We start from the raw sequence: 56,314 nt of genomic DNA, 5'->3' as shown, positions 1-56,314 counted from the left end.
GCGGCCTGCTCGGCGATCTCGGGCGAGCGGATCGAGCCGTGCCACACGAACGGCGGCACGCCGTCCAGCGGCCGCGGGGTCGCGGTGAAGCCCTGCAGCGGGGTGCGGAACTGCCCGCTCCAGTCGACGACGTCCTCGGTCCACAGCCGACGCAGCAGCGCGTAGTTCTCGATCGCGAGCGGGATGCCGTTGCGGATGTCCTGGCCGAACCACGGGTAGACCGGCCCGGTGTTGCCGCGGCCCATCATCAGGTCCATGCGGCCGCCGGAGAGCACCTGGAGCATCGCGTACTCCTCGGCCAGGCGCACCGGGTCGTTGGTGGTGATCAGGGTGGTGGCCGTGGACAGGGTGATGTTCTCGGTCACGCCCGCCAGGTAGCCGAGCATCGTGGTGGGGCTCGAGGCGACGAACGGCGGGTTGTGGTGCTCGCCGGTGGCGAAGACGTCCAGCCCCGCCGCGTCGGCGTGCCGGGCGATCGTCAGCATCGACCGCACCCGATCGGTGTCGTCCGGGGTGTGGCCGGTCGTGGGGTCCGTCGTCACGTCGGAGACGGAGAAGATGCCGAACTGCACGGTGCACTCCTGTCGATCATCTGCATGCGTTTGCATGCACCCGCCCCAACCGGGCGACCCGGTCGATTGTTCCCGACCCCGACGGCGCTCGCGGGACCGAGGTCGTGACGTCACCCACATCGTCGCACCGGACAAGGCTGTCAACTTGCGAGCAGGGCCGCTGGTCGCCACATTGGAGTCCGTCGCCGGGCCCGCACCCCAGGGAACCGGTACGCTTCACCGGACCTTCACGCCCGGGCGGAACAACCGCCGTCGACGGCGCGTTGGATCCCACGGCCCCCTGTACCCCGACCTGTGGAGGACGACATGCCCGACCGCTCCCTCCGTGGCATGAGCATCGGCAGCAAGAGCATGGAGTCCGACGAGGGCGTGGACTTCGCCCCGCGATTCCAGGCGCACTACGACTGCCCCAACGGCCACACGATCATCCTGCCGTTCTCCACCGACGCCGAGGTCCCCCCGATCTGGGAGTGCCAGTGCGGCGGCGAGGCGCTGCTGCGCGACGCCGAGCGTCCCGACGCCAAGCCGAGCAAGCCGCAGCGCACCCACTGGGACATGCTGCTCGAGCGCCGCACCGTCTCCGAGCTGGAGGAGCTCCTGGACGAGCGCCTCGAGCTGCTGCGCGCCGGCAAGTTGCGCCGCTCCGCCTGAGTCGCACTGCTCGCCCGCCCGACGGGCACCCCCGGCACGTGCTGCTGCGGGTGGGAAAAATGCGGTTCTCCCCCGGGGAGAACCGCATTTTTCATGCCCACAACGCTCGGGGGCGGGGCCGACGGCGGCCAGCGCTGCGAGGATCAGCCGCGGTCGGCGCGCCGCAGCAACCCGCGCAGCTGCTCGCCGCGGTGGCGCAGCCCCCAGCGGGTCACCTTCGTCAGCGCCTCGACCACGATCGCGCGCGACATCTTCGACTCGCCGGCCGTGCGTTCGACGAACGTGATCGGCACCTCGGCCACCGATCCCCCGCCGCGCAGCACCCGCCAGGTCATGTCCACCTGGAAGCAGTAGCCGTGCGACTCCACCGCCGCCAGGTCCAGCGCCCGCAGCGTGTCCGCCCGGAAGGCGCGGTAGCCGCCCGTGGCGTCGCGCACCGCGATGCCCAGCATGATCCGCACGTACGTGTTGCCCCCGCGCGAGAGCAGCTCACGGTGCCACGGCCAGTTCACCACCCGCCCGCCGGGCACCCAGCGCGAGCCGATCACCAGCGACGGGGCGTCCGCGGCGGCGGCGCGCTCCAGCAGCCGCTCGAGCTCCTCGGGCCGGTGCGAGCCGTCGGCGTCCATCTCGCACAGCACGTCGTAGCCGCGCTCGAGCCCCCAGCCGAACCCGGCCACGTAGGCGGCGCCGAGCCCGCCCTTGCCGGACCGGTGCAGCACGTGCAGGCGCTCGTCGTGGGCGGCGGCCCGCTCGGCCCACCGCCCGGTGCCGTCCGGCGATCCGTCGTCGACCACCAGCACGTCCGCGTCCGGCACGGCGGAGCGCAGCCGCTCCACCGTCACCGGCAACGACTCGCGCTCGTCGTAGGTGGGAATGATGACCAGGGTGCTCACGAAGCTCCTCCCGCACGGCGGCGGCTGATGATCGGGGACAGGGCGCCCGCCGCGACCAGCAGCACCGCGGCCGCCTCGACGACGGCACCCGGCCACTCGCCGGCGCGGACCGCCGGCGTCAGGGTGGTGCGCAGCGGCAGCTCCGCGACGATCTGGTCGGCGGTGAACAACCCGGTGCGCGCCACCAGCGTGCCGTCCGGCGCCACGACGCCCGAGACCCCCACCGTGGAGATCTGCACCGCCGCGCGTCCGGTGATCATCGCCTGCATGCGGGTCATCGCCAGCTGCTGCGTCGACTCGGCCGTGTACCCGAACGAGGCGTTGTTCGTCGGCACCACCAGCACCTGCGCACCGCGCAGCACCGCGTCGCGCACGATCTCGTCGTAGGCGACCTCGAAGCAGATCGCCGTCGCCAGGCGTGCCGTCGACCCGTCGGCGCGCGGCAGGTCGATCACCGCCGGCTGGGTACCGGGCAGCATGTCGTTGGTGACCCGGTCGACCTGGTCGGAGAAGATCCGCACGAAGCCGCGCAGCGGGATGTACTCCCCGAACGGCGCCGGGTGCTGCTTGGCGTAGCGGTCGACCACCCCGACCCCCGGCTGCCACAGCAGCGAGACGTTGTAGCGGCCCCCCGTGGCGGGGAACTCCTGGGCACCCACCAGGATCGGGGCGCCCGCCCGCGTCGCCGCGGCGTCGATCGCCCCGGCGACCTCGGTGACCTCCTGCGGGTCCAGGTCCGAGCCGTTCTCCGGCCAGAGCACCACGTCCAGGTCGTCGTCGCGGTCGGCCAGCACGTCGGTGCCGTCCAGGTGGTTGTTCAGCACCTCGGCACGGTTGGCGAACGAGCCCAGCCCCGGCTCGGCGACGTTGCCCTGCACCGCCCCGGCCCGCAGCACCGGCCCGTCACCCTCGTGCGTCGCCGTGCCGGCGTCCACCACCACGGTGTCCAGGTCGACCGTCGCCACCTGCGGCAGCGGGTCCGGCCCGGCCGGCAGCGGCAGCGCCGCCGGCGCCACGACCAGCACCGCGCCACCGACCACCGCGGCCCCCGCGCCCAGCAGCGCCGGACGCACCGGTCGCGCGGCCCGGGCCGCGCGCACCGCCGCGACCAGCCGACCCGCCGCCACCGCGCCGAGCACCCCGACCAGCGCCACCAGCAGCGACACCGCGACCGTGCCGCCCAGCCAGGCCGCCCGCCCCGTGGGGGCGTCCACCATCGTCCACGCCAGCCGGCCCCACGGGAACCCGCCGAAGGGCACCTGGGAACGGGCCTGCTCGACGGCCACGAACAGCACGGCGAACGCCGCGGCGTTCGCCAGGGTGCGGCCCACCGCCGGCCCCGGCCGGGCGCCCGGTCCGGGCAGGGCCAGGACCGGCAGGCGTCGCGCGACGGTCCACGCCGCGCCGAGCAGCGCCCAGAACACCGCCTGCAGCGTCGCCAGCGCCACCCACGGCACCGTGTCCGTGGCGAAGTTCGCCCACCAGATGTGCGGCAGCCAGAACGACCAGCCCGCCACCAGCCCCACCAGCGCGTTCCAGCCGGCCGCCCGCCGACCCGTACGCCGCCAGGCCGCGAACAGCAGCCCCACCGCCACGAACGCCGCCGGCCAGAAGGCCACGTCCGGGAACGACGCCCACAGGCTCACCCCCGCCGCCACGCCCAGCAGCAGCGTCACCGGCCGGGACGTCGTCCACGACGACGGTGCGGCCGGGGCGCTCGCGGGCGTCGGGGCCACGGCGGGATCGGTCACGGTGCTCATCCGCTCAGCCGTCGAGCACGTCGTGCAGCACGACGCCGTCACGGACCGTGCGCAGGCACTCGGGGTCGGGGACGTCGTCGGACAGGTCCGGCAGGAGCGGCTGGCCGGCGCGCGCCTCGGGGTTCCACTGCGACAGCCGGCCCGGGGCGGACTGCACGGCCAGGGACTCGGCGCGCCAGACGGCCAGGTGGGCGGGAGCACCGACGCGCAGCTCGCCGGCACCGGTGTGGTCCAGGCCCGCCAGCCGCCAGCCGCCGCGCGAGTGGGCGCGGAAGGCCGACCGGGCGCTGACGCGCTGGGACGGGTCGGCGTGGCCGATCGCCGCCCGCACCGCCTGCCACGGCGCCAGCGGGGTGACGGGGCTGTCCGAGCCGAACGCGATCGGCACGCCCGCCCCGGCCAGGTCGGCGAACGGCGACAGGTTCGCCGCCCGGGGACCGCCCAGGCGGCTGGTGTACATCCCGTCCGGGCCGCCCCACGTGGAGTCGTAGGCCGGCTGGATCGACAGCGCCACCCCGTACAGCAGCAACGAGGCCAGCGCCGCGGCGTCGACGAACAGGGCGTGCTCGATGCGGTGGTGGCCGCCGCGCAGGGTGCCGGCGTCGGCCCGCTGCACGGCGATCTCCAGCCCCTCGACGAGCTCGTCCATCGCCCGGTCGCCCACCACGTGCAGGCCGCCCTGGACCCCGGCGGCCGAGCAGGCCAGCAGGTGGGTGGCGATCTGCTCCGCCGACAGGTACAGCCGGCCGGTGCGCTCGCGGGCGTCGGGCTCCAGGTCGCTGTACGGCGCGGTCAGCGCGGCGGTGCGCGAGCCCAGGGTGCCGTCGACGGTCAGGTCCCCGGCGATACCCGTCAGGAACGGCAGCTCGGCCAGCAGTGCGGAAGCGTCGTCGGCGCCGGTGCACAGCTCGGCCCGGTAGGCGGTCACGTGCGGCAGCCGGGACTCCGGGTCCGCGGCCAGCCCCGTCAGCATCTGCAGGCCGGCGCGGGTGTCCACGTGCGGGGTGCTCATCTCGTGCACGGCCACGATGCCGCGCGCGGCGGCCGAGCTCAGCGCCTGCCGGTACAGCGTCTCGCGGCGTGCCGCGTCCAGGTCGTGCACGACCGCGCGGGCGCGGGCGTAGTCCGCCCCGGTGACCAACCCGCTGCCGTCCCAGGAGGGCGTGCGGTCCAGGCCGGTGCGGGCGGCGAAGGAGGACGAGGCCAGCGCGGTGTGGCCGTCGACCCGCACGGCCAGCGTGGGGCGCCCCCCGGTGGCGGCGTCCAGCTCGCCCAGGTACGGGGCGCGGCGTTCGGGCCAGGCGCCCTCGTCCCAGCCGAAGGCGAGCAGGACCTGCTCGCCGCTGGGGTCGGCGGCCTCCAGGTCGCGTGCGGCGGCGGCCAGGCGGTCCAGCGCGGCGGCGAGGGTTCCGGCGCCCGCCGGGGACAGGTCGGTGCCCTCGGCGGTCAGCGCCGTCTCCAGGGTGTGCACGTGGGCGTCGACGAATCCGGGCGTGACCAGGGCTCCGTCGAGGTCGACGACCTCGTCGGCACGCGCGGCCAGGCCGGCGGCCGTGTCCTCGGCGCCGAGCCAGGCCACCACGCCGTCGTCGACGAGCAGGGCCTCGGCGAAGGGGTCCGCGGCGGAGTGGACGACACCGTTGCGGTACAGGGTGGAGGTCACGGCCGAAAGCCTAGGGCACGTGCGGCCCCGGCCGGGGTCGCGCCCGGCCCGCTCACACCGTGGAGTGCGCCACCACACCCCGCAGCACGGCGTCCTGGGCGCTGCGGGCACGCCCGCGCAGCGGCGGCTGCGCGGCCGCCGCGAGCTGGTCGAGCACGTCGATGACCTGCTTGCACCAGCGCACGAAATCACCCGCCGCGATGTCGGTGCCGCGCAGCACCGTGTCCAGGCTCGCGCCCGAGGCCCACTGGTGCACCGGGGCGGCCAGCGCGGTGTCCAGCGTGCCGGTGACGTCGAGCCGGTGCGCGGCCTCCAGGTCGCGCACCCGCGCCCACACGTCGAAGGTCGCGTCCACGGCGTCGGCCAGGCGGCGTCCCGGTACGCCCGCCAGCGTGGTCTCGGGCTCCTCGCGCCGGCCGGAGTACACCACCACCGACACCGCGGCGGCGAGCTCGGCGGGCCGCAGCTCGTCCCACACGCCCTGGCGCAGGCACTCGGCCATGAGCAGGTCGTCCTCGGCGTACAGCCTGCCCAGCCGGCGCCCGGACTCGGTCACGCGCAGCCCGTCGTGGTCGCGCTGCAGGTAGTCGAGCTCGGTCAGCACCTCGCAGATGCGGTCGAAGGTCCGCGCGATCGAGCCGGTGCGTCCCTCGATGCGCCGCACCAGCGCGTCCTGCTCGCGGGAGAGCTTCTCGGCCCGCTGGGCCCAGCGCGCGTGGTCCTCGCGCTCGGGGCACGAGTGGCACGGGTGGGCGCGCAGGTCGGCGCGCAGCCGCTGCAGCTCGCGGTCGGAGGCGACGTCGCCGCGGTCGCCGCGCGCGGCGCGCCCCGGGTCGTCCGCCCCGGGTGCCGACCGCTCCCCCAGCGCGTTGCGCAGGCTGGAGGCCAGGTCGCGGCGGTCGGCGGGGCGGCGGGAGTTGAAGCCCTTCGGGATGCGCACCCGCGTCACGGTGCGCACCCCGTCGGGGGTGTCGGCCACGGTGAGCTTCTTGACCTGCTTCTCCTGGGTCAGCACCGTGGGGCGCGGCCCGTCGAACCCGCCCTCGTCGGCGCCGGGGTCGAGCACGACGACGAAGCCGCGCCGCCGTCCGGACGGCACCTCGGCCACGTCCCCGCGGCGCAGCCGCGTCAGGGAGTCGATGGCGTCGGCGCGCCGGGCACCCTTGGCCACCTTGGACAGCTCCTTCTCGCGGGTGGTGATGGCGCGCCGGACCGCGAGGTAGCCCTCGAAGTCGCCGCGCTCGCAGCGGGCGGCGCCGCGGTAGCCCTGCAGCGCCTCGGCGTGGGCCTGGGCCTGCTTGGCCAGGTCGACCACGCCGCGGTCGGCCTGGAACTGGGCGAAGCTGGTCTCCAGCACCTCGCGGGCGCGTTCGGCGCCGACCTGCCCGACGAGGTTGACGGCCATGTTGTAGGTCGGGCGGAAGCTGGAGCGCAGCGGGTACAGCCGGCGCGAGGCGAGCCCGGCCAGCGCCACGGGGTCCAGGCCGACGTGGTCGACGACCACGGCGTGCCCCTCGACGTCGATGCCGCGGCGGCCCGCGCGCCCGGTCAGCTGGGTGTACTCCCCCGGCGTGATCGGCTGGTGGGCGGTGCCGTCGAACTTGACGAGCTTCTCCAGCACGACCGAGCGGGCGGGCATGTTGATGCCCAGCGCGAGCGTCTCGGTGGCGAACACGACCTTGACCAGACCGCGGGCGAACAGCTCCTCGACGGTCTCCTTGAACACGGGCAGCAGCCCGGCGTGGTGGGCGGCGACGCCGCGCGCCAGCGCGTGTTGCCACTGCCAGAAGCCGAGCACCTCGAGGTCCTCGGGCGGCACCGTCACGGTGCGCTCCTCGACGACCCGGCGGATCTCCGCCTCCTCCTCGGCGTTGGTCAGGCGCAGCCCGGCGCGCAGGCACTGCTCGACGGCGCCCTCGCAGCCGGCGCGGGAGAAGATGAAGTAGATGGCGGGCAGCAGCGCGTCGTCGTCGAGCGCCTCGACGACGCCGTAGCGGCGCGGCACGCGGCGCTGCGGCACGGCCCCCTGGCCGCCGCCGCGCCCGCCGCGGCCCCGGTAGCCGCGGTCGCCCCGACCGCGGCGGCGGGCGCCGGGTGCGGCCCCGGCCCGGCCGTGGGTGCGGAACAGCCGCGCCAGGTCGGGGTCGATCGGCGGGTTGGTGCCCGGGTCGGTGGGGTCGACGTGCCCGGCGTACAGGTCGAACAGGCGCGGGCGTCCGCGCGGCTCCTCGGGCGAGGTGATGACGTGCTGCCACAGCGGCACCGGGCGGTGCTCGCTGACCACGACGGCGGTGTCGCCGCGCACGGTGGCCAGCCAGTCGCCGAACTCCTCGGCGTTGGACACGGTCGCCGACAGCGACACGAGCTGGACGTGGTCGGGCAGGTGGATGATGACCTCCTCCCAGACCGGGCCGCGGAACCGGTCGGCGAGGTAGTGCACCTCGTCCATGACGACGTAGGCCAGGCCCTCCAGGGTGGTCGAGCCGGCGTAGAGCATGTTGCGCAGCACCTCGGTGGTCATCACGACCACGGGGGCGTCGCCGTTGATGGAGGTGTCACCGGTCAGCAGCCCGACGGCGTCGACGCCGTGCCGCTCGACGAGGTCGTGGTACTTCTGGTTGCTCAGCGCCTTGATGGGCGTGGTGTAGAAGGTCTTGCCGCCGCGGGCCAGGGCCAGGTGCACGGCGAACTCGCCGACGACGGTCTTGCCGGCGCCGGTGGGGGCGGCCACGAGCACGCCGCGGCCGCGCTCGAGGGCCGCGCAGGCGTCGGCCTGGAAGTCGTCGAGCTCGAAGTCGATCAGGTCGCGGAACCGGCCGAGCTCTCCGGCGTCCGCCTGGGCGCGGGCCGTGCGGGCCCGGGCGGCGGCGTAGCGTTCGGCGGGGCTGGGTGCTGCCGTCATGGCGTCAGCCTACGGCTCAGGCGGAGGTCAGCACGTGCAGCGCCCCGGCGACGGCGCGGGCGGTCAGGGGCAGCGCCGCCAGCGCCTCGCCGTCCCCGTGCGCCACGGGTGGGCCGGCGCTCGCGGGCGTGCCGGGCGCGGGCCGGATCGTCACGGCCCGGGCGCGCAGCAGGTGCACGTCGCGGCGCCGGGTGTGGGCGCCGGCGTACATGGCGGGGAAGATGCTCGCCGCCGCCGTACGCGAGGTCACGCTGGCGACGAGCACGTCCAGCAGCCCGTCGTCGACCAGCGCGTGCGGGGCGACCCGGATGCCGCCGCCGATGCGGGCGATGTTGGCCGCGGTGACCATGGCGGCCCGGCCCTGCCAGGTCGCGCTCGCGTCGTCGTGGACCGTCAGGCCCGGCAGACCGCCGTCGTCGACGAGGCCGGTGAGCTCCAGCGCGTAGTCCCAGGCGCGGAACCGGGCGATCTCGGCCAGCGCCGCGACGGTGTACCGGGCGGCACCGCGCGGGCGGCGCATCCCCAGCGCGCGGGCGCTGACGGCGGCGTCCAGCCCGGCCGAGACCGCGCCGGCGACCCAGCGTGGCGGGTCGTGCGGGCCGGTGACCTCGATGGCGTCCACCGTGCGGGCGGTGCCGTCGTGCAGGGCCCGCACGACCCGGTCGACGGCCTCCAGCGGGTCGTCGGGCAGGCCGAGCACGGCGGCGAAGTCGTTGCCGGTGCCGACGGGCACCACGCCCAGCGGTGTGCCCGTGCCGGCGGTGGCGCCGGCGCCGAGGTGCACCATGCCGTCGCCGCCGACGACGACCAGCGCCTCCAGGTCGTGACGGGCGGCCAGCCGCGCGGCGGTGGCGGCGCCGTCGGTGCCGGACAGGTCGGTGACACGGTGCCCGGCGCGGCGCAGGCGGTCGTGCAGCACGGTCGCCACGACGCGTCCCCGGCCCGCCCCCGCGGTGGGGTTGACCGCCACGCCCACGTGCCGGGCGGCGGGTCCCGGGGCCGGCGTCACTCGACGGGGGCGACGCGCCGGCGGTCGACCCGCCGGTCGTGCACGAAGCAGATGCCGGTGGCCACGAAGTACAGCGCGGCGATCGGCACCGCGATGCCGAACATGCTCAGCACGTCCATCGTCGGGGTCACGATCGCGGCGAACAGGAAGGAGATGAGGATCGCCCAGCGCCACCCGGCCAGCCAGGTGCGCGCCCGCACGGTGCCCATGAGGTTGAGCACCACCATGAACACCGGCACCAGGAACGCGATGCCGCAGGCCAGGATCAGGCGCATCACGAAGCTCAGGTACAGCTGGGCGCCGATGAGGTTCGAGCCGCCCTCGGGCACGAAGTCGTTGAGGACCTCGACCACGAACGGCAGCACGTACCAGGCCAGCAGCGACCCCGCCAGGAACATCGGCACCGCCGCGGCCAGGAACCCGAACACGTAGCGGCGCTCGGTGCGGGTCAGGCCGGGGGTCACGAACGCGAACACCTGGTACAGCCACCACGGGCTGGACACGATCACCGCGAGGAACAGCGAGACCTTGACCCGCATGTCGATCGCGGTGGCCACGCCGTCGAAGTTCAGCCCGATCAGCGCGCCGCGCCGGTCGGCGGCCTGCTGCAGCGGCTGCATCAGCGCGTCCAGCAGCGGGTCGTACAGGACCCAGCCGACCACCGCGCCGAGCAGCAGGCCGACGGCGATGCGCACGATGCGTCGCCGCGCCTCGACCAGGTGCTCGCGCAGCGGCATGCGCCCCTCGGGATCCCGGGGGGTGCGGACCATCAGCCGGCTCTCAGGACTGGTGCGGGTCGGTGCGACCCGGGACCTGCGCCGAGTCGTCCGACGACGCGCGCGGTGGTGTCGGCGACGACCCCTCCTGCGACGAGGCCGCGGTCGGCGTGCTGCCGTCCTGCGAGCTCGCGGCGTGGGTGCCCGACCCCTCGGGCCGCGACGTCGTGGTGTCGTCGTCGTCCTCGCCCAGGTCCTTGATCTCCTTCTTGAAGATCTTCAGCGACGAGCCGACGCTGCGCGCCACGTCCGGCAGACGCTTGGCACCGAACAGCAGCACGACCAGCAGGATCAGCGTGATGATCACTGCCGGGTTGCGGAAGATACCCACGGACTTCAACTCCCAGGACGATCGGACGTGCCGCGACCGGCACGCACTGCCAGTGTAGGCCGAGCGGTGTGTGGGACGGAACACATCCCGCCGCCGCGGTGCTCAGCCCCGGCGCTGCGCCTGCCGGCGCTCGAGCCAGGTGCTCCGCGACCAGGTGCGCCACACCTCGGCCTGCGCCCGCCGGCGCTGACCGCGACGCTCCCAGCGCGCCCGGCGCAGCGCGTCCCGGCGCGCTTGCAGCACCGCGGGGTCGTCGTGCCACGTCGCCGTCACCCGCGGCGGGTCCGCCTGCGCCGCGGCGGCGGCCTGCCCGACACGCTCGGCCGCCTCGCCCGCGACACGTCCCGCCCGCCCGGCACCGCGCACCAGCGCGATGACGCTGCGCACCACGCGCCAGGCCAGCCACGCCAGGAACAGCACGGCGGCCACCGCCAGCGACGTCCAGATCCAACCCCACACGGCGTCCACCCTAGTCCCGCCCGTAGCCGGCCAGCGCCGCGCGCGCCGCCGCGGCCACCTCCGCGGCCACCTGCGGCGGGTCCACCGCCAGCACGTCCACCGCGTGCGTCAGCAGCAGCCGGCGCAGCCACGCCGGGTTCGTCACCCGCAGCCGCACCTCGAACGACCCGTCGGGCAGGTCCGTGACCTCCTCGACCGGCACCTCCTCGGCCACCCAGCGTGCCGCCGACGCCCACCGCACCCGCACCTCGTCCACGGGGCCCGCGGCGTCGGCGACCACCTGGGCGGCCACGTCCACCTCCGCGTCGACGGGCACCGCCGAGACCGGCACGTCGGTCGGCTCGGCCGACAGCACCCGGTCCACCCGGAAGGTGCGCCGTCCGCCCGCACGGTGGCACCAGCCCACCAGGTACGTCGCCTCCGACTGCGTCAGCAGCCGCCACGGGTCCACCTCGCGCTCGCTGGTCACGTCCGCGGCGTCCACGTACCGCAGCCGGACGCGCCGGCCCGTCGCCAGTGCCCGCGACAGCACCTCCAGGGTCGCGACGTCCTCCGGACCGCCCAGCCGCACGTCCACGGCGCTCGCGGCCTCCCCGGTGGCGGCGGTGAGCTTGTCCAGCGCGGCGGCGACGACGGCGGCGCGCCCCGGGTCGGCCTGCACCGCCGGGGTGGTGCTCATGGCGCGCAGCGCGGCCACGAGGGCGACGGCCTCGCGGGTGCCCAGCCGCAGCGGGCGCGTCAGGCCGCGGGACTGGGTCAGGCTGACCAGGCCCTCCTCGAGGGAGAAGGCGTCGAAGTCGATCAGGTCGTCGGGCATGTAGCCGGGGGTGCCGGAGACCCACAGGGCGTCGATGTCCTCGCGCAGCCGGGCGGGGGTCACGCCGAACCGATGGGCGAGCTCCTCGACGTCGACGGGTCCGGCGCCGTCGAGGTAGGCGACGATGCCGAGCAGGCGGACCAGGCGGTCGTCGGCGCGTTCAGCCACGGCGGGCCTCCTCGTCGGGGTCGGCGGCAGCTGCGGCACCGTCGGTGTCGGCGGCTAGGGCGGCCGCCGCGCGCAGCCGGCGCAGGACCTCGGCACGCAGCGCGGCGGGTTCGAGCACGACGACGGCGGCGCCGTAGCCGGCGACCTCGTCGGCGAACGCGGTCAGACTGCCGTAGGGCACGGTGACCAGGTCGCGGCCCGGGGGCGGTGCCGGGACCCCGGAGGTGCTGTCCCCGCCAGGGGTGGCCAGCGCCCGGGCGCGCAGCGCGGTGGCCCGTTCGGGCACGACGGCGAGGCGGGCGGTGCTGTCGTGGCGCACGCGGGCGCCCAGGGCGGCGTCGACGTCGACGCGGTCGGGCAGCTCGTAGGTGTGCGGCGTCGCGCCCAGGCGGACGCGGCCCTCGATGCGCGAGAGGCGGAAGACGCGTTCGGCCTCGCGGTCGCGGTCGTGGCCGACCACGTACCAGCCGCCGCCGCGCGCGGCGATGCGCCACGGCTCCACGTGCCGGGTGCGCACCTCGCCGGTCGAGGCCGCCCGGTAGCGGAACGTGACCACCCGGCGCTCGGAGATCGCCTCCAGCAGCGGGCCGTAGGCGTCGCCCGCGGCCCGCACCCGCGGGGTCAGCCCGGCGACCGCGTCGCCGACGGCGTCCCCGGCCCCGGCGGCCGCGAGCTTGGTCATGGCCCGGGACATGTCGGTGCGCAGCGTCTTGTCCGACCACAGCTGGGCCGCCAGGGCGACCGCCCCGAGCTCGGCGGGGGTGAGGTCGACCGTGCCCAGGGCGTAGGCCTCGTTGTCGATGCGGTAGCCGACCTCGTCGCTGTGCCCGGTGCCCTCGACGGTGACGATCGGCACGCCCAGCGCGCGCAACGTGTCCTTGTCGCGCTCGAACATCCGCTCGAACGCCTCGGTCGAGGACGCGCCGTCGTAGCCGTGCACGCCGGCGCGGATCTGCTGCTTGGTCATCGCCGCCGAGGTGTTCACCAGCGCGATGACGAGGTTCAGCAGCCGCTCGTCCGGACGTGTCGGCGTTCCGCCCGCCGCGTTCTCACCAGCCATCGGCCACCACGCTATCCCCCGGTACGCTCGGGCGGGTGACGACAGGGCCGACGCAGCACCGAACCGCCGCCGACCACGTGACCTGGCGCACCGGCGCCGTGACCGCCACCGGCCGGTCGTGGCGCGGCGCCACCGAGCTGCGGGTGCGGCTGGACACCCCGCTGCCCGCCGCGCCGGACGGGACGGCCCCGCCGGCCGAGGTGCGGGCGCTGGCCTACACCGCGCTGGTCGGGACCCCCGCCGTCGGCGACCGCGTCGCGCTGAACGTCTCCGCCCTCGCCCGCGGCCTGGGCACCGGCGGCTACGCCCTGGTGGTCGCCCCCGCGGATCCGACGGCGCTGCCGCCCGACCCCGCCCGCGGCCCCGGCCACCTGGTCAAGGCCCGCTACACCCCGCTGCAGGCCCTCGTCCTCGGCGTCGACGAGCAGGAGTCGCCCCACCACGACGCGCTGCGCGAGGCCGACGACCTGCACGGCATGCCCGTCGTCGTCGCCGACCTGCACTCGGCCCTGCCCGCGATCGTCGCCGGTGCCCGGTACGCCGCCGCGCAGGCCGGCCGGCCCGCCCCCCGCGTCGCCTACGTCATGACCGACGGCGGCGCCCTGCCGGCCGCGTTCTCCCGCGCCGTGGCCGCGCTGCGCGACGCCGACTGGCTCACCGCCACCATCACCGTCGGGCAGGCGTTCGGCGGCGACCACGAGGCCGTCACGGTGCACACCGGGCTGCTCGCCGCCCGCCACGTCGTCGACGCCGACCTCGCCGTCGTCGCCCAGGGACCCGGCAACCTCGGCACCGGCACCCGTTGGGGGTTCTCCGGCGTCGCCGCCGGCGACGCCGTCAACGCCGCCGCCACGCTCGGCGGACGCCCCGTCGCCTCCCTGCGCGTCTCCGGCGCCGACCCGCGCGACCGGCACCTGGGCGTGTCCCACCACTCCTTGACCGCCTACGGACGCGTCGCCCTCGCCCCCGCCGACGTCGTCGTGCCCCACCCCGACGACGCCCTGCAGGACAGACCCGCCTGGGGCGCCGACCTCACCCGCCGCGTCCACGACCAGGCCGCCGGACTCGCCGACCGGCACCGCCTCGTCGCCGCCCCCGTCGGCACCGACCTGCTCGAGACCCTCGAGCACACCCCCGCGCGCCTGTCCACCATGGGCCGCGGGCTGCACGACGACCCCGCCGCCTTCGTCGCCGTCGCCGCCGCCGGCCGGCACGCCCAGCAAACCGCATGACCCGCCGCTCCCCCGGCACCCGGCCCCTGCTGCTGACGGCGCTCGCCGCCGCGACGCTGCTCGGAGCCGCCGCGGCCACCCCCTGGCACCTCGAGATGCCCGCCTTCGTCGCCGGCTTCGGCGACATGGACCTGCCCGAGCGCCCCACCCCCAGCATCAGCGCCAGCCCCGCCGCCGACGACCCCCTGCCCGAGGACCCCGGCGACTCGGTGCTCACCGTCCTGCTCCTGCTCGGCGCCGCCGTCGTCGTGCTCCTGCTCGCCCTGGTCGCCCGGCGCGTGCTGACCCTGCTGCGCGACACCCCGCCCGCCCCCGAGGAACCCGACCGGCCCGACGCCGGCACCGCCCTGGCCGGCACCGAGGCCCCCTCCGTGCCGCTGCCCGACCTGGACGACGCCGTCACCCGCGCCCTCGGCCGCCTCGAGGCCGCCCGCACCCCCCAGGACGTCGTCATCGCCGCCTGGGTCGCCCTCGAGGACGCCGCCGCCGAGCACGGCGCCCCCCGCGACCCCGCCCAGACCCCCACCGAGTACACCGCGGACCTCCTGTCCCGCACCCCGGCTCCCGCCGCCGACGTCACCACCCTGCGCCGCCTCTACCAGCAGGCACGCTTCGCCGACCACCCCACCACCGACGCCCAGGTCGCCGACGCCCGCACCGCGCTGACCCGCATCGCCCGGCACCTGCCCCGGACCACGGACCCCGCGCCATGACCCGCCGCCTGCTGCCCGGCGCCCTGGCCCTGACCACCGCCCTCCTGCTCGCCCTCAGCGGTACCGTCGACCCCGTCCACGCCCTCCTGCTGCCCGCCGGCCTCCTCGCCCTCTGGCACGCCTGGACCTCCCTCGACGACGGCGACCACGCCGAGTGGCCCCAGCCCCCCACCGAGGAACGGCACGGCGCCCGCCGCGACGTCTCCGACCTCGGCTGGGCGGCCTTCACCCGCGACGGCCGCGTCTCGCCCCGCGTCACCCGGCGCGTCCAGGCGCTCGCGGCCCGACGCCTCGCCGCCCACGGTGTCGACCTCACCGACCCCGACCAGCGCCCCGACGCCGCCCGGCTCCTCGGCCCGGACACCCTCGCCGGGCTCACCTCCGACACCCCGCCCACCGCCCGCACCCTGCACCAGTGGCTCGACGCCCTCGACCGCCTCACCACCGACGCCCCGCCACCCGGAAGGCCCACCCGATGACCGACACCGCCCCCGCAGCCCTGCCCGTCCCCGACGTCGCCGGCCACGCCCGCGCCGTCCTCGACGAGATCGGCACCGCCGTCGTCGGCATGCGCGAGGCCCTCGAGCTGGCGCTCGCGGCGGTGCTGGCCGGCGGCCACGTGCTGTTCGAGGACGTGCCCGGGCTCGGCAAGACCCTGGCGGCCCGCTCTCTCGCCACGGCGCTCGGCCTCGACTTCGCGCGGCTGCAGTGCACCCCCGACCTGCTGCCCAGCGACGTCACCGGCTCCAGCGTCTTCGACCCCGCCGACCGCGAGTTCGTGTTCCGGCCCGGCCCGGTCTTCACGGGCCTGTTCCTCGCCGACGAGATCAACCGCACGGCGCCCAAGACGCAGTCGGCGCTGCTCGAGGCGATGGCGGAACGCCAGGTCTCGGTCGAGGGCGTCACCCGTCCGCTGCCGGCGCCGTTCCACGTGGTCGCGACGTCCAACCCGGTCGAGTACGAGGGCACCTACCCGCTGCCCGAGGCTCAGCTCGACCGCTTCATGGTGCGCCTCGCCGTCGGCTACCCCGGGGCCGCGCAGGAGCGCGACGTCCTGCTGCGTCGCGTGGCGCGCCGTCAGGAGGCGGCCGAGGTCCGCCGCGTGGTGGACGCCGACGTGGTGCGGGCGATGCAGGCCGGCGTCGAGGCCGTGGCGGTCGACGACGACGTCGTCGACTACTGCGTGGCCCTGACGGCGGCGACCCGCGCCCACGCGGCCCTGGAGGTCGGCGCCTCCCCGCGCGGGTCGCAGAACCTGCTGCTCATGGCGCGCGCCGTGGCCGTGCTGGACGGTCGCGACTTCGCGCTGCCCGAGGACGTCAAGCGCGTCGCGGTGCCCGTCCTGGCGCACCGGCTCACCCTGACCCCGACCGCCTGGGCCGCCGCCACCCGGCCCGAGGACGTGGTGCACGAGCTGCTCGCGTCCGTGCCGGGCCCGGCGACCGTCGGGGCGACCCGGTGACGTTCGGCACGAGCGTCCGGGACCGTGCGCGCGACCGCGGCCTGCGCGCCGCGGAGGACCCCGTCTGGCGCCGGACCCCGACCGCGGTGCTGAGCACCGTCTCCGGCGTCGTCGTGCTCGTCGTCGGGCTGCTGGCGGGGCGGGCGGACGTCGGCGTCATCGGCCTGCCCCTCCTGCTGACCGGCGTCTGGACCGGCCGGCCCAGGGCGCTCGGCGAAGCCTCCCCGCAGACGCCCACCCGCGCGTCGCTGTCCTCCGAGGACGGCCCCACGGCACCCGGCGAGCTGTCGGGCACCCTCACCCTCGACCCGCCGCCCGGTGCCGAGCTCGTCGTGCTCCGCGCGGCCGCGCCGGGCCACGAGCCGAGCGACCTGGTCGTCGCGGCCGACCACCGCGAGCTCGCGGTGCGGTCGGCCACCGTGCGCACCGGCCCGCAGCCCACGTTCGTCGTGGACCTGCGCGGCTACGGCGCCGCGGGCACGACGGCGGAGGACCCGGTCCGTGCCGTCGGCCCGCCCCGGCTCGTGCTGCCCACCGCCGTCCCCCTCGGCCGGGTCCCCCTGCCGCCACGGATGCGGGGGCTGACCGGACCGCACACCTCCCGGCGTCTCGGCGACGGGGACGAGCTGCGCGACGTGCACCTGTTCACCCCGGGAGACCGGCTGCGACGGATCGACTGGCGCACCACCGCGCGGCGCTCGCCGGAGCTGGACGAGCTGTACGTGCGTCGCACCTACGCCACCGCCGAGGCCACCACGATGCTCGTCGTCGACTCCCGGGACGACGTCGGGCCGGACCTGCGGACCTGGCGCGGCCAGGGCGAGCAGCGGGTGGACGAGGCCACGTCGCTGGACCTCGCCCGGCACGCCGCGGCGTCGGTCGCCCACGCCGTCGTCGACGCCGGGGACCGGGTGGGGCTGCAGGACCTGGGCCGCCGCCGCCGTCCGCTCCCGCCCGCGGCCGGTCGTCGCCACCTGCGCCGGATCCTGCACGGGCTGGCGATGAGCAGCCCGTGGGGCAGCCCGACGCGGCGTCTGCGTCCGCCGCAGCTGCCGACGGACGCCGTCGTGTTCGTGTTCTCCACGGTGCTGGACGACGAGCCGGTCGACCTGGCACGGACCTGGCGCGAGCAGGGGCACCGGGTCGTCGTCGTCGACACGCTCCCGGCGGTCCGCCCGGTCGTCGAGCCGCACATGCGGATCGCCTGGCGCGTGACCTCGATGGAGCGTGCGGACCGGTTGCGCCGGCTCGAGGCCGAGGGGACGCCGGTCGTGCCGTGGCGCGCCTCGGAGCGGGCGGGCGCCGCGGCTCGTCTCGAGGCGCTGGTCAAGGCCTCGGAACGTCACCACAGCGCCCACGTGCGACGCGCCCCGGTGGCGGGAGGTGCCCGATGACGCTGCGGGCCGAGGTGCAGGACTGGCGCCACCGGCGTCACGACCGGCCGCTGCCGTCGGTCCGGGTGGAGCACGGGCCCACCGTGGCCGGCGCCTGGTTGCGCGTGGCCGCCGGGGTGGTCGCCACCGCGCTGGTGCTGCTGGCGGCGAGCCGTACCCCGCTGCTGCCCGACCTCACCCTCGTCGGTGCGGGGGTGCTCGGGGCCTGGTCGGTGGCCCGGCCGGGGCGGGTGCCGGCGCACGTGACCGTCGTGACGTCGGCGCTGGTCCTGCTCGGCGCACGATCGGCACCGTTCGACCCGGCCGTGCTCGGGCTGCTGCCCGTGGCGCTGCTGACCGTGCGGCTGGGCTGGTGGGCCGAGCACGTCGGATGGAGCGCACGGGTCGAGATCGCGGCACTGCGCCGCACGGCTGGCCGGGACCTGACGATCGTCGCCGTGTCCCTGGTGGCGGCGGCCGGTGCCTGGGCCGCCTCGGGCCGAGCGGTCGGCGGTCTGGTGGTCCTCGGGGCCGTCGCCGTCGTCGTGCTGGCGTGGTGGGCTCTGCCACGATGGGCGTCGTGACCAGCATCGAGATCCGCTCCTACCGTCCCACCGACCGCTCCGCGCTGGCGGAGGTGTGCGTGCGGACGGCAGCCGGCGGGGGCGACGCCCGCGGGGTGTACTCCGACGACTCGCTGATGCCCGACGTCTACGCGCTCCCCTACGTCGAGCACGCGCCCGACCTCGCGTTCGTCGTCGTCGACCACGACGCCGTCGCGCCGGGACCCGACCCGCTCGCCGTGGACGACGGACGGCTCATCGGCTACATCGTCGCCGCGCCGGACACCGCGGCGTTCGTCGCGTGGTGGCAGCGTGCGTGGACCCCGGGGTTCCTGGCCCGGCATCCCGTTCCCGGGCCCGCGACGGCGGAGACCCCGGCGTACACCGAGGAGTCGCTCGTCCGTGACGGCGCCGACCCCGGACGGATGGTGCGTGGTCTGGACCAGGACGAGCTCCGGACCCACCCGGCGCACCTGCACATCGACCTCGTCCCCGAGGCGCAGGGCCACGGGCTGGGCCGTCGACTCGTGCAGACGTTGTGCGACGCCCTCGCGGGTCGCGGCATCCCGGGGGTCCATCTCAGCTACGACCCGGCCAACACCGGCGCCCGCGCCTTCTACGACCGGCTGGGGTTCGTCGAGCTGCCGTCCTCGGCCGAGCACCTCCCGCTGCTCGGGATCTCGACCGCCCGGGGCTGACCCTGGCTCGTCCAGGCAGGTCTGCCCCGGGCTGCCGTGCGTGGGTGCTGTTTCGGTGCTTGGCACACTATTTTTCCTGGAGAACCACACCGGGATCGGTGACGCCGGCCTCGACCCAGGCACGCCGCACCTGCTCGAACCGGGTCGGCAGCGGAGGCCGGGTGGCCCCCTGGCGGGCGTTGGACCGCAGCACGAAACGCCGCCACGAGAGCACGAGGCCCTGTCGCGTGATGGGCAGACCGCTCGAGACCGTGGTGCCGTTGTCGTGCGTGTGGTGGACGGTGAGCAGCAGCGCCCGCGGCACCGACCCCTCGAGCTCGGCCGCCAGCTCGGTGCGCACCACGGACCAGTGCCGCAGCACGACGACGACGTCCCCCGGCACACGGTGCCGGCGCGGCGTGCGGTGCTTGCCGTGCCGCACCAGGACCCTCCCCTCCCCCGTCGCTCGTGCGCCGGCGACACGGCCCCGCCCGGCCAGCTCGTCCGGGCCGAGGTCCAGGTCCTCCGCCCGGACGCGGAGCAGGTCGCCGTACCGCGCCCCGGTGCTGCGGGTCAGACCGGCGACGACCGCCAGCCGCACCGTCTCGGGCTTGGCCTCCGGGCGCAGCGCCTCGACCGCGAGCTCCCGCCAGACCCGCTCGGCCTCCTCCAGCGTGACCGGCGGGCGCGGGTAGCGTCCGGGGTTCGGGGCCGTCGTGGGGGTGTCGTCGCGTGCCATGCACTTATCCTCATGCTTGGCACACTTTTTTCTCGCCACGTGCCGCGGCGTGTCCTCGACCGGCGCGGGGCCACCCGACCAGGGCCAGGGCACCGAACGCCAGCACGGCACCGGCCGTCACGAAACCCGTACCCCGGGAGGTCGCCGACACGAGCACCCCGAGCCCCGCGGCGGCCCCCGCTCCCCCGGCCTGCAGCACCAGGGAGTTCACCGACAGCGCCGTGGCGCGCTCCCGGGACGAGACGGCACGGTGCGTGAGGTCGTCGAGCAACGGTCCGGCGATCCCGAGCAGCACGTAGACGGCCAGGAACCCGGTCACGGCCGCGCCGACCGTGGGCAGCCCGACGACACCCAGCGCGAGGGCTGCCAGCACCGTCGACACGGCTGCCGCGCGCGACCCGGAACGAGCCACGCGTGCCGCACGGGCCGCCAGCACCGACCCGCCCGCCGAGGCGCAGAACCCGAGCGTCACCAGCACGGCGTACGGCGCGGCCGCGCGCTGCTCCCCGCCGGTCGCGTCGGCCACGGCGCCCGGCGCGAGCAGCTCGATCCCCGCCAGGGCGACGCCCGTGGCCCCCATCACCAGCGCGACCCGGCGCAGCGGCGCCCGGGTGGCCGCCGTCGTGACGCCCCGGGCCACGGTGACCGGCACGTCCCGCAGGACGTCGCGCACCGATCCACGGGCGGGGCGGGCACCCTCGGCCACCCAGCGACGCACCAGGACGAGGTGCACCACACCGACGCCGGCGGCGACGACGAAGGGCACCGGCAGCGCGACGGCGGCGACGCCGCCCGCCAGCAGCGCTCCCGCACCCAGACCGAGGGACTCCGCGGAGGCGGCGCGCCCCAGGGCGGGGCGCAGGTCGGTCCCGGCGTCGAGCGCCTGCACGTGGTCGACGTACCAGGCCTGCAGCGGGCCGGAGTCGAGCGCCCGCGCAGCGCCGAGGAGGACCATGGCCGCGGACAGCACCGGCAGGGACGTGCCCACGGCCAGCAGGACCGCGGCGAGGACGGACAGCGCCGACGCGACGGTCAGCACGGGTCGGCGCCCCACGACGTCGGCGACGCCGCCCGTCGGGAGCTCCAGGACCACCGTGACCGCGCTGTGCAGCGCCACCAGCAGCCCGACCGCCGCCAGGTCCAGGCCGCGCTGCTGCAGGAGGAGCACCGTCACGGGCAGGGTCAGCCCCGTGGGGAACCAGCGCAGGAAGGACAGGGCCACGAGACGACGACGGAGCCCGTTCGCGTCGAGGGTGGCCGGGGTCCGGACGCTCACCGGTCCGACCGGTCCCCGGGAGCTCCCGGGTAGCCGTAGGCGAAGAACCGGACCGCCCGCGCACCGGCCGGGCGCGCCGACGCGTCGGCGGCACGGTGCTCGTAGGGGGCGAACAGGTCGTACAGCCCCTGCGTCACGCGCTCGAGCTCGTCGGGCGTCAACCACGCGACGACGTCGGTGGACAGCGCCGCACGACGCCACTCCTCGGGCTCGGCGGACCGTCGGTGCCAGAACCGACGCCAGGCGTCGAAGCGGAACGCGTCCACCGCCTCGTCGAGGGCGGCACGGGCCGCCTCGCCGGCCGGACCGGCGTCGTCCCAGGTGATGCCCTCCTCCCGGGCGGTCCAGGGGCGTTCCCGGCCGTGGCCGCCGCCGGCCGGGAAGACGTGGCCGTACTTCGCGAGCTGACGCAGGTGGTACGAGCAGTTCGCCGGGGTCTCCCCCAGCCGCTCCGCGCACTGCGTGGCCGTCAGGGGCCCTTCGGCGAGCAGGTCGAGCAGGGCGAACCGGACCGGGTGCGCCAGCGCGCGCAGCTCACGGGGGTCGGAGATCGTGCGCACCGGGAACGGCGGGGTGGGCGGCCCGTCACGCCGCGCGGGTCCGGACCCTGCCGGGACGGTGTCGTCTGCCATGCGATGAAACTACTCTTTCGAAAGAGTTGTTGCAATAGTAGGATGGCGTCGTGTCGTCACCCCTGCCCCGCACCCTGGCCACCGCCGTCGACCACGAGCTGGTCGTCAAGAAGTCACGGTTCCTGGCCCACCTCGCCCCCGCGACGACGGAGTCGGCGGCGGACGCCGTCGTCGCGGCCGTGCGCAAGCAGCACTGGGACGCGCGCCACCACTGCGTGGCGATGGTCCGCGGCACGCACGCCGACGCGCAGCGCTCCTCCGACGACGGCGAGCCCTCCGGCACCGCGGGCGTGCCGATGCTGGAGGTGCTGCGCCAGCAGCACCTCACCGACGTGGTCGCCGTCGTGACGCGCTACTTCGGGGGTGTCCTGCTCGGGGCGGGCGGCCTCGTGCGGGCCTACTCCGCGGCCGTCGCCGGCGCGGTCGAGGAGGCCGCCACCCGGCACCTGGTCCTCGAGCGCCGCGCCGTGCGCGAGGTCTGGGTGGACGCCCCGCACGCTGACGCGGGCCGCGTCGACCACCTGCTGCGCGACTGGAGCGCGGCGCACGGTGCCGTGGTCGGCGACCCGGAGTACGCCGAGGTCGCTCGTCTCCGGCTGCTGGTCCCGCCCGCCGAGCTCGACCGGCTCGACGCCGACCTCGCCGCCGCCACCGCCGGGCGGCTGGCCGCGCAGGTCGGTGCCGAGCGGATCGTGGACGTGCCGCCGGCGGACTGAGGCGCCCGCGGACGGCGACCCGTCAGGCCCGGACGCCGTCCGCGGCGACGGTGGCGCCGTCGGGAACCGTACCGACCCCGCCCTCTGGCTCGTCGAGGACGGCGTCGCCCACGACGGTGACGTCCGCGCCGAATGTCCAGTCGCCGGCCACGGACAGCCCCTCGGCCCCGCGCAACGACGGCGCACCGGCGGCGAAACGCTCGTCGAAGGCACCGATCGTCTTGTAGGTCTTCGACAGCTGCACCAGCGGGGCCGGCGCGGTGGCCCGCAGCCGGAAGTCGTCGGTCAGCTCGTACACGTCCGAGCGCAGCAGCAGCAGGTCGTTGGTGGTCTTCACCGGCAGGAACCGCTCACGGCCCACCTCGATCGCCGTGGCCCCGTCGAACACCGCGACGGCGGCACCCATCGCCGACTCGATCTGGACCACCTCGGGCGAGTCGCCGTCGGTCGGGTCGACCGTCTTGGAGTTGCGGATCAGGGGCAGCTCCAGCACTCCCCCCGTCCGGTCGAGCTCGGCCGCCAGCGCCTCCAGGTCGAACCACAGGTTGTTCGTGTGGAAGTACCGGTGCCGGGTCGGGTCCAGGGAGACGTCCATGTCGTCGGGGTGCGTCTGCGCGGTCTCGCGCTGGATGATCCGCCCGTCCGCCTTGCGCACCACGAGCTGGCCGCCCTTGACGTCGGCCGGCGTCTTCAGGCACATCTCGGCCGCGTAGGGGGCGCCGCTGCGGGCGAACCACGCCGCGATCTCGCCGTCCGGCGTCGCGCCGAGGTTGTCGGAGTTCGAGACCGACGCGTAGCGGAAGCCCGCCTCGAGCAGCGCGTGCACGACCCCGCCGGCGTGCAGCGCCGGGTACAGGTCGCCGTGACCGGGCGGGCACCACTCGAGGGTGGGGTCGGCGGGCCACTCGACCGGCTCGAGCGTGTCGGCGCGCAGCTTCGGCTCACGGTTCTGCAGGAAGTCCAGCGGCAGCCCGTCGACGGCCAGGTCGCCGTAGGGGGCGAGCGCCGCCAGCGTGTCGTCCTGGGTGCGGAAGGAGTTCATCAGCACCAGCGGCAGCCGGGCCCCGGTGGACCTCCGGGCGGCGCGCACCTGGCCGACGATGACGTCGAGGAAGCTCAGCGGCTCCCCCGCCTCGTCGCGCCGGACCTCGAGCAACGACTTGGCCTTGTCCATCCCCATCGAGGTGCCGAGGCCGCCGTTGAGCTTGATGATCGCGGTCCGGCCGAGCGCCTCGGCGGCCTCCTCGTCCGGGACGTCGAGGTCGGCGTGCCGCGTCAGCCCCGTCAGCGGTTCGACGTCGTCCTCCCGGACGAGCCCTGTCGCCCCCTCCTCCAGCAACCGGTAGAACCGGGTGAAGGTGTCGATCGCCGCGGTCGCCACGCCCGCGGCGCGCATCTTGTCCTGTGCCAGCTCGAGTCCACGATCGCTCATGCCTGGCACCCTAGCCGCCGCGGGTGTCCCGCGCGTGAACGGCCCGCGGCGCGGTCACAGGAACGGGTCGGGGTCCCCCGCGCCCTCGCGCACGACCTCCGGCGTCGGGCCGGAGAAGTCCACGACCGTCGTCGGCGCGGCCGTCACCACGCCGGACTCGACCACCAGGTCCACGTCGTTGTCCAGCTCCTCGGCGACCTGCCAGCCCTCGGTCATCGCCACGTCCTGGTCCGGCAGGATCAGCGTCGAGCTGAGCAGCGGCTCGCCCAGCTCGCGCAGGATCGCCTGGACCAGGCGCGAGTCCGGGATCCGCACCCCGACCGTCTTCTTCTTCGGGTGGGCCAGCCGCCGGGGCACCTCCGCCGTGGCCGGCAGGACGAACGTGTACGGCCCCGGAGTGGCCGCCTTGATCGCGCGGAACTCGGCGTTGTCCAGCCGGACCAGCTGGCCCATCTGCGCGAAGTCGGCGCACACGAGCGTGAAGTGGTGCTTGGCGTCGAGCCGACGGATCCGCCGGATCCTCTCGGCGCCGTCGTGCTGGCCGACCCGGCAGCCGAGCGCGTAGCCCGAGTCGGTCGGGTAGGCGACCAGGGCACCGGAGTCGAGGGCGTCCACGACCTGCCGGACCAGCCGCGGCTGCGGGTCCACGGGATGGATGTCGACGATGCGCGCCATGCCGCCAGGCTACGCCGCCGACCCCGCCGCGTCGCACGTCAACGCGCGCCGCAGCTCCTCCTCGCGCGCGTTGCCGCCGCTGCACACGACCGCCACGCGGCGCCCGGCGAAGCGCTCCGGGTGCGACATGACGGCCGCGAGCGCCGCGGCACCGGCGCCCTCGGCGACGGTCCGTGCCGCGGTGAGGTAGGCGTGCTGGGCGCGGGTGATGGCGTCGTCGTCGACCAGCAGGAAGTCGCGCAGGCGGTCGCGGAGCACCTGCTGGGTCAGGGCGAACCCGCAGCCGACGGCGAGCCCCTCGGCGCGGGTGCGGCTGGGACGGGTGCGCAGCGCCCCGGCACGCCAGGAGTCGTGCGCGGCGGGCGCGGCGGCGGACTGCACGCCGACGACCTCGACGTGGGGTGCGAGCGCGGCCGTGACCAGGCACGCGGCGGCCGCGCCGGAGCCGCCGCCGACGGGGACCACGAGGGTGTCCAGGTGCGGTTCCTGCTCGAGCAGCTCCAGGGTGGCGGTGGCGACTCCCGCGACGAGCTCGGGCTCGTCGCCGGCGCTGACCAGCCGAGCGCCGCGGCGCCGGGCGATCTCGTGGGCGTGGGAGGCGGCCGCGGCGAGGTCCGTGCCGTGCAGGACGACCTCGGCGCCGTGGTCGCGGACGGCTCGTTCCTTGACCGGGTTGGGGTTCCGCGGCATGACGATCGTGCACGGCAGGCCGGCGCGGGCGGCCGCGTAGGCCAGGGCCTGCGCGTGGTTGCCGGTGGAGTAGGCCACGATCCCGCGGGAGACGTCGCGGCCGCGCTGGACCAGGTTGAGGGCGCCGCGCACCTTGAAGGCGCCGGTGTGCTGGAGGTTCTCGTGCTTGACCACGACGGCGGTCCCGACGGCGCCCCGGGCGTGCACCAGCCGGTCGAGCGCGGGGTAGGCGCGGGCCGGGGTCCGCACGACGAGCCCGTCGAGGCGGTCGCGGGCGGCGTTGACGTCGTCGACGGTCGGGGGTGACGGTGCCATGGATCCATGCTGCGGCGGGGGCTTTCATCGGTCCAATGCCGGTCTTCGCGCACTTGGATCGCATCCGTCTATCAATGGCTCGTAGGCTGGGGGGATGACGGACGTCCCTCCTCCCCCGGCACAGCTCGACCTGACGCGGCTGCGGGTGCTGGCGGCCGTGGCGCGCACCGGGTCGGTGACGGCGGCCGCCCGCGACCTGCACTACGCGCAGCCCTCGGTCAGCCACCATCTGGCCCGCCTCGAGGCGGAGGCCGGTCTGCCGCTGCTGGAGCGCGTGGGCCGCGGTGTCCGGCTGACCGAGGCCGGCCAGCTGCTGGCCGACCGGGCCGAGGAGATCATCGCCCGGGTCGAGGGGGCGCAGCGCGAGCTGGACGCCCTGGCCGGGCTGCGGGCGGGCCGGGCGCGGTTGGCCGCCTTCCCCTCGGCGCTCGCCACGCTCGTGCCCGAGGCGGTGCACCGGCTGCGTGCGGCCCATCCCGGGCTGGGGGTGAGTCTCGTCGAGGCCGAGCCGCCGGAGGCCATCGCGGCGCTGCGCTCCGGCGAGGTGGACGTGGCGCTGGTGTTCGACCACGTCGACGTCTCCGACCCGCGTGCGGTGCGCGACCCGTCGCCGTTCACCGCCACCGCCGTGCTCGACGACGAGGTGCACCTGGTCACGTGCCCGGACCGGCCCGCGGCTGCCTCCGGGGCCCCCGAGACGTCCGACGCGACCGGGGATGCGGAGACGCCCGAGACGCCCGATGCCTCCCTCGGGGCCGGGTCGACGCCGGTGCTGCGCCGGTACGCCGACGCGCCCTGGATCGCGGGCTGCGAGCGGTGCCGGGCCGACCTGGTCGCCCGCTGCGCGGTGGCGGGCTACGCCCCGCGCATCGCCTTCGAGACCGACGACTACGTCGCGGTCCAGGCGCTGGTCGCGGCCGGTGCCGGGGTCAGCCTGCTGCCCGGTCTGGCGCTGCGGGCGCACCGCCACCCCGACGTGGCGACGTCGGTGCTGCCCGGCGCACGCCGGGCCGTGCGGGCGCTGACCGTGGGCGAGCCCTCGCCCCCCGTGCGGGCGCTGGTGGACCAGCTCGTCGCGATCGGCGCCGCCGACGCCGTGCCGGCCTGAGGCGCGAGGAGGCTCAGGCCACCGAGTCCTGCCACGCGCGCTGCATCGCGGCGTACCGCCCGCCCGCGGCGATGAGCTCGTCCGGGGAGCCGTCCTCCAGGACGCGCCCGTGCTCGAGCACCAGGACGCGGTCGGCGATGTCGACCGTCGACAGGCGGTGGGCGATGATGATCGCGGTGCGGTCGGCCAGCAGCGTCTGCAGACCGCGCTGCACCAGCCGCTCGCCCGGGACGTCCAGCGAGCTCGTCGCCTCGTCGAGCACGAGCACGGCCGGGTCGGCGAGGAAGGCGCGGGCGAAGCTCAGGAGCTGGCGTTGCCCCGCCGAGACCCGGCCGCCGCGCTTGTTGACGTCCGTGTCGTAGCCCTCGGGCAGGCTCTGGACGAACTCGTGCACGCCGACCGCACGGGCGGCCGCCTCGATCTCCTCGTCGGTGGCGTCCGGACGGCCGAGCGCGATGTTCTCCCGCACCGACCCGCTGAACAGGTACGCCTCCTGGGTCACCATCACCACCGCACGGCGCAGGTCCTCGCCGGAGACGCCGCGCACGTCGACCCCGTCCAGCAGCACCCGCCCGGCGCTGGCGTCGTAGAACCGGGTGACCAGCTTGGCCAGCGTGGACTTGCCCGCCCCGGTCGAGCCGACCAGGGCGACGGTCTGGCCGGCCGGGATCGTCAGGTCCAGCCCGGGCAGCACCACCGGGCCGTCACCGTAGCCGAAGGTGACCTCGTCGAGGCGGACCTCGCCGCGGGGCGCGGGCAGCGGCGTGGGGTCCTCCGGCTCGACGACGGTCGGTTCCTCGGCGAGAAGCCCCGAGACCTTCTCCAGCGCGGCGACGGCCGACTGCAGGGCGTTGTAGAACATCCCGAGCTGCTGGATCGGCTGGAAGAACCGCTTGACGTACAGCAGCACGGCCACCAGGGCCCCGACCTCGAGGGTCCCGTCCACGACCCGCCAGCCGCCATAGGCCAGCGCCGCGGTGACGGTCAGGTTGCCGATGAGCACCAGTCCGGGCTGGTAGCGGCCGTTGACCCCGAAGATGCGCAGGTTCGCGTCCCGGTACTGCTCGCCGAGGCGGCCGTACTCGGCGTCGTCGGTGGCCTCGCGGCGGAACGCCTGGACGGCGCGCATGCCGGTCATGGTCTCGACGAACTTCACGATCAGGCGCGCAGAGGCGGTGCGCTGCTCGCGGTAGGACACCTGCGAGCGCCGCTGGAACCACCGGGTGAGCCACCACGCGGGCAGCAGGGCGACCAGCAGCACGAGCCCGGAGCGCCAGTCGACGTAGAACAGCGCCCCGGCCGTGAACACCATGAGCATCAGCGACGACACGACACCGGTCAGACCGCCGTCGAACAGCTCGCGCAGCGCCTCCAGGTCGGAGGTCTGACGGCTGATCACCCGCCCGGAGGTGTAGGACTCGTGGAACTCCAGGGACAGTCGCTGGGTGTGCCGGAAGACGCGGCGGCGCAGCTCGAGCAGGACGCTCTGGGCCACCCGGGCGGCGGCGCGCACGTAGGCGCCGGCGCACAGGCCGCCGAGGACGGCCGCGAGCACGTACGCGCTGCCGACGGCGACGAGCCGGCCCGGGTCCCCGTCGCGCAGGGCGGGCAGCGCGGTGTCGATCGCGGCCTGGACGAGCAGCGGTCCGGCCACCTGGGCGGCCGTGCTGACCACGACCAGGGCGCCGGCCACGGCGAGCGCGCCGGCCCGGGGGCGCAGCAGCCGGCCGAGCAGTGCCAGGGACCGGCGGCGCACGGCGCGCGAGGTGCCGCGGTCCAGGTCGGTGGCGTCGTCGGCGCGCGCGTCGGTGGGGCGCAGCCGTGCGGCCGGCGTACTCATCGGACCTCCTCGGTGACGTCGGCGTCGTGCTCGTGGGCCGCCCAGTCCTCCTCCAGGGAGGCGACGACGTAGCGGTAGTGGGCGTCGCGGGCCAGCAGCTCGCGGTGGGTGCCGACGGCGGTGACGCGCCCGTCGGCCAGCACGGCGACCCGGTCGGCGAGCGCCACCGTGGAGGGCCGGTGGGCGATGACCAGGCTGGTCGTGCCCGCCAGCACCTCGCGCAGCCCTCGCGTGACGGCCTCCTCGGTGCTCACGTCGAGGGCGGACAGCGGGTCGTCGAGCACGAGGACGCGAGGCCGCGCGGCGATGGCGCGCGCCAGGGCGAGGCGCTGGCGCTGCCCGCCGGACAGGGACAGCCCTTCCTCGCCGATGCGTGTGTCGACACCGTGGGGCAGGTCGTGGACGAACCCTGCCCGGGCGACCTCGAGCGCGTCGGCGAGCAGGCGGTCGCGCTCGGTGGCGGGCAACGTGTCGTCGACGCCGAGCAGGACGTTCTCGCGCACCGTGGTGGAGAACAGCGTCGGGTCCTCGAAGGCGACGGCGACCGCGCGGCGCAGGTCGTGGCGGCGCAGGTCGCGCACGTCGACGCCGTCGAGGCGGACGGAGCCGCCGGTGACGTCGTGGATGCGCGGCAGCAGCATCGCCAGGGTCGACTTGCCCGAACCGGTCAGGCCGACCAGGGCGGTGGTGGTCCCGGCGGGCAGGTCGAGGTCGACCCCGTCCAGGACGGGCGGCTCGTCGTCCTCGTAGCGGAACACCACGTCGCGCAGCGTCACGTCGCCACGGACCGTGCCGAGCTCGCGCGGCTCGGCGGGGTCCGTCAGCGGGTTGGGCGTCTCGACGACCTCGAAGAAGCGGTCGACGGCGGTGCGAGCGTTCAGGGTCATCGACAGCGTCATGCCGAGGTCGACCACGGGGCCGTTGATGACGGCGGCCGTGAGGAAGAACGCGGCCAGCGCCCCGACGCTGATCTGCCCGTCGGCGGTCAGCCAGACGCCCAGGACGAGGCACACCGCGAGCGTCAGCTCGGGGATGAGCTGCAGGGCGGTGGTGACGGTGGCCTGGTTGCCGGCCTTGCGGATCTCGGTGCGTCGCAGCCGCTCGGCCTGGCCGGTGAACGAGGCCAGGGCGTCCCCGCCGCGGCCGAAGGCCTTGAGCACGCGGATGCCGTGCACGGACTCCTCGACGGTGGTGGCCAGGTCCCCGGACTGGTCCTGGGACAGCCGGGCGATGACGCGGTATCGGCGCGAGAACCGGTACGCGACGACCGTGACGGGTACGGCGCCGGCGAGGTAGACGAGGCCCAGCCACCCCGCGGTCGAGACGAGCACGCCGACGCCGACGACGATGGTGATCGTGCTGACCACGAGCTGCAGCAGCCCGAAGACGAGCCAACGGCGCAGCAGGCCGAGGTCGGTCATCGAGCGGCTGAGCAGCTGGCCACCGGCCCAGCGGTCGTGGAAGGAGGCGGGCAGCTGCAGCAGGTGGCGGAACAGGGTGGTGCGCAGCGCCGCCTCGACGCGGGTGCCGGGGTACATCACGAGGTTGCGGCGCAGCAGGATCAGCCCGGCCTCGAGCAGGCCGAGGGCGAGCACGGCCAGGGTGGGCCACACCAGTGCGCCGACGTCGCCGGCTGCCGCCCCGGAGGCCAGCGGTCCCTCGACCAGCTCCTGGAGCACGCGCGGGATCGCCAGCGCGGCCAGGCTGGCCCCCAGCGCGGCGACGAGCCCGGCGACCAGCCGGGGCAGGGCGGGCCGCACGTACGGCAGCAGCCGCCGCAACGAGGCCGGGGTGCTCAGGTGCGACCCGGCCGGGGCCGGCGGTCCGTCGGGTCGGTGGGGAGGCGCGGAGGAGGGCATCGAAACGATTCTCGCACCCGGCACCGACATCGTTGCCCCGGGCACGACCTCCGGCCGCCTACGCTGGGGCCGTGGTCCGCTTCGACGACGAGCACTGGAACACGTACAACGCCGCCCAGGAGGGACGGACGCCCCGTCGTCTGTGCCGGCGCCTGCTCGACCGTGCCGGCCCGGGCGACGGTCGCCGCGCCCTCGACCTGGGAGCCGGTGCCGGCGTCGAGACCGCCGCCCTGCTGGACCACGGCTGGCGCGTCCTCGCGATCGACCCCGCCCCGTCGACCGTGGAGCGGGTGACCGCCGCGGTCGCGCCCGCGCACCGCCCAGCCCTGACCGTGCGCCGCCAGGGCGTCGCCGACGCGCTGCCCCTGCCCCCGCTCGACCTCCTGCACGCCGGGTTCACGCTGCCGTTCGTGCCGCCCGCGGACTTCCCCGCCGTGTGGGACGGGTTGCGCACCGCGCTGCGTCCGGGCGACTGGTGCGGCGTCACGCTGTTCGGCCCGCGCGACACCTGGGCCGCCGACCCGACCCTCGCCGGGCGGCTCTCCTTCCACGACCGCGACGAGCTCGACGACCTCTGCTCCGGCTGGGACGTGGTCGAGGTCCTCGAGGAGGAGAACGACGGCCCGTCGTTCGGCGGACCGAAGCACTGGCACACCCTGGAGGTCGTGGCCCGCCGCCCCCTCGACGACACCGGGCCGCGCTGAAGTCAGCCGGGTACGCCGGCCCCGGCCCTCGCGGGCTGCCACCCGCCGCCGACCGGTGCCGTGCCGCCGTCGTGGACCGCGGTGCGCACGGCGGCGAAGTGGTCCACCGGTCCGTGGCCCTGCCCGACGCCGAGGTCGGCCCCGGCGGCCAGCGCCGCCGTGAGCCAGGCCTTCGTGCCCGCCAGGGCCCGGTACCAGTCGCCCTCGCGCACGAAGCGCGTGGCCAGCCCGGCCGACAGCGAGCAGCCGGTGCCGTGGGTGTGCGGCGTGTCGACCCGGCGGCCCTCGACCTCGCGCACGGTGCCGTCCGGGCCGACCAGCGCGTCCGGGACGCGGTCCCCGGGCAGGTGCCCGCCCTTGACGACCACGTGCAGCCGGGCGCGAGCGGCCAGCCGCACGCCCTGGCCCACGGCTGCCTGCCAGTCCCGGGCCGTCGGCTCGCCGAGCAGGACGGCCAGCTCGGGCAGGTTGGGGGTGACGACGTCGCAGCGGGACAGCAGACCGCGGACGGCCGTCTCGCCGGCCGCGTCCAGCAGCCGGTCGCCCGAGGTCGCGATCATCACCGGGTCGAGGACCACGGGCACGGTGGCCGGGATCCGCCGCAGCCAGGCGTCCAGCACCGCGGCCACGTCGGCGCCGGCCAGCATGCCGATCTTCACGGCGTCGATCGCCACGTCGTCCGACAGCGCCTCGAGCTGCGCGGCCAGGAACTCCGGCGGCGGGACGTGGACGTCGCGCACACCGCAGGTGTTCTGCGCGGTCAGCGCCGTCAGCGCGGCCATGCCGTAGCCGTCGGCGGCGGCGATCGACTTCAGGTCCGCCTGGACGCCGGCACCTCCCGACGGGTCCGAGCCCGCCACCGCCAGCACGCGGGGCGGGGCTCCCGGGCTCCTCGGCGGCGCGGTCGGCGGCGGGGTGGCGGCGCGGGTCGTCATCGGCGACATCCCTTCGTCAGTGCGAGCTGCGTCAGGTTCGACGGGTGTGATCTCAGCGCCCTGGCGGGCGCACCCCGTGTCGAGTCCCCACCGTAGCGTGCCGTCCGGTCCCGGGGTGCACGCCGCTGGCCGGGCTGCCCGATGCCTGCCGTACCGCGCGGTGCCGGCGGCTCAGGACCGCGGGACGACCTGGCCGAGCGCGTCCTCGAGCGAGACGACGCCCACCAGCAGGTCGCCGTCCATGACGACGGCCAGCTGCACGCTGGCGCGCCGCATGCCGGACAGCGCCTCGTGGACCGGCATCTGGGGCCGCACGACGTACGCCGGACGGGCGAGCTCGCGCACGGGGCGCTCGGCGGGTTCGAGCAGCGTGTCGCGCACGTGCACGATGCCGGGCGGGCCGTCACCGGTGTCGACCAGGATGCGCAGGTGTCCGCTGCGCCGTGCGGCCTCCTGCACGGCGGCGACGTCCGCGTCCGCGGCGACGGCGGTCGGTGCGGCGTCGGCCCGGACGAAGGAGGACACCTCGCGGGTGGTCAGGTCGAGGGCGCCGGCCAGCGGGGCGCTGAGGGCGTCGTCGAGCGACCCCTTGCGCGCCGAGTGGTCCACCAGGTGGCGGATCGTCTCGGCGTCCTGCCCGCCGACGGCGGCGCGGTCGACGGGTTCGACGCCCACCGCGGCGACCAGCTTGTTCGCCATCCGGTTGATCCAGCCCAGCAGCGGCCGGAACACCCAGATGAAGGCGCGGGCCGGCGGCGCGATGAGCATGGCGGACCGTTCGGGGTGGGTGATGGCCCACGACTTCGGCGCCATCTCGCCCACCACCAGGTGCAGGAAGGTCACCAGCAGCAGCGACAGGACGAACGCGGCCGAGTCGGCGAGCCAGTACGGCGCACCGACGGACTCGATCCACGGGCCCAGCCACCCGTCCACGGCGGGTTTGGTCACCGCACCGAGCGCGAAGGTGCAGGCGGTGATGCCGAGCTGGGCCCCGGCGAGCATGACGGTCAGCTCGTTGGTGGCGCGCAGCGCGGAGCGGGCGGCCCCGTGCGTCGGGGCCATCTCCTCCAGGCGGTGCCGGCGCGCGCCCAGCAGCGCGAACTCGATGATCACGAAGAAGCCGCTCGCCACGAGCAGCAGGGTCGTGACGGCGGTCACGATCCACGGGTTCGTCATCGCCGCTCCCCCTCGCTCTCGAGGTCCTCGTCGCTCGCCGCGGGCGTCTCGTCCCCGGGATCGTCGTCGGGGTCCTCGGACTCCGACGGCTCGATCTCGTGCAGTGTCACCCGGAGCCGGGACGGGACGTACCGGTCCACGGTGAGCACCTCGATGGTGAGCCGGCGCTGCACCTGCTCGTGCAGGGCGAGCTCGACCGGTTCGGTGGCCAGCTCGACCGTCACGGTCTCCCCCACCTGCGGCAGGTGGCCGTGCTCGGCGATCACCAGGCCGGACATCGTCTCGTAGTCCCCTCGGGGCAGCTCGTGCTCGAGGACGCGCTCGGCCTCGTCCAGGTGGACGTCACCACCCATGCGCCAGGAGGTCTCGTCCTCGGGCTCGACGATCTCGGCCTGCTCGACGTCGTGCTCGTCGGTGATCTCCCCGGCCACCTCCTCGGCCAGGTCCTCGGCGGTGAGGATGCCGGCGAAGCCGCCGTACTCGTCGATGACGCAGGCCAGCTCGTCGCGCCGCGCCGTGAGCTCCGCGAGCGCGTCGGGCAGCAGCATCAGGGTCGGCACGACTGTGGCCGGACGCATGATGTCGCTGACCGGTGCCTCCTGGTCCTCGCCGGCGGCCAGCACGTCGAGCAGGTGCACCACCCCCACCGGTTCGTCCTCGTCGGAGATCACCGGGTACCGGGTGTGCGCGGCGGCCATGGCGGCGCGTGCCTCGCCGACCGTGGCGTCCGGGGCCAGCGTGTCGACGCGGGCGCGCGGGACCATGGCGTGCTCGACGTCGCGCTGGGGGAAGTCGAGGATCCGGTCCAGCATCATGGACAGCTCGTCGGGCAGGTCCCCGCTCTGGCGCGAGTCGGCCACGATGTGCTCCAGGTCGCGCGCGGTGGCGCTGGAGTCGACGTCCTCGACGGGCTCGATGCGCACCAGCCGCAGCAGACCGTTGGCGGCGTGGTCGAAGACCGTGATCAGCCAGCCGAAGGCGGCCAGGTAGATCCGGGTGGAGCGGGCGAGCCGGCGCGCCAGGGTGTCCGGCGCCGCGATGGCCAGGTTCTTGGGGAACAGCTCGCCGAAGATCATCTGCGCCACGGTGGAGATCGCGAGCGCCGCGACGGTGCCGACGGCCACGCTGACCCCTGCCGGGACGCCGACGACGCCGAAGATCTCGCCGAGGGACTCACCGACGAGGGGCTCGGCGACGTAACCGATGAGCAGACCCGTCACGGTGATACCGAGCTGGGCGCCCGAGAGCATGAAGGAGGTCCGTCGGGTGACCGTCAGGGCGTTGGCGGCGGCCTTGTCGCCCGCCTCGGCCTGCGCCCCCAGCCGGGAGCGGTCCACCGACATGTAGGCGAACTCCTGGGCGACGAAGTAGCCGTTGAAGGCGATGACGACCGCGATGACCACGATCCCGAGCAGCAGGGTGGCGACGGTGATCAGCACCGGCCACCCCCGGACTGCTGCGACGCGCTGTGCCGTCGATGGTCTCCGTCTGCTGGATCAGCAGCCTTGTTCACGAGTTGTTCCACGCCTCCCAGCAGGTGTTGTCCCGGGATCCTATATCGGCCCGGGGCGGGCGGCCACGGCGCGCGGAGGTCAGGCGCCGCCGGTCACCCGGGGGCTGGTCAGCGCCAGGCGCAGCACGTTGCGGGCGGTGCGCTGCAGCTCGCCCCGCGTGAGACCGTCGTCGGCGGCCAGGGAGGCCAGCAGGGAGCCGTCACCGTGACGGTCCTCGCGCCCCCACGCCCCGGGCATGTGCACGTCCACCTGGGCGCGCACCCGGTAGGCGTCGTTGGTCACGGCCGGGAAGTCGGGGTCGACGGCCTCGCGCATCCACCAGTCGGTCATGACGGCGCCGTCGAAGCCCCACTCGCCCCGCAGGATCGTCGTGACCAGGTCGTGGTGGTAGTGGCCCCAGACGCCGTTGATCTTGTTGTAGGACGTCATGAGGGTCCGCGGCGCGGACTCGGCGACGCAGATCTCGAAGCCGCGCAGGTAGATCTCCCGCAGCGCCCGCTCGGACACGCGCGAGTCGTGGTGCTCGCGGTTGTCCTCCTGGTTGTTCGCGGCGAAGTGCTTGGGGCAGGCCGCCAGCCCCCCGGACTGGATGCCGCGCACGGTGGCGGCGGCCATCCGCCCGGTGAGCAGCGGGTCCTCGGAGAAGTACTCGAAGTTGCGTCCGCACAGGGGGTCACGCTGGACGTTCATGCCCGGCGAGAGCAGGACGTCCGACCCCTTGGCCGCCATCTCGGCGGCCAGCAAGGTGTTGAGCTCGGTGACGAGCTCGACGTTCCAGGTCGAGGCGAGCGCCGTCCCGCAGGGCAGCAGCGCGGTGTGGGTGGCCAGCCGGATCCCGGCGGGGCCGTCCGTGGTGGTCAGGGCGGGCACGCCCTTGGCGCGCAGGGACGGCACGGTGCCGGCGAGCGCGCCGGCGTTGCCCGCGGCGCCGAGGGCCGAGTCCATCGTGAAGTCCCCGCGCGAGAGCGCCTCGAGCTCGTCGTCGTCGAGCTGGGCGACGAAGGTGTCGAGGTCGGCCCGCCCGGCGGCGACGTCGGCCAGGTGGACCCCGGCGTCCCCGGTCTGCGCGACGGCGGCGGGCAGCCCGGCGAGCACCCGGTCGCGGCGCGACACGGTCGCCACGGGCACCGGGGCGTGCGCGACCTGCGGCGCGCCGTCGGGTCCGGTGCGGGCCACGACGCGGTCGAAGGCGTGCGCCGGCTCGACGGCGGCGGCCTCGGCCACCTGCCGCACGACGCGCAGGTCCTCGACGTCGATGCCGCCGCACGGCAGGGCGCTGCGCACGTCGGTGCCCAGCAGGACCTCGTAGCGGCCGGCCTCGAGCACGTAGGCGGACCGGTGCCCGGTCGCCCCGCCGTCGTCGTACGCGGCGAGGTCCTCGAGCCGGAAGCGCAGCTCGAGCGTCTGCGACGCGCCGGGGGCGAGCTCGCGGGTCTTGGCGAAGGCGGCCAGGTGCCGGGCCGGGCGGCCCAGGACGCCCTGGGGGGCGCGCACGTAGACCTGCACGACCTCGGTGCCGGGGTGGACGGCGTGGGTGTTGGTGACCTCGGCCCGCACCACGACCTCGCCGTCGTCGGCGCGCACGTCCCGGGCGCGCACGTCGAAGCTCGCGTAGGTCAGCCCGAAGCCGAACGGGAACAGCACGTCCTCGGCCGCGAACGTCTCGAACCACCGGTAGCCGACGTAGACGTCCTCGACGTACTCGTTGTGCTCGTGGCCGCCGAAGTGCCCGGCACTCGGGTAGCGGTCGTAGGCGGTGGCGATCGTGGCGGTCAGCTTGCCGCCGGCCGGGACGGCCCCGGTGAGCACGTCGGCCACGGCGCGTCCCGACTCCATCCCGCCCTGCCAGGCCAGCAGCACGGCGTCGAGGTCGTACTCCCGGGTCCAGGCGAGGTCGACCACGTTGCCGGTGTCGACCACGACGACGGTGCGCTCGAACGCGGTGCTGACCTGCGACAGCAGCGTGCGCTCGTCGGCGGTGAGGTGGTAGCCGCCCTCGGTGAGCGACTGCTCGCGCGCCTCGCCCGCCGCACGGCCGAGGACGACGACGGCGGTCGGGGTGCGGGCGGCGACGGCCTCGACCTCCGCGGTGGTCAGCGGCATCTCCGGGTGGGAGCGGGGCCAGGTGCCCCAGGCGGGTTCGGGGTCGACGGGGTGCTCGTCGCACCAGGTCGCGTACCGCTCGGCGAGCGGGGCGTCCACCTGCAGGTCGGTGGCCGCCAGCGCGTCCACGAGGTTCCACGAGTACGGGGGGCGCACGTCCCCGCCGGAGCCGTAGCCGACGGTGAAGTAGTCGCGCTGGACGCGGCCGAACACCGCGATGGGAGCGCTCCCAGACAGTGGCAGAGCCTCGTTCTCGTTCGTCAGCAGCACGATGCCCTCGGCGGCGGCACGGCGACACGTCTCCCCCATGCCCTCCGGGATCCACGCGTCCTCGGACCGCAGCTGCACACGTCCCTGCGCGAGCCGGTCCGAGCTGTCGACCTGGCCGATACCTGCCGCTCGTTCGTTCACGTCGAGTACTGTACGCGCCGCGACGCACCCCGGGCATCCGCTCGACGGCCCGCCGGCACCGGCCCGGGGACGCCGACGGCGGGGCGCCCGACCCGCGTCGGACGTCCCGCCGTCGACCGCGACCTCAGTCCTCGACGACCGAGAGGGTCAGGTCGATGTTCCCGCGCGTGGCGTTGGAGTACGGGCACACCTTCTCCGCGGCGTCCGCGAGCGCCTGGGCCTCGGCAGCCGGCAGGTCCGGCACGACGACCTCGAGCTCGACGGCCAGGCCGAAGCCGCCGTCGTCGTCGGCACCGATGTGCACCCGGGCCCCGACCGAGGTGTCGGTCAGCCGGATCTTCTGCTGCCTCGCCACGTTCTGCAGCGCCGAGTGGAAGCAGGCGGCGTAGCCGGCGGCGAAGAGCTGCTCGGGGTTCGATCCCTCGCCCGACCCGCCGAGGTCCTTGGGGACGGCCATGTCGAGGTCGACGCGCCCGTCGTCGGTACGGACGTGGCCGTCGCGGCCGGCGCCGGTGGACAACGCCTCGGCGGTGTAGCCGATGTTCTGGAGCACGGAGCGGTTCCCTTCGTGGTGGACTCGCCACGCCCGGTCAGGCGTCGGCGTGCAGGGCCAGGTAGTCGTTCGCCTCGCGCAGCCGGGCCATGAGGTCGGCCGCGGCGGCGTGGTCCGGCGGCAGGCGCTCGGCGAGGCACCGCTGGACGTCCTCCAGCTCGCCGTGCATCGCCCGCCCGGCGTCGGTCAGCGCGACGGTCACGACGCGTTCGTCCTCGGGGGAACGCCCCCGGCGGACCAGCCCGCGTCCCTCCAGCCGCTTGGCCAGCGGGGACAGCGTCCCGGAGTCGAGGTCCAGCAGGCGCCCGAGCTCGCCGACGGTCAGCGGCTGGCCCCGGTTGGCGCCGAGCATCTCGATCACGAGGTACTGCGTGTAGCTCAGGCCCCACGGCGCGAGCAGGTCGGCGTACAGCCGTCCGATGCGGCGCTCCAACGAGTACACGGCGAAGCACAGCAGGGGGTCGAGGACCTTCGAGGCGCCGACGTCTGGCATGCCAGGAGCATGGCACGCATTTCCATTGCGCGCAATGCAGTTGTGCGCAATGCAGTTGTGCGCAATACATTCACGTGCGACGTGCCGGTGGTGTGCGCGCCACGCGGGGTCGATGCCGCCCGACGCGGCGCACCGAGGCTTACCGTGGGGGCGTGACCACCCGCCTGCGCGCCGTCGTCCACGGTCGGGTCCAGGGCGTCGGCTTCCGGTACGCCACGGCCCGGGTCGCCGAGCGGGCCGGGGTGGCCGGAGAGGTCGCCAACCTCCCCGACGGCACGGTCGCGGTCGAGCTCGAGGGCGACGAGCCGTCCGTCGCGGGCGTCGTGGACTTCCTGCACCGCGGTCCCCCGGCGGCGAGCGTCTCGTCCGTCGAGGTGACCACGGTCGAGCCCCGGGGCGACACGGTCTTCCGCATCCGGTGAGACACCCGCGGCCCGCCGGTCAGTCGAAGTAGTGCGGGACGTCGATGGCGCCGCCCTGGGCGGCGAACTCCGCGTGCACGCTCTCGCGCAGGGCGTCGTCGGCCAGGTAGTCCAGCGCCGTGGCCGCCAGCCCCGCCGCACCGTCGACGGCGGCCCGCACCGCCGCGGGCCCACCGGCGGCCTCGGCGAACTCCACGGTGTGCAGGGCGACGTCCGGGCCGGCGACCTGGATCAGCGGGTGGATGCCCGGGATGCGGAAGCTGACGTTGCCGAAGTCCGTCGACGCCGCGAGCGTCTCGGAGACGACCCCGCCGGGCAGCACGTCGCGGCCACGCCGCTGCTGCGCCGCGACCCACCGCCGCGTGAGCGCCTGGTTGGTGCGCACGGGCAGCGACGGGTGCGCGCCGTCGTCCCAGGCGATGTCGACCTCCGTGCCCGTCATCAGCGCCGCACCCCGGGCGACGTCGTCCAGGCGCCGTGACAGGTCGCGCAGCGTGTCCGGGTACTTCGAGCGGGCGTACAGCCGCATGACGGCCCGGTCGGGGATGATGCTGGGCCGGGTCCCGCCCTCGGCGATCGTCGCGTGCACGCGGTCGATGGGCGGCAGCTCCTGGCGCAGCAGACCGATCCCCGTGTAGGCCAGGTTCGCGGCGTCGAGCGCGTTGCGCCCCATGAAGGGCTGCGCCGAGGCGTGCGCGCTGCGGCCGGTGAACGTCCAGGTCAGCAGCCGGCGGCCCAGCCACACCTGGTCGGCCACGTCGACGCCGTAGGGGTGCAGCATGATCGCGGCGTCCAGGTCCTCGAAGGCCCCGGCCCGGGCGAGCACCTCCTTGCCGCTGTGCCCCTCCTCGGCCGGGGTCCCCAGCAGGACCACGCGGCCGGCCGGCGCGCCGGGCGCCGACACGGCCCGGCGCAGGGCCAGGAACGCGCCGACCGCGGAGGCGGCGATGACGTTGTGCCCGCACGCGTGCCCGATGCCGGGCAGGGCGTCGTACTCGGCCAGCACCGCGATCGTCGGCCCGTCGTCGGTGCCCGCCTCGGCGCGGAACGCCGTCTCCACCCCGCCCGTACCGGTGCGGGCCTCGACGCCGTGCCGGGCCAGGACCTCGACCAGCAGCCGTGCGCTGGCGTGCTCGGCGAACGCGGTCTCCGGGTGCGCGTGCAGGGTCCGGACGATCGTGGCGAGCTCCGGCTCCAGGTCCGCCGCGGCGGCCTCGGCGGCCTCGATCAGCGCCGCGGGCGCTCCCCCGCCCGACGGCTCGGCGGGCTGGGCGGCCAGGGCGGCGTGGCGTCGGTCGTCGGTCTCGTCGGCGATGTGGTCCAGGTAGGCCGTGCTCGGCGGGTTCGGCGCTGGCATGCGGCCATCGTACGGAGGCCGCCGCCGGACGCGAGCCGCTACGCGCTGAGCCCGCCCTCCTGGGCGGCGTGCAGGGCGGCGTACCGTCCGCCGCGCGCCAGCAGCTCGGCGTGCGGCCCCACCTCGACGATGCGCCCGTGGTCGAGCACGACGATGCGGTCGGCCTGGCGCACCGTGGACAGCCGGTGCGCCACCACCAGCGTGGTGCGGTCGGCCATCAGCCGGTCCAGCGCGTCGCGCACGGAGACCTCCGACTCCGGGTCGAGCGCGCTGGTGGCCTCGTCCAGGAACAGGATGTTCGGGTCGCGCACGATCGCCCGGGCGATCGCCAGCCGCTGGCGCTGACCGCCGGAGATGCGGGCACCGCGCTGGCCCACGACCGTGTCCCAGCCCTGCGGCAGCGCGTCGACGAACTCCAGGGCGTTGGCGCCGCGCAGCGCGGCGCGGATGCGCTCGTCGTCGGCCTCGTCGAGCCCGTAGGCGACGTTGTCGCGGATCGACCCCTCGAACAGCACCGACTCCTGGGGCACGACCGAGACGTGGCGGCGCACGGTGCGCAGGTCGAGCTCGGACATGTCCTGACCGTCCAGCCGGATGCGGCCGGCGGTGGGACGGACGAAGCCGAGCACGAGGTTGAGCAGGGTCGACTTGCCCGATCCGGAGGGCCCGACGAAGGCGACGGTCTCGCCCGGGCGGATCTCGAGGTCGATGCCGCTGAGCGCGTCGGTCTCGGACTCGGGGTACCGGTGCGAGACGTGGTCGAGCTGCAGCAGGCCCTCCACCCGGTCGACCGGGCGGCGCCCCTCGTTCTCCTCCAGGTCGGGCTCGGCCAGCACCTCGGCGATGGAGCGCATGGACTCCACGCCGCGGGCCGTGACGGGCACGAGGTTGAGGACCTGGGTCAGCCCCTGGGTGAGCAGCGTGAAGTAGGTCGACAGCACGACGACCTCGCCGGGGGTGATGGGGATGACGCCCGACAGCGACACCGCGGCGGCCAGCACGAGGCAGAACACGCCGAGGAACTGCATGGACACCCACGACATGGACTGCATGCGCCCGTTGAGCAGGTCCAGGTTGAGCCCGGCGCGCCGCACGTAGTCCGCGCCCGTGGCCACCCGGGTGGCGGCCGTCTGCTCCAGCCCGTGGGCACGGGTCACCGGGATCAGCGAGGCCATCTCGCCCACGCGGGAGGCGAACCCCTCCATCTCGCGGCGGAACTGCTCGTTGCGGGCCTGGGAGCGACGGGCCATGGTGCGTCGGATGAGCAGCGCGGTCGGGATGACCAGGGCGTAGACCGGCAGGAACTCGGGCACCCGGATCGCGGTCATCGAGACGGCACCGACGAGCACCATGAGCGCCGACAGCAGCGGGTGGGTGACCTGCTGCAGCATGATCTCGACGTTCTCCACGTCGCGCACGACCTTGGACTGGACCAGCGCGGCGCTCGAGCGCGCGTAGTACCCGATCGAGAGCACCTGGAGCCGCTGGACCAGCGCGTTGCGCAGCCGCACGCCGGTGTCGCGCACCACGGTCATGAACTTGCGCGTGTACAGGATGTGGTGCGGGTAGTTCTGGGCGAGCAGCACCACGGCGACGGCGAACCAGATCATCACCGAGCCGACGGGGCCGTCCTCGGCGACGATGTCGATGACGGCACCGGTGATGACCGGCAGGAACCAGAGCGGGATCTCCTTGAGCGTGAAGGCGTACAGCGCCAGCGCCAGCTTGCCCGGCTGGGCCGTCAGCAGGCGCAGGATCGAGCGGACCGGGTGGGCGCCGTCGATGCGCTCCAGGTCGGACGTGTGGGTAAGGGCTTTCCGTCGCACACGGTCGATCGTATCGATTCACTCGCCATCGTGTCGGCCCGTCCCACGACCGGGACGGCACTCCCCCGTCGTCCGCCGTGCTGCAGGATGGTGCCATGTCCCGTCGCATCGGACTCAAGCTCACCCAGGACGCCCCGGTCGCCGACTTCGAGCAGGTGTGGCGCACCGCCGACGACGCGGGCTTCGACCACGTGTGGGTGATGGACCACCTCGCCTCCCTCGGGCCCGACCCGGCGCGACCCGTGTTCGACGCCTGGGCGATGCAGGCGGCCATGGCCGCCCTGACCACCCGGGTCCGCATCGGGTGCATGGTCTCGGGCAACTCCTACCGCCACCCCGGGATGCTCGCCAAGCTGGCGACCACGGTCGACCACCTCTCGGGCGGCCGGCTCGAGCTCGGCATCGGTGCCGGCTGGAACGAGCGCGAGCACTCGATGTACGGGCTCGACCTGGGCGACGTGCGCACCCGCATGGACCGTCTCGAGGAGGCGCTGGTCGTCCTGCGGTCGCTGTGGACGCAGCCGACCACCACCTTCCACGGCGAGCACTACCGGCTCACCGACGCCGTCGCCGAGCCCAAGCCCGTGCAGCGTCCGCACCCGCCGATCTGGATCGGCGGGTCGGGCCCCCGCCGCACCCTGCGCATGGTCGCGCGGTACGCCGACGCCTGGAACGACACCTCCAGCAGCCCCGAGCGGATCAGGGAGCTCGGCGACGTCCTGGCCCGCCACTGCGAGGACGTCGGCCGCGACCCCGCCGAGATCCGCCGCACGGTCCAGCTCCGGCTGCGCGAGCACGACGTCGCCGACCTGCCCGCGCTCGTGGGGGCCTACGCCGCGGTCGGCGTGAGCGAGTTCGTCGTCGTGCTCCCCAGCGAGGGGGACGTACGCCCGCACCTCGACGCCGTGGTCGACGCCTTGCCGCGCCTGCGTTCGGCGGGCTGACCCGGGACGCCTACTCGTGCACCGAGGCGGCGACCAGCCACGCCGTCAGCAGCACGACGACCACCATGAAGCCGGTCTCGTGCCCCGCGCCGCGCTGGAGCAGGCTGCCCGCCTTGTGCGCCCGGCGCGCGCCGTGCCCGGGTGCCTGCAGCATGGGCACGACCCGGAAGTGCTGGTAGGCGCCGATCGCGGCGACCACGGCCACCACCGCGACCTTGGCCAGCAGGAACAGCCCCCAGCTGGTCTCCCAGAGCTGGGACGGTCGGTCGAGGATCTCCACGGTCAGGGCCACGCCCGCGATCCCGACCACGACGACGGACCCGGTCGCCAGCACCGAGAAGCGGCTGCCCAGCAGCCCCGCGTCCAGGGGACGGGCGTCGCGCCGTCGTCGGCGCAGCACGACACCGACCATCACGACCCCGCCGACCCAGGCCCCGGCGGCCAGCAGGTGCGTGACGTCGGTGGTGATGACGAGCCAGTGCGGACCGACGCTGTTGCTGTGCCCGTCGAGCACGATGCCCGCGCCGAGCAGGAGCGTGCCGACGACGGCGAGCCACGACCCGGCCAACGTCCGTCGCGCGCCGAGCAGCACCGCCAGGGCGCCGGCGCCCTGCAGCGCCAGCACCAGCCCGGTGTCGCCGGTCAGGGCGTCGCCGAGCGCCGACGGGTCGACGGCGGCGCCGACGTCCCCCTGGGCCACCACGACCGACCGGGCGGCCAGGCGCAGGGGAACCCCGACGAGCGCGAGGACGCCGACCCAGCGCACCGCGGTGAGCACCGCGGGCACGTCCTCCCGGTCCCGGCCCCGCAGGACGAGGGCCGCGAACAGCAGCCCGCCGCCGGCGACCAGCGCGCCCCACAGCACCGCGGCCCCCGCGAGGCGGGCGACGACGGCGGCGAAGTCGGCCGCGTCCTCCTCGGCGGCCGCGGTGTCCGCGGCGACCGTGTCGTCGGGGACGGGTGCCGCCGTCCCCGCGGGCGAGGCCTCGTCGTCGGCGGCGGCGCCGTCGTCCGACACGTCCGGCGCGGCGCCGGCGACCGTGAACGCCACGGTGCCGTCCAGGGGGTGCCCGTCCTCGGCGGCCACGTTCCAGTCGAGGGTGTACTCGCCGTCGGTCAGCGGCTCCGCGGGCGTGGCGAGCAGCACCACGCCGTCGTCCTGCGGGGTGACCTCGACGGGCACGGCCCCGTCCGGGCCCGTGACCTCGACGGCCTCGCCCAACGGCGTGACCGGCAGGGTGAACGTCAGGACCATCTCCTCGACCGGTCCGTCGGAGGTGGAGCCGTCGGCCGGCTCGGCGGTGTCCAGGTCGGTGTGCGCCTGGGCGGGACCGGCGCCGACGAGCAGGAGCAGCAGGGCGAGCAGGAACCCGCCGGTGATCGCGCGGGCCCGGGGAGCGGCGGCTGCGGTGGGGTGGTCGGGTCGGCCGCGCGCGGCCGGGGGCAGGGCGAGGGCGGCGTCGAGCGCCGCCGCGGTGGTACGGGCGGTCATGGGTTCCTTCGGCGGGATCGTTCCGGGGGCCGGCATCGCCGGCTGCTGGCACGGGGGCGGGTCGTCGAGGACGACCGCCCGCTCACGTGCGCGAGATCCCGAGCGCCAGGAGGTCGGGCGGGGCGATCCTCCGCGTGGTGGCGACCAGCGCGGCGACGACCCGGAGCCGCGTCGTGCCCGCCGACGGTGCGGGCGACGGCGTGGACCGCCAGCGCAGCACGACGAGCGCCAGCAGGGTGGCGGCGGCCAGGAGCGTGCAGGCGACCAGCGTCCCGTGGTCGTGGTCCCCGGCGGGGCTCCGGTGGGTGTGGGCCGCGCCGCCGTCCGCGACGAGGTCGTCGTGCGCGGCGGACGCGTGGACCACGCCGGCGTTCGACCCGTGCAGATGTCCTGCCGACGCCGCGGAGGCCGAGGGCTGGTGGGAGACGACGAGCAGCACCAGCGCAGCGGTCAGCACGGCCACGCCCGCGCACAGCATCAGCGCGCGCAGCAGGGGCCGGCGCTCCACCGGTGCCGTGCTCGTCATGCTGCGATCCTACGTGCCGCCGATCGTCAGGCCGAGGGTGATCCCCAGCACGAGGCTCGTCGCGGCCGCGACGTGCACCGTCACCACCGCCGGACGGCGGACGACCCCGACGCGCGGCCGGGTGGACGTCACCGACCGGAACGCCGGGGCGATCCAGCGCAGGTAGTAGAACAGGCTGGCCACCGAGTTGGCGGCGGCCAGCACCACGAGCCAGGCGTACCCGCCGTCCGCCGCGGTGGTGAAGGCGGCCAGCTTGCCCACGAACACCGCCGTCGGTGGCGTGCCGACGAGTCCGAGCAGACACACCACCAGGCTGACCACGAGCCACGGCCGCCCTGCGACCCCGGCCGCCCAGCCGACCGGCGAGGTGCGACGGGGCACGGCGGCCACCGCGGCGAAGGCACCGATGTTGGTCACCGCGTAGGCGGCCAGGTAGACGTGCAGGGCCGGGGCGGCGAGCTCGACCGTGCCGGCGACCGTGACGATCATCAGCAGGTACCCGACCTGGCTGATCGTGGAGTAGGCCAGCAGACGTTGCAGCGAGGTCTGCCAGAAGGCGGCCAGGTTCCCCAGCGTCATGCTCGCCCCGGCCACGAGGGCGACCGCGAGCGTCAGGCCGGGCGGTACCTGGGCGAACGGTTCGGCCAGGAGCCGGAACGCGGCCGCGAGCGCCCCGACCTTCGGCACGGTGGAGATCAGGGCGGCCACGGCCGGGCTCGCGCCGTCGACGGCGTCGGGCACCCAGAAGTGCACCGGCACCGCGCCGGCCTTGAACAGCACGGCGGCGAGCAGACCGAGCGCGGCGAGCGCACCGAGCGCCGGGGCGGCGTCCGGCAGCGTCGCGGCAGCGTCCGCGTAGCCGGTCCGGCCGGTGGCGAGCACGAGGGCGGTCACGCCGACGAGCAGCACCACGCCGACCAGGGCGCTGAGCAGGTAGTACTTCAGCGCCGCCTCGGTGCCGCGGGCGTCCTTTCGGAACGCCGTCAGCGTGTAGGCCGGCACGCTCGCCAGCAGGTAGGCGGCCACGAGCAGCAGGGCGTCGCTGGTCGCGGCGAGGGCGTCGGCGCCGACCGCCACGAGCAGCGCGAGCACGTAGGCCTCGCTCTCGCGCGGGTGACCGGCGAGCTCGGTGCGCAGCAGGACCACCACGGCGAGGGTCGCGGCGGCCACCGCCAGACGGACGACGCCGGTGGTGGTGTCCACGGTCCAGGTCCCGGCGAACACCGTCCGGGCGGGGCCGGCCAGCGCGACCGCGGCGGCGCCTGCGCTGGCCAGGCATCCGGCGACGGCGACGACGGCGACCCGGCGCTGGGCGGCCTGCGGCGTCCACAGCCCGAGCAGCAGTCCCCCGACGGCCGCGACGAGCAGCAGGCCCTCGGGCAGCAGTCCGGCCAGGTCCTCCCCCGTCATCGGCGCCTCACCGGGCCACCAGGGCGACCAGGCCGTCCGCGGCCGGCCCGACGACGTCGACGAGCAGCCAGGGCAGCAGGCCCACGGCGACGCTCAGCGCCAGCAGCGGGACGACGGCGACCCGTTCGGTGGTGGTCACGTCCCCCACCGCCGTCGCGTCGAGGCCCTCGGGCACCCGCAGGTCGCCGGTCAGCAGCCGTTGCAGCGCCCGCAGGAACAGCCCGGCGGTGAGCAGGATGCCCACGACGGCGATCGTCACGGCCACGGGCACCGCGGCCAGCGACCCGGCGAAGATCTGGAACTCGGCGACGAATCCCGACAGGCCGGGCAGCCCGAGCGACCCGAAGGCGGCCACGGACAGCAGCACGGCGAACCCGGGCACCGCCCGGCCCAGCCCTGCCCAGCGGGCGAACGCGTAGCTGCCTCCGCGGTTCCACAGCACGCCGGCGACGAGGAACAGCGCTCCGGTGAGCAGTCCGTGGCTGACCATCTGGACCACGGCCCCGGTCGCGGCCACCCCGGCGGCGCCCGCGGCGTCGGCGGCCTCGACGTCCTCGCGTGCGAGCACCCCGACGGCGCCGAGGCCCAGCAGGACGTAGCCCATGTGGTTGACCGAGGTGTAGGCGATCATCCGCTTGAGGTCGTCCTGGGCCAGCGCCACCAGGGCGCCCCAGAGCACGCTGACGACCCCGACGACGACGATCCACGTGCCCCAGCGCTGCCACGCCTCGGGCAGGGTCGGCATGACGATGCGCACGAACCCGAAGGTGCCCAGCTTCAGCAGCACGCCCGCCAGCACCGCGGAGCCCTCGGCCGGGGCGTCGGTGTGGGCGGGCGGCAGCCAGGTGTGGAAGGGGAACAGCGGCGTCTTGACGGCCAGCCCGACGAAGAGGGCCAGCAGCACCCAGGAGGCGGTGGCGTCCTGCCCGGCCCACGGCGGGTCCTCGACGAGGCGCACGATGTCGAACGTGCGCGGCTCGCTGCCGAGGAACAGGCCGATGAAGCCGAGCAGCAGCGCGAGCGAACCGAGGAACGTGTACAGGAAGAACGTCAGGGCGCTGCGACGGCGGTCGCCGTGGCCCCAGCCGGCGATGACGAAGTACATCGCCACGATGGACAGGTCGAAGAACAGGAAGAACAGGATCAGGTCCAGCGCGGCGAACGTGCCCAGGCAGGTCGTCTGCAGCAGCAGGAACAGTGCGGCGTGGCTGCGCGGCCGCGGCGTGCCGCGCAGCGACCACACCGCGCAGCACCAGAACAGCACGGCCGTCAGGGCCAGCAGCGGCAGCGACAGCCCGTCCACCCCGACGTGGTAGGACGCGTCGACGGTCGGGATCCAGCGCACCTTGACGTCGTACTGGACGCCGCCGGCGGCGTCGAAGCCCCACCAGATCCACGCCACGAGCGCGACGACGCCCGAGGACGTCGCCACCCACGCCCAGGACGCGACGCGGTCGGGGACGCGTGCCGCGACGAGGACGAGCCCGGCGAGCGCCGGGAGGAGGACGAGGACGGTCAGGAGCACGAGGTCACCTCACGAGGATCAGCAGGACGAGCAGCGCACCGAGGCCGGCGGCCACCTGCGCGTAGTACTGGTGCAGCAGGCCGGTCTGGGGACGGCGGGCCGCGCGACCGGCGCGACCCGTGCCGGTCGCGACGTCGCGCACGAGCCCGTCGACGCCGCGCACGTCGACCATCGCCGCGTGCCGGGCGCTCGTCACGGCGAGGCCGGCGACACCGTGCACGCCCCGGTCGATCCCGCCGTCGGCCGTCCCGGCGCCCCGGGCCGCTGCCAGGGCCCCGGTCGGCACGGACCTGACGGCGCGGTCCAGCCCGGCGTCGGCGCGGTCGACCGCACCGGCCAGCCGTACGGCCGCTCTGCCGGCCACCGCGAGCAGGGCGGGCAGGGACCACCAGTCCCGCAGGGGCACTCGTTCGGTCGCCCGGGCCAGGCCCGGGCGCCACAGCACGACGGCGGCGACGAGCACGGCGAGGCCGCCCGAGATCGCCAGTGCCGTGGGTGTCGGGGCCGCGCCGGGCGCGGCGTCCAGCACCCGGGCGACGGCGTCGCGGACCCCGGGCAGGGCCAGGACGCCGAGCCCGACGGCAGCGGTGGCGAGGGTCAGCGCGGCGGCGACGGCCGGCACCGGTGCCGGGGACCCGTCGCCGGTGCCGGACGCCGGTGCGAGCACGACGGCGACGATCTTCGCGGCATAGGCGGCAGACAGCGCGCCGGCGGCCAGCAGCACGACGTGCAGCACGGCGCCGCCGGGCAGGTGCGCCTGCTCCACGCCGTGCAGGACCTCGTCCTTGGTCACCCACAACGACAGCGGCGGGATCCCGGCCAGCGCGGCGGCCGCGGCGACGACCGCGGCACCCACGACCGGGTAGCGACGGCCCGCGCCGCGCAGCCCGCCGAGCGCCCGCGTCCCCAGCGCCCCGAGCCAGACGCCGGCCGCGACGAACAGCCCGGCCTTGACGGCGGCGTGCGCGACCAGGTGCTCGGCGCCACCGAGCAGGCCTGCGCCCGCACCGGCAGCGTGCGCCCCCGCAGCCGCGACGACGAACCCCATCTGGGCGGCGGTGCTCGCCGCCAGGAGCTGCTTGAGGTCGCTCTGGGCCACGGCGGCCAGGCCGAGCACCAGGGCGGTGGCGGCCCCGGTCCACACCACCACCGTCGCCGCCCCCGCCATCAGGTCCGGCCCGACGCGCAGCAGCAGGTAGCCACCGGCGGCGACCATCGTGGCCGAGTGCAGCAGGGCGGACACCGGGCTCGGCCCCTGCATCGCCGCGGACAGCCAGCCGGACAGCGGCAGCTGGGCCGACTTGCCCAGCGCCGCGACCACCACACCGGTCGTGGCCACCGCGGTCCACGGCTCGGGCAGGCCGCCCAGCCCGGAAAGGTGCAGGCCCCCGCTGCCCGCCAGGACGGCGCCCGCCGCGACGTACAGCCCGAGGTCGGCGGCCCGGGTCGTGAGCAGCGCCGTGGTGCCGGCCGCGGTCCGGCCGGCCAGCCGCCAGCGGAACCCGATGAGCGCGTAGGAGGTCGCCCCCATGACCTCCCAGCCGAGCAGGAGCGCGGGGAAGGTCGTGGCGGTGACGGTGAGCTGCATGGCGGCGACGAACAGCAGCCAGAAGCCGAAGAACCGGGCGCGGGAGGTGCGGACCTCGTGGTCGACCGCGGCGTGCACCGTCACCACCAGTGCGACGGCGGCGACGGTGACGACCAGCAGGGCCGACAGGCCGTCGACGGCCAGCGCGAGGTCCGCGCCGTCGGCGACCGCGGCGGCGCCGCGGCCCAGGAACGGCACCGTGACGACGGGACGTCCGACGGCGGCCACGACCGCGAGCGCCAGCCCGACGGCGCCGAGGCCGAGCGCCAGGGGCGCACCGACGCGGTCCAGCCGGTGTCGCCCGAGCAGCAGCACCGCACCGCCCGCGGCGGGCAGCAGCACGAGGAGCAGCAGGGCGGCGCTCATCCGGCGAGGTCCTCGGCGGCGTCGACGGTGTCGACCTGGCGGGCGCGGTAGATCGCCAGGGCGACGGCGAAACCCATCGCCATCTCCACGGCCATCACGACGGTGGCCATCAGCACCAGGACCTGTGCGCCGGGCAGCTGCGGCGTCAGGAAGGCCCAGGCGGCCCCCGCGGCCAGCAGCACGCCGTTGACCACGAGCTCGAGGCCCATCATCACCATGACGATCGACTGCTGGGACAGCGCCCCGAACAGCCCGGTGCCCACCAGGGCGGCGGCGACGGTCAGCACGACCTGCAGGGTCAGCTCGGTCATCGGGGCAGCCCTCCCCGCACGGGGTCGTCGGGCTCGCGCCGGTCCAGGTCGGGCCCGAACCGGTCGTAGCGCCCGCGGTGCGTGGCCAGCGCGATGGCCGCCACGATCGTCGCGAGCAGCACGACGCCGACCACGATCATCACGAGCATGTAGTCGCCCATGATCGCCTCGCCGACCTGGACGGTGGCGTCGTCCGGTTGTGGGCCGGGCCGGTCCGGCCAGTCGGTCGTCCACACACCGACGGTCAGCAGGACGAACACCGCGCCGCCCACGATTGCGGACCCGGTGGCGTTGTGCACCATGGTCATGGGCATCAGACCGGCCGGGTTCATCATGAGCATGATCATGAACACGGCCATGATCGCCATCTCGATGGTCATCATCAGGACGGTCAGCAGGCCGAGGTAGGCCAGGTCCATGACCAGCAGCGCCGCGCCGGTCGCGAGGAACGAGGCGAGCAGCGAGAACGTGGCCCGGGCCATGGAGTCGACGACGAACACCAGCACCCCGGTGCACACGGCGACGGCCCCGAGGGCGGCGAGGACCAGCAGCTCCGTCATCGGTAGAAACCTCCCAGCACGAGCACCGCGGCCACCGCGGACTGCAGGATCGTCGCGGGCAGCAGGACCACCCAGGCGACGTCGGCGAACCGTTCGGGTCGCACGACCGGCCAGCGTCGCCCCACCCCGACCAGCAGGGCCATCACCGCCAGGGTCTTGAGCGCGTACCACACCGGACCCGGCAGCACGGGTCCGTCCTCGCCGCCGAGGAACCAGGCGGCCGCCGTGGCGGCCGCGACCCCGAGGAGCACGGCGCGACCCACCTGCACCAGCAGCCGGTCGACGCCCGAGACCTCGGCGAGCACGCCGCCGGCGACGTCGGCGCCCGCCGGCGCCGCGAAGGGGCCCCAGAAGGCGAACGCCGCCGCCCCGAGCAGGAACACCACGAAGGCCACCGGCATGGTCCACACGAACCAGGCACCGCCGGCCTGGGCGGCGACCACGTCGGTGGCCCGCAGCGACCCGGCACCGACCCCGACGGTGATGATCGCGAACATCAGCGGCAGCTCGTAGGCGAGGCCCTGGGCGAGGAAGCGGTAGGCGCCGACCAGGGGGTGCGCCGCGTTCGGCCCCCAGCCCAGCAGCCAGACGGCGGCCCACAGCAGCGCCTCGGCGGCGTTGAACCACACCAGGTCCGCCGACGTCGAGACCACGCTGCGGCCCCCGAACGGCAGCACCGCCGCCGAGAGCAGCGCGAGCACGGGGATCGCCAGGACCGCCACCGTGCGCAGCAGCCGGTCGGGGGCGAGCGTCGTGCGTCGACGCTCGAGCAGCAGCCGGGCGACGTCGCGGACCGGGGTCACCGCGCGCTCGGCCGATCGGCCCTCGGACGCCGGTGCGCGGCGGGCCACGGCGTCCATCGCGGCGAGCACGACACCGAGCAGCACGGCGACGCCCGCGACGGCGAGCCCGACGCCGGGTGACGTCCAGGTCGTCTCGGTCATGGGTGCTCCCCTGGTGCCACGTCGACGCAGGCCACGGCGAGGCGCGCCGCGGCGAGCTCGGCGCCCTCGAGGGACGCGGCCACGCTGCCGGGGGCGACCGGTGCCGGCGGTCGCGCGCCGTCGAGCACGTCGCACCAGGTGTGCAGGCGGTCCAGCACGTCACCGCCCCCGGGGGCCGGCAGGCCACGCACCGACCAGGCCAGCGTGCGCGACCGGCGCAGGTCACGAACCACCCGGCCCGCCTGCTGCGTCGCGTCCGGGTGCTGCTGCACGACGGCGTCACGGGCGTGCCGGGCGCGGTCGAGCAGCCGTTCGGGTCCGGTCAGGGTCAGGACGCGGCACACGGCGTCCAGGGCCCGCACCGCTCCGCCCGGCAGTGGACGGGCACCGGCGTCGGCCCAGCGCACGTGCACCCCGGTCAGGACGTCACCCTGCATCGAGGCCTGCACGACCAGTCCGTCGGGGGCCCCGGGCATCCAGGGACCGAGCGTCAGGGACAGCACCTCGAGCTCGAGGCCGTCGCGGTCCGGCGCCGAGGACGCCATGGGCAGGCCCGCCACCATCATGGCGCCGTGACCGCCGTGACCCCCGTGACCCCCGTGACCCCCGTGACCCTCGTGACCGCCGTGACCCCCGTGACCGCCGTGACCCCCGTGATCACCATGGCCCTCGTGAACCTCGTGAACCTCGTGACCCTCGTGACCCTCGTGACCCTCGTGGTCGCCCTCCTCGTCGGGTCCGCGCCCGAGCCAGGGATCCCCGTCCGGTCCGGAGGCCCGGGCGCGTTGCGTCCCCCACGCCTGCAGGGACTCCGCGGCAACGTCCAGGGCGCCACCGACGTCGTTCGCGGCCGGGAGCCGGACGCAGGACCGGGGCGCCGGGACCTGGGACCAGAGCACGTCGACGGCCGCCGTCAGCTCGGGACCGGGATTCCCGGCCACGACGAGGAGATCGGCGTCGGCCGGCGAGCTCGCCGTCGACCAGCCGCCCCGCAGCAGTGCGGACTCCACGTCGCGCCCGACCCCGTCCCCGTCCGGGGCGACGACCAGCAGCACGCGCGGACGTGCCAGGGCGAAGCGGACCAGACGCCGTCTCAGACCCACCGCAGCGCTCCCTCGCGCCAGGCGTACAGGACCCCCACCAGCAGCACCGCGAGGAACGCGAACATCTCCACGACCGAGGTCGCGCCCATCTGCGCGATCACGACGGCCCACGGGTACATGAAGATCATCTCCATGTCGAAGGCGAGGAACAGCAGGCTCACGGCGTACCAGCGGACGTGGAACCGCGACACGGCGTGCTGCGCGGGGAGCGTCCCGGACTCGAACGGCAGGCCGAGGGCCGGCGTGCGAGCGACGGCCAGGGCGGTGGCGGCCCCCCGCAGACCCAGCACGAGCAGCGCGATCCCCAGCACGAGCCCGACCGCGGCCATCAGCGTCCGTCCCTCCCGTCGTCCGGTGGTCCTGCCGTGGGCCCATGGTGACGAGGATCGGTGCGGTCAGCATCTCGGGCGCCCGGGGCCGGCGACCGCGGACGTAGGCTCGGAGCATGGCCACGGCACCGACCCGGCTCGTCCTGCTGCCCGGCTGGGCCGAGACGGGCGGGGTGTTCGCCCGGCTCCTGCCCCGGCTGCCCGCGACGGTCGCGGCCGAGGTGGTCGAGCTCGCCGACCCGACGATCACGGACTGGTCGGTCCGCGCCCTCGCGGCGCGCGTCGCCGACCCGCAGGACCGGTCCCGGCCGACGGCGGCACGCACCGTCGTGCTCGGGACGTCCAGCGGTGGCTACGTGGCCCAGCAGCTCGCCGTCGACCGCCCGGACCTGCTCGACGGACTCGTCCTGGTCGGCTCACCCGTGGACCTGCGGAGCAGACCGCCGTTCGCCGACGACGTCGAGCGGCTCACCGACCCCGTCGATCCCGCATGGGTGCTGGAGTCGCTGGCCTGGTTCGGCACAGGCTCCACGATCCCCGCGGACTTCCTCGCCGCCCGGGCTGCGGAGTCGGCAGCCCTGGGCGCCCGCGTGTGGCGCGACTCGCTGCACGGCCTGGTCGACTCCGAACCGCCGCTGTCCACGGGCAGGATCGAGGTGCCCACGCTGGTCGTGGGCGGGGCGCAGGACGAGCTCGTCGGCCCGAGTCACGAGCGACTCCTGGCGGCCCTCCCCCGGGCCCGCGGGACGGTGTACGCGCGCACGGGTCACCTCGTGCTCTGGGAGCGCCCGGACCGGGTCGCGGCCGACGTCGTCGACTTCCTCGACGACGTCGGCCGCGACGCGTGATCCCTGGTCAGGCGGAGGCGTCGGTGAGCCGGTCGACCTCGCCCGGTGTGAGCTCGAGCGTCATCGAGGTCAGCAGCGCGTCGAGCTGGTCGGTGCGGCGCGCGCTGGCGATCGGGGCCACGACGGTCGGCTGCGCGCGCAGCCAGGCCAGCGCCACGGACGCGAGGGGCGCGTCGTGCGCGGCGGCGACCTCGTCGAGGGCGTCCAGCACCCGGCGGCCGCGGTCGTCGAGGTAGCGCGCCGCACCCTGCGCCCGCGGACTGTCGGGCGCGACCCCGTCGCGGTAGGTGCCGGTGAGGAAGCCGGAGGCCAGCGCGTAGTACGGCAGCACGCCCAGGCCGTGCCGCAGCGCGGCGCCCCGGACGGCCTCCTCGAAGCCCCGCTCGACGAGGTTGTAGTGCGGCTGCAGGGCGACCGGGCGGTGCAGCCCGTCGGCCTCGACCGCGGCGAACCACTCGTCGATCCGCTCGGCGCTGTAGTTCGAGATCCCGATCTCGCGGACCAGGCCGTCGTCGACGAGGCGGGAGAACGCGGCAGCGGTCTCCGCCACCGGGGTGTCGGCGTCGTCGAAGTGCGCGTAGTACAGGTCGATGCGGTCGGTGCCCAGACGCCGCAGGGACGCCTCGGCCGCGGCGCGGACGTTCGCCGCGGACAGCCCGGGGTACTCGGGGTGCTGGGAGACCTTGGTGGCGATCTGCACGTCGTCACGGCGCCCGCCGCGCGCGAGCCAGCGCCCGACGGTCGTCTCGCTCTCGCCCCCGGAATTGCCGGGGACCCAGGCCGAGTAGACGTCGGCGGAGTCGATCATCCGCCCGCCGGCCGCCACGAAGGCGTCCAGCACGGAGAAGGAGGCGTCGTCGTCGGCCGTCCAGCCGAAGACGTTCCCGCCGAGCGCCAGGGGCGCCGCGGACAGGTCGAGGGAACCGAGCTGTGCTGAGATCGTCGACTGCGTCATACGGGCGACAATCGAGACAGGGCCGGTGGCATTCCCGGCCCGGCGGCACCGGACAGGAGGCGAGGACGGGATGACCCAGGAGACCACGACGGCGTCCGGCGCGGGGTCGCGCGACAGCGCGGTACGCGTCGTGCAGGCGCCGGCGGGTCGCTTCTCGGCCCGCGTCGGCGCCGACGTGCTGCACGCCGGCGGGATCCGCTACGCCCGAGCCGCACGCTTCGACGCGCCCGTGGACGAGCCACCGGCTCCGGGCACCGTCGACGCGACCGGCTTCTCGCCGTCGTGCCCGCAGAATCCCGACCCGGCCGGGCTGGACGTCTTCGGCCCGGGCTCCGCGCGACCGCTGCCACCGTCCGAGGACTGCCTGCGGCTGACCGTCACCGCACCCGTCGACGCCTCCCCGGGCGAGAACCTGCCCGTCGTGGTCTGGATCCACGGCGGGTCGTACGTGTCCGGCGCCGGGGACGCGATCAGCTACGACCCGACCCTGCTGGTGCGCGAGCAACGCGTCGTCGTGGTCGCCGTGACGTACCGGCTCGGCGTGCTGGGGTTCCTCGGCGACGCGGAGCGTCCGGCGAACCTCGGTCTGCTGGACATGCTGGCCGCGCTGCGCTGGGTGTCGCGCAACGTGGCCGCGTTCGGGGGCGACCCCGGGCGCGTGACGGCGATGGGCGAGTCCGCGGGCGCGGACGCGATCGCGCACCTGATGGTCGCCGACGGCGCGGCGGGGCTCTTCCGGCGGGCGATCGTGCAGAGCCCGCCGCTCGGGATCTCCCGCCACCGCGCGGCCATGGCGGCGACCCTGGCCGCCGAGGTGCGCACGGTCCGCGACGACGCACCCCTGGAGGACCTGCTCGCCGCCCAGCACCGCGCCGCGCGTCGCGTGCTGCCCCGCTACGGGCTGCGCGCGGCGATGCCGTTCGGCGCGCAGTACGGGTTCGCTCCCCTGCCGCCGGAGGACCACCTGGCCTCCGCCTGGTCGCGGGTCGCCCCGCAGGTCGAGGTCCTGGCGGGGACCAACGCCCGCGAGGCCGCGCTGTTCGTCGACGGGGCCCTGCCCCGGCCGCTCGTCCCGGGCCTGGGCCGCGGGCTGCGCGAGGCGGCGGTGCACGAGCTGACCCGGACGGTGTACGGCCGCGCGGTGGACCGGTTCGTCCAGCGCCACCGCCGCGCCGGGGGCAGGGCGGCGCGGTACACCTACCTCGGCGGCGACGCGCACCACCCGCTCCGGGCGGCGCACGCCACCGAGCTGCCGCTGCTGCTCGGCGACCCCGACGGCTGGCGCGGGGTGCCGGTGGTGGCGGGCCGCTCCGACGCGGAGCTCCTCGACACCGGGCGGACGCTGCGTGCCGCCTGGGCCGAGTTCGCCCGCTCGGGCCGTCCTCCCACCGACGTCCCCGCGCTGCTGCGCGTCGACTGACTGTGAGGATCGCGTTCGCAGCCTGATGGTGCTGGGCTGTGGATCGGTGGTCTTGAGCGTGACCCTTCGACTGACTGGTCTCGTGCCTTTCACACGACTTGTCCGCTCGAGGCTGCCGGCCCCGGCCCGGTCG

The 56,314-nt window shown here is 75.4% G+C and carries 53 protein-coding genes and 1 riboswitch (1 of these 54 cut by a window edge); of the genes, 15 read left to right on the top strand and 38 right to left on the bottom strand.

The window, feature by feature from the left end; all coding sequences use genetic code 11:
• On the bottom strand, positions 1-572 hold the beginning of the coding sequence (locus V5O49_RS00825; protein ID WP_332900562.1) for an LLM class flavin-dependent oxidoreductase. 589 nt of this gene lie to the left of the window's left edge; the window shows 572 of its 1,161 coding nt (coding positions 1-572); the start codon lies at positions 570-572; the stop codon falls past the left edge of the window.
• Between the two features lie 306 nt (positions 573-878).
• Here V5O49_RS00825 and V5O49_RS00820 point away from each other — a divergent pair, with 306 nt between their 5' ends.
• On the top strand, positions 879-1,223 hold the full coding sequence (locus V5O49_RS00820) for an RNA polymerase-binding protein RbpA (protein WP_278234430.1): 345 nt from the start codon (positions 879-881) through the stop codon (positions 1,221-1,223).
• Positions 1,224-1,366: 143 nt separating this feature from the next.
• Here V5O49_RS00820 and V5O49_RS00815 read toward each other — a convergent pair whose 3' ends face one another.
• The 10 genes from V5O49_RS00815 to V5O49_RS00770 form a co-directional block, all read right to left on the bottom strand.
• Positions 1,367-2,119 (bottom strand): polyprenol monophosphomannose synthase, encoded by a 753-nt coding sequence (locus V5O49_RS00815; protein ID WP_332900561.1) that lies wholly within the window; start codon positions 2,117-2,119, stop codon positions 1,367-1,369.
• On the bottom strand, positions 2,116-3,879 hold the full coding sequence (gene lnt, locus V5O49_RS00810; protein WP_332900560.1) for an apolipoprotein N-acyltransferase: 1,764 nt from the start codon (positions 3,877-3,879) through the stop codon (positions 2,116-2,118). Before lnt ends, V5O49_RS00815 begins: the two co-directional genes overlap by 4 nt.
• A gap of 4 nt (positions 3,880-3,883) precedes the next feature.
• On the bottom strand, positions 3,884-5,542 hold the full coding sequence (locus tag V5O49_RS00805; protein ID WP_332900559.1) for an amidohydrolase: 1,659 nt from the start codon (positions 5,540-5,542) through the stop codon (positions 3,884-3,886).
• 52 nt (positions 5,543-5,594) lie between these two features.
• A complete protein-coding gene (locus V5O49_RS00800) occupies positions 5,595-8,444 on the bottom strand; it encodes a DEAD/DEAH box helicase (RefSeq protein ID WP_332900558.1) in 2,850 nt (949 codons plus the stop codon).
• A 16-nt stretch (positions 8,445-8,460) separates the two neighbouring features.
• Positions 8,461-9,414, bottom strand: coding sequence for a diacylglycerol/lipid kinase family protein (locus tag V5O49_RS00795; RefSeq protein WP_332900557.1), 954 nt, complete (start codon positions 9,412-9,414; stop codon positions 8,461-8,463).
• Positions 9,415-9,449: 35 nt separating this feature from the next.
• The gene (gene tatC / locus V5O49_RS00790; protein ID WP_278237414.1) at positions 9,450-10,223 is read right to left on the bottom strand and encodes a twin-arginine translocase subunit TatC; all 774 of its coding nucleotides are present in this window, start codon (positions 10,221-10,223) and stop codon (positions 9,450-9,452) included.
• Positions 10,224-10,233: 10 nt separating this feature from the next.
• Positions 10,234-10,560 carry a Sec-independent protein translocase subunit TatA gene (tatA, locus tag V5O49_RS00785; protein ID WP_278237413.1) on the bottom strand — a complete coding sequence of 109 codons (327 nt, stop codon included), beginning with the start codon at positions 10,558-10,560 and terminating at the stop codon, positions 10,234-10,236.
• A 102-nt stretch (positions 10,561-10,662) separates the two neighbouring features.
• Positions 10,663-11,019: a hypothetical protein gene (locus V5O49_RS00780; protein ID WP_332900556.1), complete on the bottom strand. Its 357-nt coding sequence runs from the start codon at positions 11,017-11,019 to the stop codon at positions 10,663-10,665.
• Positions 11,020-11,029: 10 nt separating this feature from the next.
• A complete protein-coding gene (locus V5O49_RS00775) occupies positions 11,030-12,004 on the bottom strand; it encodes a helix-turn-helix transcriptional regulator (protein WP_332900555.1) in 975 nt (324 codons plus the stop codon).
• Positions 11,997-13,064, bottom strand: coding sequence for a helix-turn-helix transcriptional regulator (locus V5O49_RS00770; RefSeq protein ID WP_332900554.1), 1,068 nt, complete (start codon positions 13,062-13,064; stop codon positions 11,997-11,999). The genes V5O49_RS00775 and V5O49_RS00770 overlap by 8 nt, the downstream gene beginning before the upstream one ends.
• A gap of 35 nt (positions 13,065-13,099) precedes the next feature.
• Here V5O49_RS00770 and V5O49_RS00765 point away from each other — a divergent pair, with 35 nt between their 5' ends.
• The 7 genes from V5O49_RS00765 to V5O49_RS00735 are packed head-to-tail and all read left to right on the top strand — an operon-like array spanning position 13,100 to position 19,105.
• Positions 13,100-14,296: a DUF3866 family protein gene (locus V5O49_RS00765; RefSeq protein ID WP_332900553.1), complete on the top strand. Its 1,197-nt coding sequence runs from the start codon at positions 13,100-13,102 to the stop codon at positions 14,294-14,296.
• The gene (locus V5O49_RS00760; protein WP_332900552.1) at positions 14,293-15,009 is read left to right on the top strand and encodes a DUF4129 domain-containing protein; all 717 of its coding nucleotides are present in this window, start codon (positions 14,293-14,295) and stop codon (positions 15,007-15,009) included. The genes V5O49_RS00765 and V5O49_RS00760 overlap by 4 nt, the downstream gene beginning before the upstream one ends.
• The gene (locus V5O49_RS00755) at positions 15,006-15,488 is read left to right on the top strand and encodes a hypothetical protein (RefSeq protein WP_332900551.1); all 483 of its coding nucleotides are present in this window, start codon (positions 15,006-15,008) and stop codon (positions 15,486-15,488) included. Before V5O49_RS00760 ends, V5O49_RS00755 begins: the two co-directional genes overlap by 4 nt.
• Complete coding sequence (locus V5O49_RS00750; protein ID WP_332900550.1) at positions 15,485-16,471, top strand: AAA family ATPase; 987 nt, start codon at positions 15,485-15,487, stop codon at positions 16,469-16,471. The genes V5O49_RS00755 and V5O49_RS00750 overlap by 4 nt, the downstream gene beginning before the upstream one ends.
• Entirely contained in the window at positions 16,468-17,865 is a 1,398-nt protein-coding gene (locus V5O49_RS00745) for a DUF58 domain-containing protein (protein WP_332900549.1), read from the top strand. Before V5O49_RS00750 ends, V5O49_RS00745 begins: the two co-directional genes overlap by 4 nt.
• Positions 17,862-18,428 carry a hypothetical protein gene (locus V5O49_RS00740; RefSeq protein WP_332900548.1) on the top strand — a complete coding sequence of 189 codons (567 nt, stop codon included), beginning with the start codon at positions 17,862-17,864 and terminating at the stop codon, positions 18,426-18,428. The genes V5O49_RS00745 and V5O49_RS00740 overlap by 4 nt, the downstream gene beginning before the upstream one ends.
• Positions 18,416-19,105 (top strand): GNAT family N-acetyltransferase, encoded by a 690-nt coding sequence (locus tag V5O49_RS00735; protein ID WP_405001123.1) that lies wholly within the window; start codon positions 18,416-18,418, stop codon positions 19,103-19,105. The genes V5O49_RS00740 and V5O49_RS00735 overlap by 13 nt, the downstream gene beginning before the upstream one ends.
• Positions 19,106-19,172: 67 nt before the next feature.
• On the opposite strand, the gene V5O49_RS00730 is transcribed toward V5O49_RS00735, so the two are convergent.
• The 3 genes from V5O49_RS00730 to V5O49_RS00720 are packed head-to-tail and all read right to left on the bottom strand — an operon-like array spanning position 19,173 to position 21,731.
• Entirely contained in the window at positions 19,173-19,823 is a 651-nt protein-coding gene (locus tag V5O49_RS00730; protein WP_332900546.1) for a hypothetical protein, read from the bottom strand.
• A gap of 10 nt (positions 19,824-19,833) precedes the next feature.
• Positions 19,834-21,099 carry an MFS transporter gene (locus V5O49_RS00725; protein ID WP_332900545.1) on the bottom strand — a complete coding sequence of 422 codons (1,266 nt, stop codon included), beginning with the start codon at positions 21,097-21,099 and terminating at the stop codon, positions 19,834-19,836.
• Positions 21,096-21,731, bottom strand: coding sequence for an ArsR/SmtB family transcription factor (locus tag V5O49_RS00720; RefSeq protein ID WP_332900544.1), 636 nt, complete (start codon positions 21,729-21,731; stop codon positions 21,096-21,098). The genes V5O49_RS00725 and V5O49_RS00720 overlap by 4 nt, the downstream gene beginning before the upstream one ends.
• Positions 21,732-21,781: 50 nt before the next feature.
• On the opposite strand from V5O49_RS00720, the gene V5O49_RS00715 reads away from it, so the two are divergent.
• Entirely contained in the window at positions 21,782-22,447 is a 666-nt protein-coding gene (locus V5O49_RS00715; protein ID WP_332900543.1) for an IMPACT family protein, read from the top strand.
• A gap of 22 nt (positions 22,448-22,469) precedes the next feature.
• Here V5O49_RS00715 and V5O49_RS00710 read toward each other — a convergent pair whose 3' ends face one another.
• Genes V5O49_RS00710 through V5O49_RS00700 form a run of 3 tightly spaced genes read right to left on the bottom strand, consistent with a single transcriptional unit; the run spans position 22,470 to position 25,559 of the window.
• The gene (locus V5O49_RS00710; protein ID WP_332900542.1) at positions 22,470-23,879 is read right to left on the bottom strand and encodes a UTP--glucose-1-phosphate uridylyltransferase; all 1,410 of its coding nucleotides are present in this window, start codon (positions 23,877-23,879) and stop codon (positions 22,470-22,472) included.
• Between the two features lie 54 nt (positions 23,880-23,933).
• Positions 23,934-24,554 (bottom strand): L-threonylcarbamoyladenylate synthase, encoded by a 621-nt coding sequence (locus V5O49_RS00705; protein WP_332900541.1) that lies wholly within the window; start codon positions 24,552-24,554, stop codon positions 23,934-23,936.
• Between the two features lie 9 nt (positions 24,555-24,563).
• On the bottom strand, positions 24,564-25,559 hold the full coding sequence (locus tag V5O49_RS00700) for a threonine ammonia-lyase (protein WP_332900540.1): 996 nt from the start codon (positions 25,557-25,559) through the stop codon (positions 24,564-24,566).
• Between the two features lie 94 nt (positions 25,560-25,653).
• On the opposite strand from V5O49_RS00700, the gene V5O49_RS00695 reads away from it, so the two are divergent.
• On the top strand, positions 25,654-26,667 hold the full coding sequence (locus V5O49_RS00695; protein WP_332900539.1) for a LysR family transcriptional regulator: 1,014 nt from the start codon (positions 25,654-25,656) through the stop codon (positions 26,665-26,667).
• A gap of 13 nt (positions 26,668-26,680) precedes the next feature.
• Here the strand turns inward: V5O49_RS00695 and V5O49_RS00690 are convergent, their stop codons facing one another.
• Positions 26,681-28,507, bottom strand: a complete 1,827-nt coding sequence (locus V5O49_RS00690) for an ABC transporter ATP-binding protein (RefSeq protein ID WP_332900538.1) — start codon at positions 28,505-28,507, stop codon at positions 26,681-26,683.
• Positions 28,504-30,366 (bottom strand): ABC transporter ATP-binding protein, encoded by a 1,863-nt coding sequence (locus V5O49_RS00685; protein WP_332900537.1) that lies wholly within the window; start codon positions 30,364-30,366, stop codon positions 28,504-28,506. The genes V5O49_RS00690 and V5O49_RS00685 overlap by 4 nt, the downstream gene beginning before the upstream one ends.
• A 71-nt stretch (positions 30,367-30,437) precedes the next feature.
• Between V5O49_RS00685 and V5O49_RS00680 the strand changes: the two genes are divergently transcribed.
• The gene (locus V5O49_RS00680; protein WP_332900536.1) at positions 30,438-31,070 is read left to right on the top strand and encodes a class I SAM-dependent methyltransferase; all 633 of its coding nucleotides are present in this window, start codon (positions 30,438-30,440) and stop codon (positions 31,068-31,070) included.
• A 2-nt stretch (positions 31,071-31,072) separates the two neighbouring features.
• Here V5O49_RS00680 and thiD read toward each other — a convergent pair whose 3' ends face one another.
• The 6 genes from thiD to V5O49_RS00650 form a co-directional block, all read right to left on the bottom strand.
• A complete protein-coding gene (thiD, locus tag V5O49_RS00675) occupies positions 31,073-32,005 on the bottom strand; it encodes a bifunctional hydroxymethylpyrimidine kinase/phosphomethylpyrimidine kinase (protein ID WP_332900535.1) in 933 nt (310 codons plus the stop codon).
• Positions 31,997-32,092, bottom strand: a riboswitch (TPP riboswitch). It overlaps the preceding gene by 9 nt.
• 84 nt (positions 32,093-32,176) lie before the next feature.
• Entirely contained in the window at positions 32,177-33,181 is a 1,005-nt protein-coding gene (locus tag V5O49_RS00670; RefSeq protein WP_332900534.1) for a hemolysin family protein, read from the bottom strand.
• Positions 33,178-34,620, bottom strand: coding sequence for a hemolysin family protein (locus tag V5O49_RS00665; protein ID WP_332900533.1), 1,443 nt, complete (start codon positions 34,618-34,620; stop codon positions 33,178-33,180). The genes V5O49_RS00670 and V5O49_RS00665 overlap by 4 nt, the downstream gene beginning before the upstream one ends.
• A 153-nt stretch (positions 34,621-34,773) precedes the next feature.
• Positions 34,774-37,209, bottom strand: coding sequence for a beta-glucosidase (locus tag V5O49_RS00660; protein ID WP_332900532.1), 2,436 nt, complete (start codon positions 37,207-37,209; stop codon positions 34,774-34,776).
• Between the two features lie 124 nt (positions 37,210-37,333).
• Positions 37,334-37,762 carry an organic hydroperoxide resistance protein gene (locus V5O49_RS00655; RefSeq protein ID WP_332900531.1) on the bottom strand — a complete coding sequence of 143 codons (429 nt, stop codon included), beginning with the start codon at positions 37,760-37,762 and terminating at the stop codon, positions 37,334-37,336.
• A gap of 37 nt (positions 37,763-37,799) precedes the next feature.
• Positions 37,800-38,255 carry a MarR family winged helix-turn-helix transcriptional regulator gene (locus tag V5O49_RS00650; RefSeq protein WP_332900530.1) on the bottom strand — a complete coding sequence of 152 codons (456 nt, stop codon included), beginning with the start codon at positions 38,253-38,255 and terminating at the stop codon, positions 37,800-37,802.
• A gap of 152 nt (positions 38,256-38,407) precedes the next feature.
• Here V5O49_RS00650 and V5O49_RS00645 point away from each other — a divergent pair, with 152 nt between their 5' ends.
• A complete protein-coding gene (locus V5O49_RS00645) occupies positions 38,408-38,677 on the top strand; it encodes an acylphosphatase (protein WP_332900529.1) in 270 nt (89 codons plus the stop codon).
• Between the two features lie 19 nt (positions 38,678-38,696).
• On the opposite strand, the gene V5O49_RS00640 is transcribed toward V5O49_RS00645, so the two are convergent.
• Both V5O49_RS00640 and V5O49_RS00635 read right to left on the bottom strand, forming a co-directional pair.
• Positions 38,697-40,034 carry a M20 family metallopeptidase gene (locus V5O49_RS00640; RefSeq protein ID WP_332900528.1) on the bottom strand — a complete coding sequence of 446 codons (1,338 nt, stop codon included), beginning with the start codon at positions 40,032-40,034 and terminating at the stop codon, positions 38,697-38,699.
• A gap of 38 nt (positions 40,035-40,072) precedes the next feature.
• On the bottom strand, positions 40,073-41,860 hold the full coding sequence (locus tag V5O49_RS00635; protein ID WP_332900527.1) for an ABC transporter ATP-binding protein: 1,788 nt from the start codon (positions 41,858-41,860) through the stop codon (positions 40,073-40,075).
• Positions 41,861-41,955: 95 nt separating this feature from the next.
• On the opposite strand from V5O49_RS00635, the gene V5O49_RS00630 reads away from it, so the two are divergent.
• Entirely contained in the window at positions 41,956-42,804 is an 849-nt protein-coding gene (locus tag V5O49_RS00630) for an LLM class F420-dependent oxidoreductase (protein ID WP_332900526.1), read from the top strand.
• Between the two features lie 10 nt (positions 42,805-42,814).
• Here the strand turns inward: V5O49_RS00630 and V5O49_RS00625 are convergent, their stop codons facing one another.
• From V5O49_RS00625 to V5O49_RS00580, 10 genes are all read right to left on the bottom strand, one after another.
• Positions 42,815-44,296 carry a copper resistance CopC/CopD family protein gene (locus V5O49_RS00625; RefSeq protein WP_332900525.1) on the bottom strand — a complete coding sequence of 494 codons (1,482 nt, stop codon included), beginning with the start codon at positions 44,294-44,296 and terminating at the stop codon, positions 42,815-42,817.
• A gap of 82 nt (positions 44,297-44,378) precedes the next feature.
• Positions 44,379-44,822, bottom strand: coding sequence for a hypothetical protein (locus V5O49_RS00620; RefSeq protein ID WP_332900524.1), 444 nt, complete (start codon positions 44,820-44,822; stop codon positions 44,379-44,381).
• 9 nt (positions 44,823-44,831) lie between these two features.
• A complete protein-coding gene (locus V5O49_RS00615; protein WP_332900523.1) occupies positions 44,832-46,232 on the bottom strand; it encodes an NADH-quinone oxidoreductase subunit N in 1,401 nt (466 codons plus the stop codon).
• Between the two features lie 7 nt (positions 46,233-46,239).
• Entirely contained in the window at positions 46,240-47,757 is a 1,518-nt protein-coding gene (locus V5O49_RS00610) for a complex I subunit 4 family protein (protein ID WP_332900522.1), read from the bottom strand.
• Between the two features lie 4 nt (positions 47,758-47,761).
• On the bottom strand, positions 47,762-49,711 hold the full coding sequence (locus tag V5O49_RS00605) for a proton-conducting transporter transmembrane domain-containing protein (RefSeq protein WP_332900521.1): 1,950 nt from the start codon (positions 49,709-49,711) through the stop codon (positions 47,762-47,764).
• A complete protein-coding gene (locus tag V5O49_RS00600) occupies positions 49,708-50,022 on the bottom strand; it encodes an NADH-quinone oxidoreductase subunit NuoK (protein ID WP_278237376.1) in 315 nt (104 codons plus the stop codon). Before V5O49_RS00600 ends, V5O49_RS00605 begins: the two co-directional genes overlap by 4 nt.
• A complete protein-coding gene (locus tag V5O49_RS00595; protein WP_332900520.1) occupies positions 50,019-50,582 on the bottom strand; it encodes an NADH-quinone oxidoreductase subunit J family protein in 564 nt (187 codons plus the stop codon). Before V5O49_RS00595 ends, V5O49_RS00600 begins: the two co-directional genes overlap by 4 nt.
• Positions 50,579-51,526, bottom strand: coding sequence for an NADH-quinone oxidoreductase subunit H (locus V5O49_RS00590; RefSeq protein WP_332900519.1), 948 nt, complete (start codon positions 51,524-51,526; stop codon positions 50,579-50,581). Before V5O49_RS00590 ends, V5O49_RS00595 begins: the two co-directional genes overlap by 4 nt.
• A complete protein-coding gene (locus V5O49_RS00585; RefSeq protein WP_332900518.1) occupies positions 51,523-52,629 on the bottom strand; it encodes a hypothetical protein in 1,107 nt (368 codons plus the stop codon). Before V5O49_RS00585 ends, V5O49_RS00590 begins: the two co-directional genes overlap by 4 nt.
• The gene (locus V5O49_RS00580; RefSeq protein WP_332900517.1) at positions 52,620-52,958 is read right to left on the bottom strand and encodes an NADH-quinone oxidoreductase subunit A; all 339 of its coding nucleotides are present in this window, start codon (positions 52,956-52,958) and stop codon (positions 52,620-52,622) included. The genes V5O49_RS00585 and V5O49_RS00580 overlap by 10 nt, the downstream gene beginning before the upstream one ends.
• A 116-nt stretch (positions 52,959-53,074) precedes the next feature.
• On the opposite strand from V5O49_RS00580, the gene V5O49_RS00575 reads away from it, so the two are divergent.
• Positions 53,075-53,806 (top strand): alpha/beta fold hydrolase, encoded by a 732-nt coding sequence (locus V5O49_RS00575; protein WP_332900516.1) that lies wholly within the window; start codon positions 53,075-53,077, stop codon positions 53,804-53,806.
• 7 nt (positions 53,807-53,813) lie between these two features.
• Here the strand turns inward: V5O49_RS00575 and V5O49_RS00570 are convergent, their stop codons facing one another.
• The gene (locus tag V5O49_RS00570; RefSeq protein ID WP_332900515.1) at positions 53,814-54,761 is read right to left on the bottom strand and encodes an aldo/keto reductase; all 948 of its coding nucleotides are present in this window, start codon (positions 54,759-54,761) and stop codon (positions 53,814-53,816) included.
• A 70-nt stretch (positions 54,762-54,831) separates the two neighbouring features.
• Here V5O49_RS00570 and V5O49_RS00565 point away from each other — a divergent pair, with 70 nt between their 5' ends.
• Complete coding sequence (locus V5O49_RS00565) at positions 54,832-56,181, top strand: carboxylesterase family protein (RefSeq protein WP_332900514.1); 1,350 nt, start codon at positions 54,832-54,834, stop codon at positions 56,179-56,181.
• The last annotated feature ends 133 nt before the right edge of the window (positions 56,182-56,314 follow it).

Source organism: Isoptericola haloaureus (assembly GCF_036689775.1).
Classification (GTDB): domain Bacteria; phylum Actinomycetota; class Actinomycetes; order Actinomycetales; family Cellulomonadaceae; genus Isoptericola; species Isoptericola haloaureus.
Note: the sequence above shows the minus strand (reverse complement) of the source record. Positions and strands in the feature narration are given on the sequence as shown.

Coding starts and splice junctions, on each gene's coding strand:
- V5O49_RS00730 (WP_332900546.1), bottom strand. CDS start 19,823: ATGGCACGCGACGACACCCCCACGACGGCCCCGAACCCCGGACGCTAC.
- V5O49_RS00615 (WP_332900523.1), bottom strand. CDS start 46,232: ATGACGGGGGAGGACCTGGCCGGACTGCTGCCCGAGGGCCTGCTGCTC.
- V5O49_RS00820 (WP_278234430.1), top strand. CDS start 879: ATGCCCGACCGCTCCCTCCGTGGCATGAGCATCGGCAGCAAGAGCATG.
- V5O49_RS00740 (WP_332900548.1), top strand. CDS start 17,862: ATGACGCTGCGGGCCGAGGTGCAGGACTGGCGCCACCGGCGTCACGAC.
- V5O49_RS00600 (WP_278237376.1), bottom strand. CDS start 50,022: ATGACCGAGCTGACCCTGCAGGTCGTGCTGACCGTCGCCGCCGCCCTG.
- V5O49_RS00800 (WP_332900558.1), bottom strand. CDS start 8,444: ATGACGGCAGCACCCAGCCCCGCCGAACGCTACGCCGCCGCCCGGGCC.
- V5O49_RS00590 (WP_332900519.1), bottom strand. CDS start 51,526: ATGACCGAGACGACCTGGACGTCACCCGGCGTCGGGCTCGCCGTCGCG.
- V5O49_RS00760 (WP_332900552.1), top strand. CDS start 14,293: ATGACCCGCCGCTCCCCCGGCACCCGGCCCCTGCTGCTGACGGCGCTC.
- V5O49_RS00650 (WP_332900530.1), bottom strand. CDS start 38,255: ATGCCAGACGTCGGCGCCTCGAAGGTCCTCGACCCCCTGCTGTGCTTC.
- V5O49_RS00620 (WP_332900524.1), bottom strand. CDS start 44,822: ATGACGAGCACGGCACCGGTGGAGCGCCGGCCCCTGCTGCGCGCGCTG.
- V5O49_RS00755 (WP_332900551.1), top strand. CDS start 15,006: ATGACCCGCCGCCTGCTGCCCGGCGCCCTGGCCCTGACCACCGCCCTC.
- V5O49_RS00695 (WP_332900539.1), top strand. CDS start 25,654: ATGACGGACGTCCCTCCTCCCCCGGCACAGCTCGACCTGACGCGGCTG.
- V5O49_RS00640 (WP_332900528.1), bottom strand. CDS start 40,034: ATGCCAGCGCCGAACCCGCCGAGCACGGCCTACCTGGACCACATCGCC.
- V5O49_RS00700 (WP_332900540.1), bottom strand. CDS start 25,559: ATGGCACCGTCACCCCCGACCGTCGACGACGTCAACGCCGCCCGCGAC.
- V5O49_RS00750 (WP_332900550.1), top strand. CDS start 15,485: ATGACCGACACCGCCCCCGCAGCCCTGCCCGTCCCCGACGTCGCCGGC.
- V5O49_RS00565 (WP_332900514.1), top strand. CDS start 54,832: ATGACCCAGGAGACCACGACGGCGTCCGGCGCGGGGTCGCGCGACAGC.
- V5O49_RS00710 (WP_332900542.1), bottom strand. CDS start 23,879: ATGAGCGATCGTGGACTCGAGCTGGCACAGGACAAGATGCGCGCCGCG.
- tatC (WP_278237414.1), bottom strand. CDS start 10,223: ATGGTCCGCACCCCCCGGGATCCCGAGGGGCGCATGCCGCTGCGCGAG.
- V5O49_RS00670 (WP_332900534.1), bottom strand. CDS start 33,181: ATGACGAACCCGTGGATCGTGACCGCCGTCACGACCCTGCTGCTCGTG.
- V5O49_RS00595 (WP_332900520.1), bottom strand. CDS start 50,582: ATGACGGAGCTGCTGGTCCTCGCCGCCCTCGGGGCCGTCGCCGTGTGC.
- V5O49_RS00630 (WP_332900526.1), top strand. CDS start 41,956: ATGTCCCGTCGCATCGGACTCAAGCTCACCCAGGACGCCCCGGTCGCC.
- V5O49_RS00605 (WP_332900521.1), bottom strand. CDS start 49,711: ATGAGCGCCGCCCTGCTGCTCCTCGTGCTGCTGCCCGCCGCGGGCGGT.
- V5O49_RS00720 (WP_332900544.1), bottom strand. CDS start 21,731: ATGGCAGACGACACCGTCCCGGCAGGGTCCGGACCCGCGCGGCGTGAC.
- thiD (WP_332900535.1), bottom strand. CDS start 32,005: ATGACGACCCGCGCCGCCACCCCGCCGCCGACCGCGCCGCCGAGGAGC.
- V5O49_RS00625 (WP_332900525.1), bottom strand. CDS start 44,296: ATGACCGCCCGTACCACCGCGGCGGCGCTCGACGCCGCCCTCGCCCTG.
- V5O49_RS00735 (WP_405001123.1), top strand. CDS start 18,416: ATGGGCGTCGTGACCAGCATCGAGATCCGCTCCTACCGTCCCACCGAC.
- V5O49_RS00690 (WP_332900538.1), bottom strand. CDS start 28,507: ATGAGTACGCCGGCCGCACGGCTGCGCCCCACCGACGCGCGCGCCGAC.
- V5O49_RS00570 (WP_332900515.1), bottom strand. CDS start 54,761: ATGACGCAGTCGACGATCTCAGCACAGCTCGGTTCCCTCGACCTGTCC.
- lnt (WP_332900560.1), bottom strand. CDS start 3,879: ATGAGCACCGTGACCGATCCCGCCGTGGCCCCGACGCCCGCGAGCGCC.
- V5O49_RS00770 (WP_332900554.1), bottom strand. CDS start 13,064: ATGGCTGGTGAGAACGCGGCGGGCGGAACGCCGACACGTCCGGACGAG.
- V5O49_RS00705 (WP_332900541.1), bottom strand. CDS start 24,554: ATGGCGCGCATCGTCGACATCCATCCCGTGGACCCGCAGCCGCGGCTG.
- V5O49_RS00575 (WP_332900516.1), top strand. CDS start 53,075: ATGGCCACGGCACCGACCCGGCTCGTCCTGCTGCCCGGCTGGGCCGAG.
- V5O49_RS00580 (WP_332900517.1), bottom strand. CDS start 52,958: ATGGCCGCGGTCGGGCTCGTGCTGGGGATCGCGCTGCTCGTGCTGGGT.
- V5O49_RS00685 (WP_332900537.1), bottom strand. CDS start 30,366: ATGCCCTCCTCCGCGCCTCCCCACCGACCCGACGGACCGCCGGCCCCG.